Annotated in this window: 55 protein-coding genes and 1 tRNA gene (1 of these 56 running past the window's edge); 33 read left to right on the forward strand and 23 right to left on the reverse strand. The window is 31.5% G+C overall.

What is annotated here, in order from left to right; genetic code table 11:
* Positions 1–276: 276 nt before the first annotated feature.
* The 11 genes from P8H50_RS00840 (at position 277) to P8H50_RS00885 (ending at position 9,763) form a co-directional block, all read left to right on the forward strand.
* Complete coding sequence (locus P8H50_RS00840; RefSeq protein ID WP_300204462.1) at positions 277–1,152, forward strand: hypothetical protein; 876 nt, start codon at positions 277–279, stop codon at positions 1,150–1,152.
* Positions 1,153–1,357: 205 nt separating this feature from the next.
* A complete protein-coding gene (locus tag P8H50_RS00845) occupies positions 1,358–2,860 on the forward strand; it encodes a hypothetical protein (RefSeq protein WP_300204465.1) in 1,503 nt (500 codons plus the stop codon).
* Positions 2,861–3,170: 310 nt separating this feature from the next.
* Complete coding sequence (locus tag P8H50_RS00850; RefSeq protein ID WP_300204468.1) at positions 3,171–3,935, forward strand: AAA family ATPase; 765 nt, start codon at positions 3,171–3,173, stop codon at positions 3,933–3,935.
* Between the two features lie 3 nt (positions 3,936–3,938).
* Positions 3,939–4,847 carry a ParB/RepB/Spo0J family partition protein gene (locus P8H50_RS00855; RefSeq protein WP_300204470.1) on the forward strand — a complete coding sequence of 303 codons (909 nt, stop codon included), beginning with the start codon at positions 3,939–3,941 and terminating at the stop codon, positions 4,845–4,847.
* Entirely contained in the window at positions 4,837–5,457 is a 621-nt protein-coding gene (locus tag P8H50_RS00860; protein WP_300204472.1) for a DUF5683 domain-containing protein, read from the forward strand. The genes P8H50_RS00855 and P8H50_RS00860 overlap by 11 nt, the downstream gene beginning before the upstream one ends.
* Before the next feature lie 100 nt (positions 5,458–5,557).
* Positions 5,558–6,262 (forward strand): 4-hydroxy-tetrahydrodipicolinate reductase, encoded by a 705-nt coding sequence (gene dapB, locus P8H50_RS00865; protein WP_300204476.1) that lies wholly within the window; start codon positions 5,558–5,560, stop codon positions 6,260–6,262.
* A gap of 45 nt (positions 6,263–6,307) precedes the next feature.
* Entirely contained in the window at positions 6,308–6,634 is a 327-nt protein-coding gene (locus P8H50_RS11010) for a four helix bundle protein (protein ID WP_366900940.1), read from the forward strand.
* 32 nt (positions 6,635–6,666) lie between these two features.
* Positions 6,667–8,397 carry a signal peptidase I gene (gene lepB / locus P8H50_RS00870; protein WP_300204479.1) on the forward strand — a complete coding sequence of 577 codons (1,731 nt, stop codon included), beginning with the start codon at positions 6,667–6,669 and terminating at the stop codon, positions 8,395–8,397.
* A gap of 62 nt (positions 8,398–8,459) precedes the next feature.
* Entirely contained in the window at positions 8,460–8,822 is a 363-nt protein-coding gene (locus P8H50_RS00875; protein WP_300204483.1) for a four helix bundle protein, read from the forward strand.
* Between the two features lie 12 nt (positions 8,823–8,834).
* Positions 8,835–9,452, forward strand: coding sequence for a WbqC family protein (locus tag P8H50_RS00880; RefSeq protein WP_300204486.1), 618 nt, complete (start codon positions 8,835–8,837; stop codon positions 9,450–9,452).
* Positions 9,452–9,763 (forward strand): DUF6122 family protein, encoded by a 312-nt coding sequence (locus P8H50_RS00885; RefSeq protein WP_300204490.1) that lies wholly within the window; start codon positions 9,452–9,454, stop codon positions 9,761–9,763. The genes P8H50_RS00880 and P8H50_RS00885 overlap by 1 nt, the downstream gene beginning before the upstream one ends.
* Positions 9,764–9,849: 86 nt before the next feature.
* Here the strand turns inward: P8H50_RS00885 and P8H50_RS00890 are convergent, their stop codons facing one another.
* The 8 genes from P8H50_RS00890 to P8H50_RS00925 form a co-directional block, all read right to left on the reverse strand.
* Positions 9,850–10,872 (reverse strand): endonuclease/exonuclease/phosphatase family protein, encoded by a 1,023-nt coding sequence (locus P8H50_RS00890; RefSeq protein WP_300204493.1) that lies wholly within the window; start codon positions 10,870–10,872, stop codon positions 9,850–9,852.
* A 2-nt stretch (positions 10,873–10,874) separates the two neighbouring features.
* The gene (locus P8H50_RS00895; protein ID WP_300204497.1) at positions 10,875–11,759 is read right to left on the reverse strand and encodes a rhomboid family intramembrane serine protease; all 885 of its coding nucleotides are present in this window, start codon (positions 11,757–11,759) and stop codon (positions 10,875–10,877) included.
* Complete coding sequence (locus tag P8H50_RS00900; protein ID WP_300204502.1) at positions 11,759–12,505, reverse strand: rhomboid family intramembrane serine protease; 747 nt, start codon at positions 12,503–12,505, stop codon at positions 11,759–11,761. The genes P8H50_RS00895 and P8H50_RS00900 overlap by 1 nt, the downstream gene beginning before the upstream one ends.
* A 68-nt stretch (positions 12,506–12,573) precedes the next feature.
* Entirely contained in the window at positions 12,574–14,418 is a 1,845-nt protein-coding gene (gene mutL, locus P8H50_RS00905) for a DNA mismatch repair endonuclease MutL (RefSeq protein WP_300204506.1), read from the reverse strand.
* A 7-nt stretch (positions 14,419–14,425) separates the two neighbouring features.
* Positions 14,426–14,701: a riboflavin synthase subunit beta gene (locus P8H50_RS00910; RefSeq protein ID WP_300204510.1), complete on the reverse strand. Its 276-nt coding sequence runs from the start codon at positions 14,699–14,701 to the stop codon at positions 14,426–14,428.
* Between the two features lie 2 nt (positions 14,702–14,703).
* Positions 14,704–14,931: a hypothetical protein gene (locus tag P8H50_RS00915; protein ID WP_300204513.1), complete on the reverse strand. Its 228-nt coding sequence runs from the start codon at positions 14,929–14,931 to the stop codon at positions 14,704–14,706.
* 236 nt (positions 14,932–15,167) lie between these two features.
* The gene (gene ribH, locus P8H50_RS00920) at positions 15,168–15,650 is read right to left on the reverse strand and encodes a 6,7-dimethyl-8-ribityllumazine synthase (RefSeq protein WP_300204517.1); all 483 of its coding nucleotides are present in this window, start codon (positions 15,648–15,650) and stop codon (positions 15,168–15,170) included.
* A 26-nt stretch (positions 15,651–15,676) separates the two neighbouring features.
* Positions 15,677–16,456, reverse strand: a complete 780-nt coding sequence (locus P8H50_RS00925; protein WP_300204521.1) for a tetratricopeptide repeat protein — start codon at positions 16,454–16,456, stop codon at positions 15,677–15,679.
* 128 nt (positions 16,457–16,584) lie between these two features.
* Here P8H50_RS00925 and recF point away from each other — a divergent pair, with 128 nt between their 5' ends.
* From recF to P8H50_RS00950, 5 genes are all read left to right on the forward strand, one after another.
* Positions 16,585–17,664: a DNA replication/repair protein RecF gene (recF, locus tag P8H50_RS00930; protein ID WP_300204525.1), complete on the forward strand. Its 1,080-nt coding sequence runs from the start codon at positions 16,585–16,587 to the stop codon at positions 17,662–17,664.
* Between the two features lie 60 nt (positions 17,665–17,724).
* Complete coding sequence (locus P8H50_RS00935; protein WP_300204530.1) at positions 17,725–18,141, forward strand: hypothetical protein; 417 nt, start codon at positions 17,725–17,727, stop codon at positions 18,139–18,141.
* 38 nt (positions 18,142–18,179) lie between these two features.
* Positions 18,180–18,476 (forward strand): DUF721 domain-containing protein, encoded by a 297-nt coding sequence (locus tag P8H50_RS00940; protein ID WP_300204535.1) that lies wholly within the window; start codon positions 18,180–18,182, stop codon positions 18,474–18,476.
* Between the two features lie 89 nt (positions 18,477–18,565).
* Entirely contained in the window at positions 18,566–18,757 is a 192-nt protein-coding gene (locus P8H50_RS00945) for a cold-shock protein (RefSeq protein ID WP_300204538.1), read from the forward strand.
* Between the two features lie 158 nt (positions 18,758–18,915).
* On the forward strand, positions 18,916–19,107 hold the full coding sequence (locus tag P8H50_RS00950; protein ID WP_300204542.1) for a cold-shock protein: 192 nt from the start codon (positions 18,916–18,918) through the stop codon (positions 19,105–19,107).
* A gap of 122 nt (positions 19,108–19,229) precedes the next feature.
* Here the strand turns inward: P8H50_RS00950 and P8H50_RS00955 are convergent, their stop codons facing one another.
* Together P8H50_RS00955 and P8H50_RS00960 are read right to left on the reverse strand one after the other, a co-directional pair.
* Positions 19,230–21,803 carry a M4 family metallopeptidase gene (locus P8H50_RS00955; protein ID WP_300204546.1) on the reverse strand — a complete coding sequence of 858 codons (2,574 nt, stop codon included), beginning with the start codon at positions 21,801–21,803 and terminating at the stop codon, positions 19,230–19,232.
* A 100-nt stretch (positions 21,804–21,903) separates the two neighbouring features.
* On the reverse strand, positions 21,904–22,323 hold the full coding sequence (locus P8H50_RS00960; RefSeq protein WP_300204550.1) for a nucleoside-diphosphate kinase: 420 nt from the start codon (positions 22,321–22,323) through the stop codon (positions 21,904–21,906).
* An 88-nt stretch (positions 22,324–22,411) separates the two neighbouring features.
* Between P8H50_RS00960 and P8H50_RS00965 the strand changes: the two genes are divergently transcribed.
* From P8H50_RS00965 to P8H50_RS00980, 4 genes are all read left to right on the forward strand, one after another.
* Positions 22,412–23,431: a DHH family phosphoesterase gene (locus P8H50_RS00965; protein ID WP_300204553.1), complete on the forward strand. Its 1,020-nt coding sequence runs from the start codon at positions 22,412–22,414 to the stop codon at positions 23,429–23,431.
* Positions 23,424–23,963 (forward strand): gliding motility-associated peptidyl-prolyl isomerase GldI, encoded by a 540-nt coding sequence (gldI, locus tag P8H50_RS00970; RefSeq protein ID WP_300204557.1) that lies wholly within the window; start codon positions 23,424–23,426, stop codon positions 23,961–23,963. The genes P8H50_RS00965 and gldI overlap by 8 nt, the downstream gene beginning before the upstream one ends.
* 32 nt (positions 23,964–23,995) lie before the next feature.
* Entirely contained in the window at positions 23,996–25,195 is a 1,200-nt protein-coding gene (locus tag P8H50_RS00975; protein ID WP_300204561.1) for a peptidylprolyl isomerase, read from the forward strand.
* 156 nt (positions 25,196–25,351) lie between these two features.
* On the forward strand, positions 25,352–25,972 hold the full coding sequence (locus tag P8H50_RS00980) for a hypothetical protein (protein WP_300204566.1): 621 nt from the start codon (positions 25,352–25,354) through the stop codon (positions 25,970–25,972).
* A 100-nt stretch (positions 25,973–26,072) separates the two neighbouring features.
* On the opposite strand, the gene P8H50_RS00985 is transcribed toward P8H50_RS00980, so the two are convergent.
* A complete protein-coding gene (locus P8H50_RS00985) occupies positions 26,073–27,533 on the reverse strand; it encodes an aminoacyl-histidine dipeptidase (RefSeq protein ID WP_300204569.1) in 1,461 nt (486 codons plus the stop codon).
* Positions 27,534–27,629: 96 nt separating this feature from the next.
* Here P8H50_RS00985 and P8H50_RS00990 point away from each other — a divergent pair, with 96 nt between their 5' ends.
* The 4 genes from P8H50_RS00990 (at position 27,630) to P8H50_RS01005 (ending at position 33,596) form a co-directional block, all read left to right on the forward strand.
* A complete protein-coding gene (locus P8H50_RS00990) occupies positions 27,630–28,697 on the forward strand; it encodes a DUF3810 domain-containing protein (protein WP_300204573.1) in 1,068 nt (355 codons plus the stop codon).
* Between the two features lie 69 nt (positions 28,698–28,766).
* On the forward strand, positions 28,767–31,805 hold the full coding sequence (locus tag P8H50_RS00995) for an amidohydrolase family protein (protein ID WP_300204576.1): 3,039 nt from the start codon (positions 28,767–28,769) through the stop codon (positions 31,803–31,805).
* Between the two features lie 78 nt (positions 31,806–31,883).
* Positions 31,884–33,185 (forward strand): amidohydrolase family protein, encoded by a 1,302-nt coding sequence (locus P8H50_RS01000; protein WP_300204580.1) that lies wholly within the window; start codon positions 31,884–31,886, stop codon positions 33,183–33,185.
* Between the two features lie 45 nt (positions 33,186–33,230).
* Positions 33,231–33,596 carry a hypothetical protein gene (locus tag P8H50_RS01005; protein WP_300204584.1) on the forward strand — a complete coding sequence of 122 codons (366 nt, stop codon included), beginning with the start codon at positions 33,231–33,233 and terminating at the stop codon, positions 33,594–33,596.
* Between the two features lie 47 nt (positions 33,597–33,643).
* On the opposite strand, the gene P8H50_RS01010 is transcribed toward P8H50_RS01005, so the two are convergent.
* The 3 genes from P8H50_RS01010 to P8H50_RS01020 form a co-directional block, all read right to left on the reverse strand.
* The gene (locus P8H50_RS01010; RefSeq protein WP_300204587.1) at positions 33,644–34,072 is read right to left on the reverse strand and encodes a DUF6503 family protein; all 429 of its coding nucleotides are present in this window, start codon (positions 34,070–34,072) and stop codon (positions 33,644–33,646) included.
* Between the two features lie 99 nt (positions 34,073–34,171).
* Positions 34,172–34,438, reverse strand: a complete 267-nt coding sequence (locus P8H50_RS01015; protein WP_300204590.1) for a hypothetical protein — start codon at positions 34,436–34,438, stop codon at positions 34,172–34,174.
* Positions 34,439–34,537: 99 nt separating this feature from the next.
* Complete coding sequence (locus tag P8H50_RS01020) at positions 34,538–38,857, reverse strand: T9SS type A sorting domain-containing protein (RefSeq protein WP_300204594.1); 4,320 nt, start codon at positions 38,855–38,857, stop codon at positions 34,538–34,540.
* 158 nt (positions 38,858–39,015) lie between these two features.
* On the opposite strand from P8H50_RS01020, the gene P8H50_RS01025 reads away from it, so the two are divergent.
* The 4 genes from P8H50_RS01025 to P8H50_RS01040 all read left to right on the forward strand — a co-directional run bounded on the left by P8H50_RS01025 (position 39,016) and on the right by P8H50_RS01040 (position 42,393).
* Positions 39,016–39,816: an RNA methyltransferase gene (locus P8H50_RS01025; protein ID WP_300204599.1), complete on the forward strand. Its 801-nt coding sequence runs from the start codon at positions 39,016–39,018 to the stop codon at positions 39,814–39,816.
* A gap of 73 nt (positions 39,817–39,889) precedes the next feature.
* On the forward strand, positions 39,890–41,122 hold the full coding sequence (locus P8H50_RS01030) for a M48 family metallopeptidase (RefSeq protein ID WP_300204603.1): 1,233 nt from the start codon (positions 39,890–39,892) through the stop codon (positions 41,120–41,122).
* 1 nt (position 41,123) lies between these two features.
* Complete coding sequence (locus tag P8H50_RS01035) at positions 41,124–41,828, forward strand: hypothetical protein (RefSeq protein ID WP_300204606.1); 705 nt, start codon at positions 41,124–41,126, stop codon at positions 41,826–41,828.
* Positions 41,829–41,925: 97 nt separating this feature from the next.
* The gene (locus P8H50_RS01040; protein ID WP_300204609.1) at positions 41,926–42,393 is read left to right on the forward strand and encodes a VOC family protein; all 468 of its coding nucleotides are present in this window, start codon (positions 41,926–41,928) and stop codon (positions 42,391–42,393) included.
* Positions 42,394–42,424: 31 nt separating this feature from the next.
* Here the strand turns inward: P8H50_RS01040 and P8H50_RS01045 are convergent, their stop codons facing one another.
* Positions 42,425–43,090, reverse strand: coding sequence for a M15 family metallopeptidase (locus P8H50_RS01045; RefSeq protein ID WP_300204613.1), 666 nt, complete (start codon positions 43,088–43,090; stop codon positions 42,425–42,427).
* 44 nt (positions 43,091–43,134) lie between these two features.
* Between P8H50_RS01045 and P8H50_RS01050 the strand changes: the two genes are divergently transcribed.
* The 4 genes from P8H50_RS01050 (at position 43,135) to P8H50_RS01065 (ending at position 47,259) form a co-directional block, all read left to right on the forward strand.
* Positions 43,135–43,731, forward strand: a complete 597-nt coding sequence (locus P8H50_RS01050) for an alpha-ketoglutarate-dependent dioxygenase AlkB (RefSeq protein ID WP_300204617.1) — start codon at positions 43,135–43,137, stop codon at positions 43,729–43,731.
* A 103-nt stretch (positions 43,732–43,834) separates the two neighbouring features.
* Positions 43,835–44,758: an alpha/beta hydrolase gene (locus tag P8H50_RS01055; protein ID WP_300204620.1), complete on the forward strand. Its 924-nt coding sequence runs from the start codon at positions 43,835–43,837 to the stop codon at positions 44,756–44,758.
* A gap of 482 nt (positions 44,759–45,240) precedes the next feature.
* Positions 45,241–46,506: a DUF819 family protein gene (locus P8H50_RS01060; RefSeq protein ID WP_300204624.1), complete on the forward strand. Its 1,266-nt coding sequence runs from the start codon at positions 45,241–45,243 to the stop codon at positions 46,504–46,506.
* A 54-nt stretch (positions 46,507–46,560) separates the two neighbouring features.
* Positions 46,561–47,259 (forward strand): DUF4369 domain-containing protein, encoded by a 699-nt coding sequence (locus tag P8H50_RS01065; RefSeq protein ID WP_300204627.1) that lies wholly within the window; start codon positions 46,561–46,563, stop codon positions 47,257–47,259.
* A gap of 119 nt (positions 47,260–47,378) precedes the next feature.
* On the opposite strand, the gene P8H50_RS01070 is transcribed toward P8H50_RS01065, so the two are convergent.
* From P8H50_RS01070 to P8H50_RS01095, 6 genes are all read right to left on the reverse strand, one after another.
* Positions 47,379–47,452: transfer RNA gene (locus P8H50_RS01070), tRNA-Thr, on the reverse strand.
* 57 nt (positions 47,453–47,509) lie between these two features.
* Complete coding sequence (locus P8H50_RS01075) at positions 47,510–47,776, reverse strand: hypothetical protein (protein ID WP_300204630.1); 267 nt, start codon at positions 47,774–47,776, stop codon at positions 47,510–47,512.
* Positions 47,777–47,888: 112 nt separating this feature from the next.
* Positions 47,889–48,866 carry a type I phosphomannose isomerase catalytic subunit gene (locus P8H50_RS01080; protein ID WP_300204633.1) on the reverse strand — a complete coding sequence of 326 codons (978 nt, stop codon included), beginning with the start codon at positions 48,864–48,866 and terminating at the stop codon, positions 47,889–47,891.
* Entirely contained in the window at positions 48,867–49,277 is a 411-nt protein-coding gene (locus P8H50_RS01085; RefSeq protein WP_300204638.1) for a 6-carboxytetrahydropterin synthase, read from the reverse strand.
* Complete coding sequence (idi, locus tag P8H50_RS01090; RefSeq protein WP_300204641.1) at positions 49,261–49,797, reverse strand: isopentenyl-diphosphate Delta-isomerase; 537 nt, start codon at positions 49,795–49,797, stop codon at positions 49,261–49,263. The genes P8H50_RS01085 and idi overlap by 17 nt, the downstream gene beginning before the upstream one ends.
* Positions 49,798–49,932: 135 nt before the next feature.
* Positions 49,933–51,648, reverse strand: a complete 1,716-nt coding sequence (locus P8H50_RS01095) for an OmpA family protein (protein WP_300204644.1) — start codon at positions 51,646–51,648, stop codon at positions 49,933–49,935.
* Between the two features lie 117 nt (positions 51,649–51,765).
* On the opposite strand from P8H50_RS01095, the gene P8H50_RS01100 reads away from it, so the two are divergent.
* Complete coding sequence (locus P8H50_RS01100; RefSeq protein ID WP_300204648.1) at positions 51,766–53,355, forward strand: peptide chain release factor 3; 1,590 nt, start codon at positions 51,766–51,768, stop codon at positions 53,353–53,355.
* 318 nt (positions 53,356–53,673) lie between these two features.
* On the opposite strand, the gene P8H50_RS01105 is transcribed toward P8H50_RS01100, so the two are convergent.
* Together P8H50_RS01105 and rpoC are read right to left on the reverse strand one after the other, a co-directional pair.
* The gene (locus tag P8H50_RS01105; RefSeq protein ID WP_300204651.1) at positions 53,674–53,994 is read right to left on the reverse strand and encodes a DUF3467 domain-containing protein; all 321 of its coding nucleotides are present in this window, start codon (positions 53,992–53,994) and stop codon (positions 53,674–53,676) included.
* 185 nt (positions 53,995–54,179) lie between these two features.
* Positions 54,180–57,671, reverse strand: the 3' portion of a protein-coding gene (gene rpoC / locus P8H50_RS01110; protein WP_300204654.1) for a DNA-directed RNA polymerase subunit beta'. Its footprint extends 810 nt past the window's final position; only the last 3,492 of its 4,302 coding nucleotides appear in the window; its start codon lies beyond the right edge, outside the window; its stop codon occupies positions 54,180–54,182.

The following is a 57,671-nucleotide window of genomic DNA, read 5'->3' on the forward strand; positions in this document are numbered from 1 at the left end:
GTCTTACGTTTTAAGTCGCTAATTAAAGCACTGGCACTTTTCTTGTTTTTCATCATTTAAGATTTAAAGGTTTGTAAAAATAATAAAACCTCTCTCTTATATTAAAGTGATAACTAGTTCACTTTTTGCTGACGTTATACAAAAGAAGGTGTTTCATTTACTAGCTTACTTTTAGATGATATTTATAAACAAGGAAGCACATTAACAGATAGAAAAAAGACTTTAAACGAACTTTGTGAAAAAGGTCTAAACATTTCAAATTTAAAAGGAAGTACTTTGGACGATAAAATAAGTAGTCTAATTCAGCATTTTGAAAATGTTGAGCGTGATGAAAAAGTTGGCATTTCGTTAGATGGTTTTGACAAATTGCTTGCTGAATTATACCAATCGCTTCCAAAACTAAACAAACAGATAAAAGACCAATTTGAACTACAAGATGAGTTTGTTTTAAAAGCAGATTTTTTACTCGATTATAACATTAAACCAAGAGATATTTTGGATTTAATTATTAAAACCGATTTAACAAAATTTATAAAAGATAATGGAATCAAGCAACGAGGTGACGATATTTTAAATATTCTTGAACATTATAAAGATGTTGAGAATCTATATTTAGAGAATTATGAAAATGTTGCTTACAGAAATTTAAACTTATTAAAAGAAAACGGAATAACAGTTAAGGAAAGTGAACTCGGAATTAAATTTGAAGATTTAACAAAAGTTATTTTCAAAGGTTTAGGTTTTAATGTTGACGATGCGATTAAAAACAAACTGAACACTAAAAAGGATATGATGGATATTCTTTTAAACTTGAATAATAACGAAATAATTATTGTAGAATGTAAAACAAGCAAAGAAAGAGGTTACAATAAATTTAGTTTTGTTTCAAGACAATTAAAATCGTATCAAAATTTAGCTCTTAAAAATGACTTGCGAATAGTCAAAATACTACTTGTTGCTCCAGAATTTAGCGATGATTTTGTGACAGATTGCGAAATGGACACAGAAATGAATTTATCTCTTATTACTGCTTCAACATTATCAAATATTTCAGAGGCATTTAAAACTTCAAAATACACAGAATTTCCACATGTGCTATTTAGAGATATTGTAATAAATGAGGAAAGAATATTAAAAGCGTTAAGTAAGTAATCTGCTAAAAAACTAGTAGTTTCAAAATATTTTTAAAAACAATCACGTTCAACAAACATCAAAAAAACAAAAAAATCAGCATCTCTAAATGCTGATTTTTCTGTTATATCTCATGCTATCAATTTCTATAAATGTATTGCAACACACCATACTTTACAATAACTATTAAATAGTTTGCGTTAATATAGCACTAACGCTATTCGCAATGAAACAACTAATCACCTACTCTATCCTATTTTTTACAACTGTATATAGTATTCAAGCACAAGACTGTATGCTTAATTTAACAGTAACGCTAGAAAACATAAATGGTGGTGTATTTAAAGACCAAACGGTTACACTTACTTCTAAAACAGACGAAAAAACCTATCAACTGCAAAGCGACCAAAACGGTCAGGCTCTATTTAATTTGCCTTGTAATGCGGTTTTCGATATTAAAATTTCGAATTATACCAGAAAAAAAGTAATAGAAACACCAAACTTAAATGGTGGCACACTTACCAGAACCTTTACTTATGGTTCTAATATGGCTGCTATGGATAAAAAAATGGCCATGTCTGGTGCAGAAAAAGCTACCATTAAAGCACATGTTAAAACATTAGCAGATACGCTGTTTTTAAAATCTTCGGTCATGAAAACACCAAAGAACAAGAGCTATTATGCTGTTGTAAACCTTAGTATTAAAGACCTTAACAATGGACCATTAGCAAACGAAATTACAACCATAACAGGAGAAAGCAGCAAAAAATCTATTAAAACCAAAACAGACAAAAATGGTCGCCTTATTGTTTATGTGCCTAAAGGCGATAACTACACTGTAAACTTTACTTACAACAAAAAATACGCAACTTTTGATACTTATTATACTAAAGGCTCCTCTAATATAAGACTAGAATACAGCTACTTAGGCACTAAAGAAATAGAACGACGCAAAAAAGAAGAAGCAGCACGTATTGCCAAAGAAGAATTAAGATTAAAAGAAGAAGAAGCGCGTTTTAAAACAGAATGCGAACGTTTAAAACTTACCGAAGAAGAGTGTAGAAGAAAAGAATTGGAAGGCTATATAGATACTATAAACAACAATGCAGATAAAATGATTATTTCTACAATTTTTGAGAGAAATCCATGGAAAAACAAACTTATTGTTTGTGATTTAACAGGTAGTATGAGTCCTTATGTTGCAGAATTATCGGTATGGTACAATCTTAATTTATTGGTAGAAAAAAATCTTCAGTTTGTATTTTTTAATGATGGTGACAATAAGGAAGATGAAGAAAAGAACATAGGCGAAACTGGTGGTGTGTATTATACTAGCTCAAGAAATATAAGCGAATTAAATGGTTTGGTCTCCAAAGTATCGGCTTCTGGAAGTGGTGGTGACTGCGAAGAAAATGATTTAGAAGCCCTAATTAAAGGCACGAAACTGGCTAAACCATTCGACCATTTGGTTTTAATAGCAGATAGCAATTCGCCTGTTAGAGATTTAGAACTTTTAAGTAACCTTACAACACCTGTTCATGTAATATTATGTGGTTATGAGGATTTTATTTTAAACGATTATTTAAAAATAGCCTGGAAAACCAAAGGAAGCATACATACCATTGAAGAAGATATTGTAAATATCTACAGAATGCTAGAAGGACAAAACATTACCATAGATTCAAAAACCTACAAACTAATGGGAGGCGATTTTATTAAATTAAATTAAGTGTTTAGTTGTAAAATTAAATTGAATGTTAACGTGTATAGATTATCAATTCTGTTGGTATTAAGGCTATTAAAACCAAAAATATATTTTAATTAAACACTCCTAGTTATTCTAAAAATGGTAACGAGCACTATTTAAAATGAAGGTTTTTTATAAATAAAAAATGAAAAAAGACAATGAGTAATTACAATTAAAACAGAACCAAATTTTAATTCAATGTTAACAACTTCCATTTTCTAAACCCATAAATAATTGTATTTTTACGCTGGACTATTTTAATTTAAGTTCGCAAATAAAACCAAATCAATTAATGGGTAAAATAATTGCCATTGCCAATCAAAAAGGAGGAGTTGGAAAAACAACAACCTCAGTTAACCTTGCCGCATCTTTGGGTGTTTTAGAGAAAAAAGTATTGCTTATAGATGCAGATCCACAAGCAAATTCTACCTCTGGATTAGGCATAGATGTCGAGGCTGTAGAGATTGGTACCTACCAACTTTTAGAACATACTAATACTGCAAAAGAGGCTATAATAAAAACCAATACGCCTAACTTAGATATTATTCCGTCGCATATAGATTTAGTCGCTATAGAAATAGAACTTGTAGACAAAGAGTCTAGAGAATACATGCTTAAAAAAGCATTAGAAGACATTAAAAACGATTACGATTTTATAATTATAGACTGTGCACCTTCTCTTGGCTTATTAACACTAAATGCGCTAACAGCTGCTGATGCTGTAATTATACCTATACAATGCGAGTATTTTGCACTAGAAGGTTTAGGCAAATTATTAAACACTATAAAAAGTGTTCAAAAAATTCACAACGCAGCGTTAGACATAGAAGGTTTATTGTTAACCATGTACGACTCGCGTTTACGTCTCTCTAACCAAGTGGTAGAAGAAGTACAAAAGCATTTTAACGATATGGTGTTTAAAACCATTATACAACGTAATGTTAAACTAAGCGAAGCACCAAGTTATGGTGAAAACATCATTAATTACGATGCCTCTAGTAAAGGTGCAGCAAATTATTTAAGTTTAGCAAAAGAAGTAATCAATAAAAACTCCTAAACAATGGCGAAGGCAACAAAGAAACAGGCTTTAGGCAGAGGACTTTCGGCTTTATTAAAAGACCCAAGTAACGATATACAATCTGTACGAGATAAAAACGCAGATAAGGTTATAGGAAATATAGTAGAACTAGAACTGGATAACATCGAGATGAATCCGTTTCAACCACGTACTAGTTTTAACGAAGAAGCCTTACGCGAACTGGCTTCGTCTATAAAAGAATTAGGTGTAATACAGCCAATTACGGTTAGAAAATTAGGTTTCGAAAAATACCAATTGGTGTCTGGAGAACGCAGGTTTCGTGCCAGTAAATCTATAGGTTTAAAAACTATTCCTGCATACATACGTATAGCAAACGATCAAGAGAGTTTAGAAATGGCATTGGTAGAAAACATCCAACGTCAAGACTTAGACCCAATAGAAATTGCATTATCATACCAACGTTTAATTGATGAAATTCAATTAACACAAGAACAAATGAGTGAGCGTGTAGGAAAAAAACGCTCTACAATTGCTAATTACTTGCGTTTATTAAAGCTAGATCCTATTATTCAAACTGGTATGCGTGATGGCTTTTTATCTATGGGACACGGTCGTGCAATTATTAATATTGAAGACCAAAGCATTCAATTAGACATTTACGAGAAAATATTAGCAAACAAACTTTCGGTACGTGAAACCGAAGCCTTAGTAAAAAATTATAATGCTACCAATGAAGTTGTTGTGCCCAAAAAAGCAGCATCAACCGAATTGCCTAAATTTGTAAAAAAAGGAATGGCAGCGTTTTCAGAATACTTTGGTCATAAAATAGACGTTAAAGTATCTAGCAATGGAAAAGGAAAAATAACCATTCCGTTTCATTCTGAAGAAGATTTTAATCGTATTAAAAAGTTAGTACAAAGTGACAAATAAAGTCCTGATAACCGTTTTTAGTGTACTCCTTTGTTTTTCTGCTATAGCACAAGAAGGCAAAGAAGAGCAGAAAATTACAAAAGAAAAGAAGTCGCCATCTGCTAAAAGTGACGACACTTTGGTTATTATTCCAGCAGATAGTGCTTTAACTAGAAAAGAAATAGATCCATTACGTCCAGCAAAAGCAGCCTTCTACTCTGCCGTTTTACCAGGATTAGGACAAGCCTACAACAAGAAGTATTGGAAAATTCCAATAGTATATGCAGCCATTGGAACAGGTATTTATTTTTATACAGACAATAATAAACAATACAAACGTGTTCGTGAAGCCTACAAAAGACGTTTGGCTGGTTTTGAAGACGATGAGTTTCAAGGCAGACTTACAGATGATGGTTTGAGAGAAGCACAAAAATCGTTTAGACGAAACAAAGAACTGTCGCTTTTAATAACCTTTGGCTTATATGCCTTAAATATTGTAGATGCCAATGTAGATGCGCATTTGTTACAATTTAATGTAGACGATAATTTAAGCTTTAAACCACACTACACTATTGACGAATTCAATAATAAAGGACGTGTTGGTTTAACCATGAATTTTAAGTTAGATTAGTCATTTAAACAGCATTTGTGGTCATTAAAAAACTATAAATAAGATTTCTGTATTACTGTAATACATTCAGTATAAATAAGGAAATAACAAAAAAGAGTTTATGAAAATCGCTTTACTAGGTTATGGTAAAATGGGCAAAACTATTGAAGCTATTGCTTTAAATCGTGGTCATGACATTGTTTTAAAAACATCTCAATCTATAGCTTCAGAGATTACAACTGCAGATGTTGCTATAGATTTTAGTATTCCTAAGGCAGCTTATAATAATATTTCAAACTGCATAAACCATAATGTCCCAGTAATTTCTGGAACTACAGGTTGGCTAGAAAACTATCCAAAAATTACGGCATTATGTGAAGAAAAAAAAGGCGCATTTATCTATGCTTCTAATTTTAGCTTAGGTGTAAATATTTTTTTTGAACTTAATAAGTCATTAGCAAAAATGATGTCTACTTTAAAAGATTACAAAGTAGCTATTGAAGAAATACATCATACTCAAAAACTCGATGCACCAAGTGGTACAGCTATTTCGTTAGCCGAAGATATTATAAATAATAACGCAAATTATAATGCTTGGCAGTTAGATAGTAATACCAACAAAACAATTCCTATTACAGCAAAACGAATTAAAAATGTACCAGGAACTCACAATATCACGTATAACAGCGAAATAGATACTATAAAGCTAAAACACATTGCGCACAGCAGACAAGGTTTTGCTTTAGGTGCTGTAGTTGCTGCAGAATGGTTAGTAGGTAAAACAGGTGTTTACACCATGAAAGATGTGTTATCTATTAATGATTAATTTCTAATGACAAATGATAAACGATTTAAAAACAAGAACTAAGGCATTTTTGCTCATAGATGTATTAAACTCTCTTTAAATCTGCCTGATACGTATTTAGGTAATCATATAAAGAAACAACTCTTTATATGTTCAACGTCAGTAGCAGCAAATTATAGAGCAACATGTATTGCGCAATCGAAAAAAAGTTTCATTTATAAAATAAGTATTGTAATTGAAGAGGTAGATGAAAGTCATTTTTGGATAGAGTTTATAGTAGACGAAAGCTTAATTGCTTTAGATAAGTGTAAATCTTTGTTAAATGAAGCAGATCAGCTCACTAGAATTTTTATATCATCTAAAAAAACTGCAAATTTGAATATTAACAATTAGACATTAGTAAATAAACATTATACATTTAAAATATGAACGGAACACAATGGATTATATTCTTCTTGATTATTCAAGGTATTCACGGATTAGCCACTTGGAAATTATATATAAAAGCAGGTCGTAAAGCTTGGGAAGCGTTTATTCCTGTTTACAATGCTGTTATTTTAATGAAAATTATTAACAGACCTTGGTGGTGGACCATTTTACTTTTTTTACCTATTGTAAACCTTATTATGTTTCCAGTAATTTGGGTAGAAACCGCTAGAAGTTTCGGAAAAAACGCAACAGTAGATACTTTTTTAGCCATTGTTACTTTAGGCTTTTACAACTTTTATTTAAACTATGTTGCAGATGTTAAACATATTGAAAACAGAGCATTAATTGCTGGTAGTAGTGCTGGAGATTGGATTAGTTCTATTCTTTTTGCTATAGTTGCAGCAACTATTGTGCACACTTATGTTATGCAACCATTTGTTATTCCTTCGTCTTCTTTAGAAAAAACACTTTTAGTAGGCGATTTTCTATTTGTTAGTAAGTTTCATTATGGCGCAAGAGTACCTATGACGACGGTTGGATTACCAATGGTACACGATTCAATTCCGAAGACAAAAACTAAATCTTACTTATTTAACGATAAATACGAAGAACGCAACACCTCTTGGATTAACAAATTGCAATTACCATATATGCGTTTACCAGGTTTCGAAAACATAACACGAAACGAAATTGTAGTTTTCAATCAACCAGCAGATACCTTGTTGGATATGAATGATTTTACACCTGATAGAAACTACTATAAACCAATAGATAAGAAAACCAATTTAGTAAAGCGTTGCGTTGGTATAGCTGGAGACACTCTTGAAATTAAAGCTGGACACGTTTATATTAATGGTGAGAAAAATGTATTACCAGACAGAGCACGTTTACAATTCTTTTATGAAATAAAAACTAAAATGAATATTAATGATTTTTCTAATAAACACGGAATTACAGAAAGATCTCCTAGACCATATGAAATTTTCAATATCTCAAATACATATTGGAACAATCCAGAATATAAATTAGCGCTTCAACAAAATCCTCAAGTTAGTTTAGTTGTTGTCTCTCAAGATTCATTAAACACAAGAGTTAAAGGACGATTAACAAAAAAAGTTTTTGATGCATTAAAAATGACTGTAGTTGAAACGAGATTTGATGCAAATATGACAGAGGAATTAGCCGCTAAAGTAGCTAAAGATCCAAGTGTTATTTCATTAGAGAAAGTTAACTCTGAAACTCCAGATGCACGTTTATTTCCTCAAGATTCTGAATATACGTTTACAGCAGATAATTTTGGACCTATTTACATTCCTAAAAAAGGTGAAACATTAGATTTAACTATTAAAAATTATCCATTATACAAACGTGTTATTGGAGAATACGAGAGAAATACCATAACTTCTCGTGGCAACCAAATTTTAATAAATGGCGAAGTGGCAACTAGCTATACGTTTAAACAAGATTATTACTGGATGATGGGAGACAACAGACAAAACTCTATAGACTCTAGATATTGGGGATTTGTACCTTTTGACCACGTGGTTGGAAAACCAGTTTTAGTTTGGATGAGTTTTGATACTATTAAAAAGAAAATACGTTGGGATAGATTATTTACAACTGTCCATGGTACTGGAGAAAAAACATCTTATTTAATTCCTGTTCTAGTTTTAATTGCTGGATTGATAGGTTTTAACCGTTTTAGAAAGCGTAAGAAGGCTAAATAGTTTAATTTGTTGATGTGGTAATTGGTTGATTTGTTTTTACTCGACTTTAAAAATGGAACGCTATGTATGTTTATAGTTTTGAAAAATTAGAAGTTTGGGTAGAAGCAAAAGAACTTTCTAAAGTTATATATATTGTAACAAAAGATTTTCCTTCGGATGAAAAATTTGGATTAACTTCTCAATTAAGAAGGGCTTCAATTTCCATATGTTCTAATATTGCTGAAGGCTCAGCAAGAAAAACAAACAAAGATAAAGCACACTTTACTACAATGGCTTTCAGTTCTGCTGTAGAAGTTTTAAATCAAGTTATAATTACTGAAGAGTTAGGATTTATTACCAAAGAACAATACTCTTCAATAAGAAAACAGATTGAAAGCATAGCCAATAAGTTGAATGGTTTAAGGAATTACCAAATAAACAAATAACCATATCAACACATGAACATATTAATCCATCCAACCTATTGTCCTAGCATCGCGACATTTGTTGCTATCGCAAAAGCAGATAGTGTAGTTATGGAAGTTCAAGACAATTACCAAAAGCAAACCTACAGAAACCGTTGTTATATATATGCTGCAAACGGGAAATTACAATTAAGTATTCCTGTTGTATTTAGCCAGAAAAACAGACAAAAATATAGCGAAGTAAAAATTGCTAATACTTATAAATGGCAAGATAACCATTGGAAATCTTTAGAATCTGCTTATAGAACCTCACCTTTTTTTGAGTTTTATGCCGATGAATTACAACCGCTTTTTACAGAAACTTTTGATACTATTTTAGAGTTTAATTTAAAGTGTTTTGAATTAATTTGCGACTGTCTTCAGTTAGAATTAGATTATTCTAAAACAGAGGTTTATGATAAAGAACCCAAAAACACAATAGACTACAGAGCGCTAGTGAACGCAAAAAAGGAAACTATAATTCCTTTAAAACCTTACACTCAGGTTTTTAAAGCTAAACATGGTTTTATTAATAACTTAAGTATTTTGGACTTGCTTTTTAATGAAGGTACTAATGCTGTAAGCTATCTAAAGTCACAAACCATTTTCTGATGTATCAAACAATAATACATTATGGTATTCATTTTTTATTGCCTTTAGCTATTGCTTTAGTATTTTATAAAACCACTTGGAAAAAAGCCTTTTTAATTATGCTATTAGGTATGTTAATAGACTTAGACCATGTATTGGCTAGTCCTATTTTTGCAGCAAACCGTTGTAGTATTAATTTTCATCCGTTACATAGTTATTATTTAATACCATTGTATTTGTTTTTAGTGTTCCCAAAAAAAACAAGATGGATTGGTTTGGGTTTATGCATTCATATTTTGGCAGATAGTGTAGATTGCTGGATGATGAGTTAAAAAAATGAAGTATAATACCAATATATTTTTACCACACATTATTCATGTTTTTACATAAAAAACGATTGTTAATACCAAAATAAAAACTACTCCAAACTAACTTTAGTCATTATTGGATAATGGTCTGAATATTCCACATCATAGGTTTTAAAACCATTGACTGAGAATGCTGAATCTGCAAAAATAAAATCTATTCGCATAGGAAAAAACTTAAAATTATAGGTTCTACCAAAACCATTACCTGCGACTTTAAACGTGTCTTTAAAGCTGCCTTTTACTTGTTTATAAACATAAGAAAAGGCTGTATTATTAAAATCTCCACAAATAATTGTCTTATAAGTACAAGCGTTCTTATGCTTTAAAAACAACTCTGCTTGTGTTTGTTGCATTTTAAATGTTTTACCAACACCAACAAAGAGTTTTTCAGATTCTTCGGTAGTTAGGCTTTCAACTTTTGGGTCTATACGTAAAGATTGTAGATGAATATTATAAATTCTAATAGTATCCTTACTTTTTAAAATATCGACATAAATAGCATTATTAAACGTATTTGGAAATGCTATAGATCCAGAATTAATAATGGGATAGTTAGAGAAAATGGCTTGTCCGTATTTTTTATTTTTCCCAAGAAGTTTTTCATATTTATACTTATAAAAAGACAACTTTGTACTTTCTCTAGGATGATACTCTTGAAGCGCTAAAACATCTGGAGCTTCGGTTTTTATAAAATTAACTAATTGTTCTTCAATAGCTTCATTTGAAATCCATTTGTAGAGATTAAATAATCTCACATTGTAGTTCATTATAGAGATGTTGTTTTCATGAGCAATCGTTTTAGATTCAGAAAACTTATACAATGAACCATAAATAAAGTAACCTATTACCAAAATAAATAAGGATAATAATAACTGTTTTTTTATTTTAACTAACCAATAAATAAAAAATAAAACATTTAATAGTATTAAAATAGGTACACCTAAGCCTAGTACCGAAAAGACTGCAAATGTTTTTGGAGGCAAAAGTGGTAGAATATAAGATAGCAGTAAAACAAAAGCCACAACAGAGTTGAAGAAGAATATAACTTTCTCGAAAAACTTCAACTTTTTCATGATTACTTTCCAGCTTTAAATAGAAATTCTTTTTCTTCGGCAGACAAACTTTCGTAACCGCTTTTACTAATTTTATCTAAGATAATATCTATTTTCTTTTGGTTATTAAACTCATTAAATTCGCCTTTAGTATAACCGCCTACTTTTGATTTGTCTTTATAAACTGTTTTAAGATTCTTAGATGTCGAACGCTCAAATAAAGGCATTATACGCGCTATTATACTTTCAAAACCTTTTCCAATATCATGGCCTTTATCTAATTGTTTAGTGTAAATATAACCTAATAATGCGCCTCCTAAATGTGCTAATTCTCCACCTGTATTTGCCAAAGGAATAAGCGCTATAAAAGATATAACATAGAGTGTTGCAAATACCCAAAGTTTTAATCTAAAGACACCAAAGAGGTTTAATTCGTAATTTGGCGAACGTGTTGTAGCTCCTAATAAAATAGCAAAAACAGAAGCAGAAGCTCCATACAATATTGCATTTTCATTAATTAAAGCTGGAAACACATTATAGGAAGCTATAAATATTAATCCAGCAAAAATACCACCTAAAAAATAATAGTTAATAAACTGTTTTACAGAGAAAAAAGTTAGAAATATTCTACCAAAATAATATAAGGCAATCATGTTCCCTAATAAATGCCTTAAGCCAAAATGAAGAAAATTGTAAGTAATAATAGTCCAAAATCTATATAGTATTTTACTTAAGCTTTCTGGTAGTGCTAAGTACTCTGCAAAAAAAGTTAAGTGTTGTTTAGTGCCTAGAAAAAACACTGCATTAATAATAGCAATAATTGCAAATATGCCAATATTTACAAAAATAAATTTTTCGTGAATTGGCGCTATTTTATACTTGTATTTTAAATCTGAAACTAAGCTCATTAGTCTATTCTATACTTATTAAACGCATTGTTTTTCCAAAACAGCATGATTATTAAACCTACTACTGCTCCACCAACGTGAGCCCAATGTGCTATATTCATTCCAAAAACAGAAGGACTGCCAAGAAAACCAGAAACAATATCGTATCCTACAATTAACGGAATAAAGTATTTAGCTTTTATTGGTATTGGAAGGAAAATTAACATTAACTCAGAATTTGGGTTTAAAATTCCAAAAGCCACTAAAACACCCATAATACAACCAGAGGCTCCAACCATTGTTGAATTATAAATATTAAAAGCTTCATTTATTTGTTCGTTTTGTATTGGTGTGGTTGGAAAATTCCATTTTCCAGTTCTATAAATATCCATTAATGCTTCGGTAGATACTCCAGAGGCTTGTAACTCTTGTATTAATCTTGGATAATTAATATAGTCAACACCTAATTGAAATAGTACTGCTCCTAAACCTGCAGCAAAATAAAGTATTAAAAACTTTTTACTACCTAAACGTTGTTCTACAGCTGTCCCAAACATCCACAATGCAAACATATTAAACAACAAGTGTTTAAAACCACCATGCATAAACATGTGCGTTACTATTTGCCATGGCTCAAACACCTTATTTTCTGGATAATGAAGTGCAAACAAATCAAAAAATTGAGCTTCACCAATTAGCATTGTGGCCACAAACATAATCACATTAATAATTAATAAATGCTTTACTGTTTCTGTTATTCTATTCATATTTAATTTCCTTGATTTAGACTTTGTTTTAGTTAATTTCTAATAGACATCTGTTTTAATTACACTTTTTAAACAAATTTTCTATCTAGTGCATCAACAGTCATGGTTATAAATGTTGCTTTATTTGTTGGTGAAACATTAGGCTCTTTACAAGCAAAAAGTGAATTCACTAAATGCTCTTGTTCTAGAATTGTTAAACTTTGACCAGTTTTTATAGCTAAAGATTTAGCTAGCGATTTAGCTAACAAATCGGTAGCACTAAAATTACTATCTGGCACTTCGTTTTCTACATCGCTAATAAGTTGCTCTAAAATAATAGACACTTCACTTTCTGGAACACTTACTGGCACTCCTGAAATTTCTACTAACTCGTCTTTAATAGCCTGAAATATAAAACCTGCATGTTCTAAATCTGTTTTAAGCTGATTTATAATTTCTATTTCTTGTGGCGAAAAATGAAGCGCTAATGGAAACAATAATTGTTGACTCATAGCTTCTTTAATGGTCATGTTCTTCAAAAAATTTTCATATAGAATACGTTGGTGTGCTCGATGCTGATCTATTAATAATAAACCAGATTTTATAGTACTTACAATGTATTTATTATGAAACTGATAGGTGCTTTGCTTCTGCTCTACTTGGTTATCATTATCAAAAAAAGATTCATTTTTAGAATTACTTTCAAAATGAACTTCGCTAAAATCTTGTTGTGTTTGTGTACCTTTAGATTCTAGGCCAACATACAAACCTTCCCAGCTAGCAGCTGTTGGCTTTCTATAAGATGTTGCTATATTAGATGCTTGTTGGTCTTCTCTAAACGGATTAAAATTACTATCGACCTCTATACTTGGTGTTCCTTTTTGCTGGTAACTGTATGGTGTATCTAAATTTGCATCACGTTCAAAATCTAAAACTGGAGCAATATTAAATTGTCCTAAACTGTGTTTTACAGATGAGCGTAAGATGGCATACAAAGTATGCTCGTCGTCAAACTTAATTTCTGTTTTTGTTGGATGAATATTTATATCTATGGTTTGCGGATTTACCGTTAAGTTTAAAAAATAACTAGCATGAGCTCCATCTTTTAAAAGACCTTCGAACGCAGAGCCTATGGCGTGATTTAAATACGCACTTTTAATAAATCTGTTATTAACAAAAAAGAATTGTTCTCCTCTAGTTTTCTTGGCAAATTCTGGCTTACCTACAAATCCTGAAATTTGAAGCACTTCTGTATCTTCGTTTACTGGTACTAGTTTTTCGTTTGTTTTAATTCCGAAGATATTTACTATTCGTTGTCTGTAATTGCTTTCTGGTAAATTAAAAGTTTCACTTCCATTATGAAACATTACAAAACTAATATTTGGATGCGCCAAAGCAACACGATGAAACTCGTCTATAATATGTCTGGTTTCTACCGTATTCGACTTTAAAAAGTTACGTCTAGCAGGAATATTAAAAAACAAATTCTTTACCGAAATCGAAGTGCCTTTTGGTGTCACTACAACTTCTTGGCTAATAACTGTACTGCCCTCTATAACAATACAAGTACCAACATCTTCATGGTCTTGCTTTGTTTTTAATTCTACATGTGCAATAGCAGCAATACTTGCTAGAGCTTCGCCTCTAAAACCTTTGGTATTTAATTTAAATAAATCGTCTGCAGTTTTAATTTTAGAAGTGGCATGACGCTCAAAACTTAATCTTGCATCTGTAACGCTCATGCCTTTACCATTATCTATAACTTGAACTAGAGTTTTACCAGCATCTTTAATTATAAGTTTTATTGAAGTTGCTCCTGCATCTATTGCGTTTTCCAACAATTCTTTAACTACAGAAGCTGGACGTTGTACAACTTCGCCTGCAGCAATTTGGTTTGCAACATGATCTGGTAATAGTTGAATAATATCTGCCATTTACAGCTTAGAAAAATATAGTGAGATCGAAATCGATTATAAAAAGAAAAATAAGTAATAACACTGAAATAATAATTAACACACGTTTACTAACTGCTTTATCTTCAGAGTTTTTATACTCATTCATCGCTCTAAAAAACCTTGTTTTGAGACCACCTGAAGCTTCTAGTGTTGAACGATCATCGTCAAATTTACCTTTCATGGCAAATGGACTACCATCACCTTTGTAAAAACGAGGTTTATAGTTGTAACGCTTATTTTGTTTTAGTTTAATAAATCCCATACCTAAAGTATTTTATATTCAAGATAGTACATGATTGCAATAATAATGCCTAACAAAACCAAAAGTAAAGGCAAACCTATTTTTCGTTTTCCTACACCAGTTGTTCTAGTACGTTCCCATGCTTTTATGCTCTCACGTTTAGTCGCGTACTCTGCATTTTTATCTTTAGTTTCATCTTTAGAAAACCTAGAATTATACTTAAATGTTTTATTTTTTCTATTATTAAACACTATGCGTTCTTATACTTTTAAAATACACTCAAAAGTACTGAAAATAGAGAAGAATTAGTAAGTTTGAATGCTAAAAATTGTTAACAGTTGTTTTAAGTCGCTTGGTTGTAAAATATAAAACAGTAAGTATTATAAAATTTTTACATTAGAATTTACAGAGTAAAACAGAGTTCTACAGCGCTCTAGTCTGGACAAATTGATGTTAATTGAATTTATATTGAAGACTAAGTAATAAACTACTGCTTACTAATTACTGCCATTTTAATAGCTGCAATAGCTGCTTCTGTGCCTTTGTTACCATGTATTCCTCCAGAGCGATCTATAGCTTGTTGTTTATTGTTGTCTGTTAAAACACAAAAAATAACAGGAATATTATGCAATACATTTAAGTCTTTTATGCCTTGTGCAACGCCTTCGCAAACAAAATCGAAATGTTTAGTTTCTCCTTGAATTACACTACCTATGGCAATAACTGCATCAACGTTTTGCTGTTGCATTTTTTTAGAACCATAAATTAACTCAAAACTTCCTGGAACATCCCAACGTGTAATGTTTTCTGGTAGAACATGATGCGCTACTAAAGTTTCGTAGGCACCTTTGTATAAACCTTCGGTAATGGTATCATTCCATTCTGAAACAACAATCCCAAACCGAAAATCTTTCGCGTTTGGGATTGATGTTTTATCGTATTCTGATAAATTGTTATTTACTGTTGCCATATTTAATTTCTGCTAGAGCGTTGAAATTATTTGTTTGACATTGCTTGAGCTTTCCCAATAAACACCTCTACAGAGGTAGCTTCTGGTGTACTAGGATACGTTTCTTTAATAGTATTAAAATAACCTAACGCTTCTGTTGCTCTACCTAAATTTAAAGCTGTAATTCCTGCTTTATAATAGTATGTAGGAGCTGTTAAGTCGTTTGTTCTCATTTTTGCAGCTTGTAAATAATACTTTAAAGCTTGCTCTGGTTGTTCTAATTGCATGAACGCGTCACCTATAGCACCTTTAGCCATTGGTCCAGCAGCTTCGTCTTCACTTTCAAATTTATCTAAATGCGCGATTGCATTTTTATAATCTTTTAAGTTTAGGTAAGACATTCCAGCATAGTAGTTTGCTAGATTGGCTGCATCTGTTCCACTATATTCTTTAATAATGTCTAGCGCTCCATATTTACCATCGCTTCCGTTAAGTGCAACATTGTAAAGCGAATCGTTAGAAACGCCAGCAACAGCATCGTTAAATTGCTTTTGCGTATGGTACAATTCGTTCATTCCTTCTTCATTAGCAGGTTCTTGAACTAATTTTTTGTATCCTAAATATCCTAAAACTAGAGCAGCAACTACTGCAATAATAATGAAAATATATTTTTGGTTAGCAGCAACAAAATCTTCAGTTTTAGAAGCAGTTTCATCTAAAGTGTTAAATACCTCAGCAGTTGTTGAGTTTTCTCCTAAGTTCTCATCAATAACTTCTTTTTCCTTTTCTGTTTTAGGTTTGTAACCTCTTTTCTTATAAGTTGCCATGTATTTATTATATTTTATGCGTGGCAAAAATAAAATATTTCTTCATATATAAAAGCTTATTTATTTGTTATTTTGCATGCTCCATTTAATTGCTATACTAACTACTACTACATTTGCTTAAATAGTCTATGATTTTAAAGTCACTTTCCTTAGTAAATTATAAAAATTTCGAGAGTAAATCTCTTACTTTTAACGACACCATAAACTGTCTTGTTGGCAACAATGGCATAGGAAAAACAAATATTCTAGATGCTATTTACCACCTGTCTTTTGGTAAAAGTTATTTTAATCCAATAGCCTCACAAAACATAAAGCACGATGAGGATTTTTTTGTTGTTAGTGGCAACTACAATAAGGAAAATAAACCTGAAAAAATTGTAGTTAGTTTAAAACGAGGACAAAAAAAAGTAATAAAACGCAATGGTAAGGCTTATAATAAGTTTAGCGATCATATTGGATTTTTACCTTTGGTTATCATTTCGCCTGCAGATAGAGATTTAATTATAGAGGGTAGCGACACACGACGTAAGTTTATAGACAGTGTTATTGCACAAAGTGATAAATTATATTTAGACGATTTAATAAAATACAATAAAATTTTAGCACAGCGTAACAGCCTATTAAAGTATTTTGCACTTAACAACACCTTTAATAACGATACGCTTGATGTTTACAACAATCAATTAACAGATTTTGGTACTAAAATTTTTAATAAACGCGAAGCGTTTTTAAAAACCTTTATCCCAATTTTTAAAGCAAGATACAAAGCAATTAGTAATGGAAATGAAGTTGTAGATTTGGTTTACAAAAGCGATTTGTTTGATACCGATTTATACACCTTATTAAAACAAGTTATAAATAAAGATAAAGCCATACAATACACTAGTGCTGGTGTACATAAAGATGATTTAATCTTCAACATAGACAGTCATCCAATAAAGAAATTTGGGAGTCAAGGACAGCAAAAATCGTTTTTAATAGCTTTAAAATTAGCGCAGTTTGATTTTATAAAGCAAGTTAGTGGTGTAAATCCTATTTTGTTACTGGACGATATTTTCGATAAGTTAGATGAAGAACGCGTTACACAAATTATAAAACTAGTAGATGATGAAAATTTTGGACAATTATTTATTAGCGATACTCATGCAGAACGTACTGAAAAAGCAGTAAAACAAGTGCATCAATCTTATGAGATTTTTAAATTATAATGTGCTTAAACTTCTCAAGAAATATCGTTTAAAACTTACAAATGCATTTTAAATATTATTATGAAAAAAACATTTTACACTCTTTTAATAACATTAATTCTATGTTGTTCTCATAATCCAGAACATTATATCCAACATATTGATGGTTACTGGGAAATTGAAAGTGTAACACTATCTAGTGGTTTTAAAAAAGAATACACAGTAAATCAAACCATAGACTACATATCTGTTAAAGACAGTTTAAATGGTTTTAGAAAAAAGATGTCTCCGCGTTTTGATGGTAAATATGAAACCTCAAAAGACGTAGAAGTTTTTAAGCTTAAAACAGAAAACGATAGTTTACATTTATATTATTCAACAGCATTCTCCAAATGGAAAGAAACTATTTTAATGGCAAATGAAAACCAATTAAAAATTGTGAACCAAAATAACGATGTATATTTATACAAACGTTACAAACCAATAATTATAGAATAATAAATTAAAAAAAGCCTTCCGTTTCTGGAAAGATAAACATGGCAAAACGTAATAATAACATTTTAAACATACAAGACGCTCTAAAAGATTTTGTAGAAAGCAATAAACTAGATAAAGGTTTAAACAAAGTTAATGTGCGCGAGGCTTGGTCTAACCTTATGGGAAACGGTGTGAACAATTACACAACTACAATAGATTTAAAAAATGAAACACTCTATGTACAATTAAGTTCAAGTGTTTTAAGAGAAGAACTCAGTTACGGAAAAGATAAAATGATAGCTATGCTTAACGAAGAACTAGGTAAAGAGTTAATTAAAAAAATAATTTTAAGGTAGTACTATTTAATTGGTACTAAAAAAATAAAATAGATTATTTAATATAAAATAGTATATTTGTTTCTTATTATAAATTAAATTTTTTTAAAATGGCTCAAGGCACAGTAAAATTTTTCAATGATTCTAAAGGTTTCGGTTTTATAACTGAAGATGGATCAGACAAAGACCATTTCGTACACATTTCTGGATTAATCGACGAAGTTCGTGAAGGAGATGCAGTAGAATTCGATCTTCAAGAAGGTCGTAAAGGTATGAACGCAGTAAACGTAAAAGTAGTATAATTAAATATTCAATTTACCTTATTACAAGAAAAGCTCACTATTTATTTAGTGAGCTTTTTTTTGGGCATTAATCAAAAAAAAGAGGAAATAATAGGTCATGTGAATTAATGGCATCATCTTTGCAAATAATTAAATAATTAATATTAAAATTTATTACAATGAGTAAAGGCACAGTAAAATTCTTCAATGACGCTAAAGGATTTGGTTTCATCACAGAAGAAGGTGTAGACAAAGACCATTTTGTTCACATTTCGGGTTTAATTGACGAAATTCGCGAAGGCGACGAAGTTGAATTCGATCTACAAGAAGGTAAAAAAGGATTAAACGCAGTTAACGTTAAAGTTATTTAATATATACTACATAATTTTTTAAGCAAAAGCCACTCCTAAGAGTGGCTTTTCTATTTTCTACTGTTTTATTCATAAAAAAAAGTAACCGCTAATTGTACTTTTTTATAGTAAGTAATCTTACTTTATTCTTTTAATATCTTAATAACAGTAGCTTTAGAATCTTGTGTTGTTATAGTCATAAAATACAATCCAGAAGTTGCTTGCGATAAATCAATAGATTTAGTAGTATTCATTTTAGTTAAGTCTTCCGTTTTAATAAATCGTCCGTTAATATCATAAATCTCTACTTTTAATAGATTGATTTGTCCTGTTTTCTTAAGATTAAAAATTCCGTTAGATGGATTTGGATACACTGTAACCAAACTATTTATAGTATCAAACTCTGATACAGCTAAACTATAATTACAATTGTAAACTGTAATCTCATCTAGATACCAACCTTCTATACCATTGCAGCCATCAGTTCCCATATCAAATCTAAATTGTATGGTTCCGTTAGAATTTAAACCTAAAGATGATAAATCTATTACACTAGTTCCCCAACTTCCCGCATTAGAACCTCCATCTGTTCCTGTAAAAGCTTCTTGACCCTGCATAGGATTATCATTACCAGCTGCTGCAGAATTAATTGAAGAATTATAACCATTATTAATAAATGCTGATGCAGGTAAAAGATCCCAAGGACCATTATTTATTTTATATTTTATATTTGCACCATCCCACTTAAATTCTGTGGCAACATAATGATTAAAAGCCATTTCAAAAATTCCAGCACCAACGTTTGGCATGGTAATAATCGGGCTTTCTAATTGCATAACACCATTTTGGAAATCTGTTGAGCAATTACCACCATAAGTTTCACCAATTGGTGCATTAATAGCAAAAACACCACTACCTGTTCTACCACTTGGTAAACTTGTTACTAATTCCCAATCTCTAGAAGTCCACGTTGCTCCTGTTGGAACCTGACTAAAACTCCAGCCATCTGTACCAGTTTCCCAATCTACAAAATAAATTGAATTATTAATTCCTGCTGCACACATAGCTGGTGCAGCTCCTATAAGAGAAGTAAAACCACATTGAGAGGGAACAATACGCAATTCTACAGCTAAAATTGCATTTGTTAATTGTTGCAAATCAAAAGTTGTAATTATTTCTCCGGAAGCTCCTACAGCAGTTCCTGTTGTAGATAAACCTTGAAGGTTTATTCCTAATAAATCTGAACCAGCAGCTTCTAGGCTATTGGCTAAATCTGTAAAATCACTAGTTGCAGTTAAATATTGACTTTGTGCTCTCCAAAAAATATGAGCTGCTTTAGTAAAACCAATACCAGTTATTGTTTGTCCGTTGTAATTTCCACCATCTACTAATAGTGCATAAGCATGATTTGGAACTCCTGAGTTTGAGTGCACACCTCCAGAATCTCCTGTACCACATTTATACTGTACATCTGTAACTTTACCTGGATCACCATTACAAGTTGGATCCCACATATCTCTTATGGCACCACCAAAAGCAGAAGCATCTTCTCCCATTCTCCAGCGGTCGCTACTATTACAACTAGTGCGTAATGCATGATTATCATCTGCATCTTGATAGCTATTTAAAAGATCTACTGTTTCTCCCCAAATATCTGAGTAAGATTCATTTATTGCTCCAGATTGCCATTGGTATATTAACCCACTAGTATATTCTGTATATGCGTGTCCCCATTCATGCGCTACAACATCGTCTGAAGCTGTACCATCGCAATAATTGGCTGTAGATCCATTCCAATTTGCATTTGGACACGAAATACCTGGATTGTTATTTATCGTTCGCATTTTAGCATCTGCTCCATCATAAGAAGCATAACCAAAAGCGTGATTGAAAAAATGATATACATGAGCAGAAGCCTCTACTTCATTTTGTTGCCAAATAGTTAAAGAACCAGGAAAAGCATCTCCTTCTTGCCAAATCAAGTTTCCTGTATTACCTTCAAAAATCTCCCGATCCATGGCATGAGCAATACCTGTAAATTGTTCTACAACTTCTCCATTGTGCGCATTTACAAAAACAAACTCTCTTACATCTTTGTTATTTCGAACTTCTATTTGGTATACCAAATAATTCCCACCTATATAACCTTGAGCTAATCCTTTTTGAAAAACATACAACTTAGTATCATGCACAAATAATGTTTCACCAGAGAAATTAATATCTTGATTTTTAATAGTCCCTATTGCAATTAAAAGCGCTTCAGTTTTTGAAAAAGAAGGTGAAGCATTTAATTTAATATCTGTAATATAATTACCATTTATTGCAGTTAAATTATTTTGCTTATTAAAATGAAATAATAATTTACCATCGTAAACAGGCACACCTTGATACTCTTGATTTAAAACAACGCGTTGAAAGCCAATATTATCTACTGCTGTTGTATTCAATTTTATTGTACTACTTATATCATCAATTCCATAAATTGACTTATTTGAATTTAAAAAATCAAATGTTTTTTCTGTAATTGTGTTTCCTTTTAAATTTAAAGGATTGTCGTTTGAAAACTTAATAAATTCAGGAACATTAGAATCCTGATTAATTGTAACGCTAGCTTTAGTTTTCTGCTCAAAAGCGTTGATGGCTGTTGTGGTATTTTGCGCTTGAGTCATTACTGAAAAAAACAAGCTCATAACCACTAGGTATCTAGTAATCTTCATAATTTTTTTTAAGTCTCGCTAAATTAGCAGATTACAGTGAACAAAAAAAGCCTAACTTGTTAAAGTTAGGCTTAAATGTTTGTTTTTATCGATTAAATGCTTAAAACATCTCTCTTCCTGAGAAATGAAAAGCACCTTCAATAGCTGCGTTTTCATCGCTATCACTACCATGTACTGCATTTTCTCCAATAGAAGCAGCGTATAGCTTACGTATCGTTCCTTCTGCAGCATCTGCAGGATTAGTTGCACCAATTAAAGTTCTAAAATCCTCTACTGCGTTATCTTTTTCTAAGATAGCAGCTACTATAGGACCACGAGTCATGTACTCTACTAACTCACCAAAGAAAGGTCTTTCGTTATGTACTGCGTAAAATGCTTGAGCATCTGCTGTAGTCATTTGCGTTAATTTCATTGCTACGATTCTAAAACCTGAAGCATTAATTTTTTCTAAGATTGCGCCAATGTTTCCTTTTTCAACAGAATCAGGCTTAAGCATTGTAAATGTTCTATTTGTTGCCATTATATTATTTTTTTATGGCTGCAAAAGTAGTGTATTTCTTCGTAAAAACAATTATAAAAACTATTAAAAAATTGTATATTCGTGACCTATGAATACACAAGATATCGAGGAGATTAAGGTACTATTAGCAACTCCTAAAAAAATTGCAATTATACCACATAGAAACCCAGATGGAGATGCTATGGGCTCTACATTAGGGCTTTTAAACTACTTGTTACAACTAAATCATGATGCAAAAGTTATTGCGCCAAACGATTTTCCTGATTTTTTAAAATGGTTACCAAAAGTGGAAACTGTAGGTATTCATGAAACAGAAACAGAAGCGTCTGAGGCTTTTATTAATAATGCAGATGTTATTTTTACTCTAGATTTTAATGCCTTACATCGTACAGGAAACATGGAAACGATTTTAGCACAGAGTAAAGCTTTAAAAATAATGATTGACCATCACCAACAACCAGACGATTTTGCTAAATATATGTTTAGCGATGTCTCAATGAGTTCTACTTGTGAGATGGTATATCATTTTTTAGATAAACTAGACGCTTTAGACAAGGTTAATGCTGAAATAGCTACTTGTCTTTATGTTGGGATTATGACAGATACTGGGTCGTTTAGATTTCGCTCTACAACAAGTACAACGCACAGAATTATAGCCAATTTAATAGATAAAGGTGCAGATAATACTTTAATACACAACAACGTATACGATACTAACAGTTATAACCGTTTACAATTATTAGGTTGTGCTTTAAGTAATTTAAAAGTATTACCAGAACATAAAACTGCATATATTACCTTATCGCAACAAGAGTTACGTGATTTAGATTACAAAAAAGGAGATACAGAAGGTTTTGTTAACTATGCGTTATCGCTAGACAAAACGGTTTTAGCAGCCATTTTTATTGAAGATAAAAAACAAGGTATTATAAAAATATCGTTGCGTTCTAAAGGTGGTTTTTCTGTAAACGAAATGTCTCGTGCTCATTTTGAAGGTGGTGGTCATACCAACGCAGCAGGAGGAAAAAGCGATACGTCTTTAGAGTCTACAGTTGAAAAATTTATTAGTATATTACCATCGTATAGTAAAGCCCTTAATAATGAATAAACGCCTTGTTTTACTTTTTGTTTTTGCTTGCGCTTTGTCATGCAAAACTCCAGAAGCTAGAAAACCAGAAACAGTAAAGTCTGGTTCCTTTATTAGTGAATCTGTAATACGTAACAAAAAACTTTACGAAGCCGAAGAAAAAGCTATAGAAGCTTACATTAAAACCCAAGACACCAAGCAGTTTATGGCATCAGAATATGGCTTTTGGTACACTCAAGATACTGTTGTAGGTGTAAACGCCTCTAAATTACCAGAATTTGGAGATATTGTAAATTTCAACTTTAACCTTTCTGCATTAGATGGTACACTTATTTACTCCAAAGAAGAATTAAAAACTCGAGATTATGCCATGGACCAAGAAGCCCTTTTTACAGGACTAAGAGAAGGCTTAAAAGAAATGAGAGCTGGTGAAACCTTTACTTTTATATTTCCATCTCAAAAAGCTTATGGTTATTATGGAGATGAAAACAGAATAGGAAGAAACACACCATTAATTAGCGAAGTCACAGTAAATTCCATAACAAATAAATAATATTTTTTAAAATGAATAACATTAAAAACTCTATGAAACTTTTTATTATTGCACTATTAGTTAGTATGAGCGCATTCTCATGCCAAGAACAATATCCAGATTTAGAAGATGGATTATACGCAGAAATTAATACCAATAAAGGTACAATGGTTGCTAAACTATATTTCGAAAAAGCACCAGTAACTGTTGCTAATTTTGTTGGATTAGCAGAAGGTAATCACCCAAGTTTAGACAGCACTTTAAAAGGCAAACCTTTTTACGATGGTGTTATTTTTCATCGTGTCATGAATAATTTCATGATTCAAGGAGGAGATCCAACTGGAACTGGAATGGGAAGTGCTGGTTTTAAATTCCATAGTGAGTTCGATAAAACATTAAGCCATAACAAAGGTGGTATTCTTTCTATGGCAAATTCTGGAGGAGTTACAACAAACGGCTCACAATTTTTTATTACAGAAGTCCCTTATTTAAGAGGTGATGCTTATAATGCGGATGGAACATTAAAAAATTGCGACCAAGGTGGTGTGAGTTGTCATCCAGTATTTGGTGAATTAGTTAAGGGCTTAGAGATACAAGACTCTATATCTAATGTTCCGGTTTCTAAAGAAGGTAAAACACTAAACAGACCACTTGAAGATGTGGTGATTAATAAAGTAACTATAATTAGAAAAGGAAAAGCTGCAAAAGCGTTTGATGCTGTAAAAGTATTTACAGAACAAGAACCTTTATTAGCGGAGCAATGGAAAGCAATGCAGCAAAAAGAAATAGAATTGGTTAAAGAAAAAGCGAAAGCAGCAGGCGAAGATTTTAAGAAAGCAAACGCTAATTATGGTGGTGAGTTTTTTGAGTCTCCTACAGGAATGCTTATGTACCTAAACAAAGCTAAAAAAGAAGTAAAACCTAGCAGTGCAGATAAAGTATTAGTAAATTGTAGTGCTTACTTTATGAATGGTAACCTGTTGTACACCACATATGCAGACGTTGCTAAAAAAATGAACCAATACAACGAGCAACAAGACAAAGCCGGAGCATACAAACCGTTTCCAAGTATTTATAATGAATCTGCAAGTTTAGTACCTGGTTTTAGAGAAGCTATGCTAAGAATGAATGTTGGTGATAAAGCTAGAGTTTATGTACCAAGTTATTTAGGTTATGGTGCAGCAGGACGAGCACCAAGAGTACAACCAAATACAGATTTATATTTTGATATTGAAATAAAAGGGATTCAGTAGTAATACTATTTTCTAATTAATAATAAACAGCCTTTTAAAAGTAATTAAAAGGCTGTTTAAGTTTAAAACTGATTTGTTTTTTTGATATAGTAAAATGTACTAAATTCGTTTAAACTATTAAAAATATTTAACACTATATCTAATTATATTTGAAATATGAAAAACATAACGTTACTATTATTATACCTTCTAGCATTCAATATTTCTAAGGCACAACAAAAAGCGGTTACAGAAACAGGTGAACAAGTAATTTTATTTGAAAACGGAAGTTGGGAATATGAAAACAAAGAAGATTCTATAGAAAAAGAAACACCAACAAATACAAAAGTATTTAAAACAGATGAAGAATCTACTTTTTTACTAAAAAGCAGCAAATTAGATTTTGGTTTTTATTTAGATCCCACATTATGGTCATTTAGCAAAGCTATAGATAATGCTGCTGCTGAATATGAACTTGAGCTTAAAGGTGAAGACTTATATGGTATGATAATATGTGAAAAGCTAGAAATACCTATAGAATCTTTAAAAGCCATAGCAATACAAAACGGAAGAGATGCTGCACCAGATTTAAAAGTTGTTACCGAAGAATATAGAATTGTAAATGGTATTAAGGTGCTTCATCTTCAAATGAATGGAACCTTACAAGGAATTAAATTTTCATATTATGGATACTATTATTCAGGCAGTGATGGATCAGTACAATTTATTACTTACACTTCACAAGCTTTACTTGATAGCTACAAGGAGGATTGTGAAAAAATATTAAATGTATCGTAAAACTAAACTAATAGTACAGTTTTTAATAATATATAAATAGAACGTAAAAAGCACAATCTAAAGATTGTGCTTTTTTGTTGAAAAAAAGATTCTGTATTAATTACTTTTTAGGTATTTCCTTTAAAATCTCTAAAACAAATTCCCAGTATTTTTTAGCAGAAGAGATACTTGCGCGTTCATCTGGACTATGTGCACCTTTTATGGTTGGTCCAAAACTAATCATGTCAAAATCTGGATAGTTTTGTCCTAAAATACCACATTCTAATCCTGCGTGGCAAGCTGCAACATGTGCTTTTTCTCCATTTAATTTCTCATACAAACTGCTTAATACTTTTAATATAGAAGAGTCCATATTTGGAGTCCAACCAGGATAATCGCCAGACAATTCTACCTCGCAGCCTGTAAGCTCAAAAGTGGCGCGTAACATATTTGCTAAATCTATTTTAGAACTCTCTACAGATGAGCGTGTTAAACAACCTATTTTAATAGCACCATCTTTTACAATAACTCTTGCTACATTATTAGAGGTTTCTACTAAACCTGGAATATCTGCACTCATGCGATGAACTCCATTTAAAGCAGCATAAATAGCACGTGTTAAGCCTTCTTGGACACCTAAATCCATTATTTTTTCTGGTGTTCCTGTTTTAGAAATTATAACTTCTAAGTCTGGCTCCATGGTTTTTAATTCTGTTTTAATGGTTTTAGCAAGCAAGTCCATTTCGGTATTAAAAACAGCTTCATGTATGGCATCTATAGCAACAATAGCAAGACTTTCTCTTGGTATGGCGTTTCTTAAACTGCCACCATCTATTTCAGAGATACGCAATCCAAAATTCTCGAAACCATCAAAAAGCAAACGGTTCATTATTTTATTAGCATTACCTAAACCTTCATGTATTTGCATTCCAGAGTGTCCACCTTGCAAACCTTTTACTGTAATATTGTAACCTATTTTAAATTCTGGTGTTTCTTCTTCTTTATAGGTTCTTGTTGCTGTAACATCTACTCCACCAGCACAACCTACACCTATTTCATTGTCTTCTTCGGTATCTAAATTTAATAATATACCACCAGAAAGCAAACCTCCTTTTAAGCCCATGGCGCCTGTCATTCCTGTTTCTTCATCTATGGTAAACAACGCTTCAATAGCAGGATGCTGTATGTCTGTACTTTCTAAAATAGCCATAATAGTTGCTACACCTAAGCCATTATCTGCGCCTAAAGTAGTGCCTTTTGCTTTTACCCAATCACCAACTACATGCATCTCGATACCTTGAGTATCAAAATCGAATACAGTGTCGTTGTTTTTTTGGTGAACCATATCTAAGTGCGATTGCATAACAATAGTCACGCGATCTTCCATTCCAGAAGTTGCTGGTTTTTTAATAATAACATTTCCAACTTCATCTTCAATGGTTTCTAAGCCTAGTTTAACTCCAAAATCTTTCATAAAAGCAATCACACGCTCTTCTTTTTTAGAGGGTCTTGGTACTGCATTTAAGTCTGCAAATTTATTCCACAATAGTTTTGGTTCTAAGGCTCTTATTTCTGAATTCATTTTTAATATTTTAATTTGAAATGCTAAAATACAAAAAAGACCTATCTCCTTGTTAAAACCTAGGAGGTCTAACAGAAAATTAACTATTTTTGAACCATGCTGAAAAACAAAAAAATTCTTATTGCATTCGCTATTATACCTGCTTTTCTAATAGTCAAGGTGTTAGCGAAATTTCCGAATTTTATTGAAGCCTATTACAGCAAAGGTTTGTACACTATTACGTCTAAATTGTTTCGTTATACTTTAGGTTGGATACCGTTTTCTTTTGGAGATTTAATCTATAGCCTTGGTATTTTATATATAATAAGATGGCTAGTAATCAATAGAAAACGTATGCTAAAGAATTTTAAACATTGGTTAATTGATGTTTTTGCTGCAGTTTCTTTTATTTATATAGCCTTTCATTTATTTTGGGCCATGAATTATTACCGCTTACCGCTTCATGAAAACCTAAACTTAAAAGCAGATTATACTACAGAGGAATTAACTATAGTGACTAAAAATCTTATTGATAGGTCTAACGCTATTCATCTTAAAATTGTAAAAAACGACACTTTAAAAGTTGAGTTTCCGTATACCAAATCTGAAGTTATTACTAAAACACCAGAAAGTTATGCTGGGCTTCAAAAAATATTTCCAGAATTAGAATATAAAGGAGTGAGCATAAAAAAATCGCTGTTAAGCTTACCACTTACTTATATGGGTTTTAGTGGTTATTTAAATCCGTTAACCAACGAAGCACATATTAACAATTTAATTCCTGTATTTAAATTCCCTACAACTACAGCTCATGAAATTGCGCACCAATTAGGTTATGCAGCAGAAAACGAGGCTAATTTTATTGGTTTTTTAGCAGCAACACATCATAAAGACCTTTATTTTAAATATTCTGGTTATACTTTTGGATTACGCCATTGTCTTCATGAGGTGTATAGACGAAATCCTCAACAATACGACACGCTTCTAAAAACCATTAATCCAGGAATATTAAAAAATTATCAAGAGGTTCGCGAGTTCTGGATGAGCCATGAAAACCCAATAGAACCTTTATTTCAAACTACATATAACAACTACTTAGAAGCTAATAACCAAAAAGGAGGCATGAAAAGTTATAGTTACGTTGTCGCACTTTTAGTAAATTATCTCCAAGATAAAACACTTTAACAGTATTCGTTTGTATTAGAATAATTCTAATTATTATATTTAGAAATTATTATCCTATTAAACTATCTCATGATAAAAAAAACAATTCTACTTGCATGTCTTGTGCTAACAATTAATGTATTCGCACAGGAAAATGTCCCAAAAAACGATGGTGTAAAAACCATAAGTTCTAATTACACAGTAGTTACAAATGCTGAAATTCACGTCTCTCCTACTCAGGTTATAGAGAATGGTACCATGGTTATAAAAGATGGTAAAATAGTATCTATTGGTAACAATGTGTCTATTCCAAAAAACGCTGTTGTTACAGATTTAAGTGGCAAAAGCGTTTATCCTTCTTTTATAGACCTCTACTCTACTTTTGGTGTAGAAAAACCTAAAAGATCAGGTAGCAACTCTAGAACACCACAATATGATGCCGAAAGAGAAGGACACTACTGGAACGACCATATTAGAGCAGAACAAAATGCTATCGATAAATTTAGCTACAATACAAAAGAAGCCGAAAAGCTAATTGCTGCAGGTTTTGGCGTTGTAAATACGCATATTGAAGACGGGATTATTCGTGGTACAGGAACCTTAGTAGCATTAAATTCTGAAGGATCTAATGCAAATAGAATTCTTAGTACAAAATCGGCACAATTTTTAGGCACAAGTAAAAGTGCCACTTCTAGACAGTCTTATCCAAATTCAATTATGGGTTCTTTTGCTTTATTGCGCCAAGTAAATATGGATGCTAAATGGTACCAAACAGGAACAGCAAAAGAAAAAGACAGAAGTTTAGAAGCGTTTAATGCTAATAAAAACCTTGTTCAAATTATTGAAGCAGGAAGTAAAATGAATGCATTACGTTTGGATAAAATTGGTGATCAATTTAATACACAGTATGTTTTTGTTGGTGGTGGAGATGAATATGAATATATAAAAGAAATTAAAGCAACTAATGGAAGTTTTATTCTACCAGTAAACTTTCCAGATGCTTACGATATGGAAAATCCGTTTTTAGCAAACTCTGTTGATTTAGCAGATTTACGCGAATGGAACCAAAAACCACACAACCCTAAAATTTTAGCTGAAAACAATGTAACATTTGCCTTATCAACCTATAAGCTTAAAGATGCTAAAGAATTTATGCCAAACCTTTTAAAAGCCATAGAAGCTGGCTTACCTAAAGACAAGGCTTTAGCGGCATTAACCACAATTCCTGCTCAAATACTTGGTAAAAGCAACGAAATAGGAAGCTTACAAACAGGAGCTTATGCTAACTTTTTAGTAACCTCTGGCGATATATTTGATAAAGAAACAACTCTGTTTCAAAACTGGGTTGCTGGAACTAAAAACGAGTTAAAGCCTTTAAACCAAAAAGATATTCGTGGTGATTACACTTTTAATCTTGGTAATACAGATTACGAATTGTCTATTAAAGGAAAAATAGAAAAGTTGAAATCTCAAGTAAAAGCAGACAATAAAACTTTAGGCTCTAAAATTAGTTTTGATGAGGATTGGATGAATCTTACCTTCTCTACTGTAGATACTATAAAGCAAGAATTTATTCGTTTAGTTGCTAATATAGAAAATACAAGTGCTTTTAGTGGTAAAGCTATTTTTCCTAATGGAAACGAAAGTACTTTCTTTGCTACTAAAAAAACAGATAGTAAAGCTGCTGATGATAAAAATGAAAAAGATGATGATGATAAAGAAGCAGGAGATGATGATAAAAATGAAGAAAAAGGAGAAAAAAGCGACAAAGATGCCGTTGCCAATACTGATAAATTATTTCCAGTAACCTTCCCAAATATGGCTTATGGTTTTGAAACCTTACCAAAACAAGAAACTATATTATTTAAAAATGTAACGGTTTGGACTAACGAAAAAGAAGGTATCTTAAAAAATACAGACGTATTAATTAAAGATGGTAAGATTTCTAAAATAGGACAAAACCTTAGTACAAATAATGCTCAAGTTATAAACGGAGAAGGTAAACACTTAACTTCTGGTATTATAGACGAACATGCACATATAGCAACATCATCTGTAAACGAGTCTGGACATAACTCTACAGCAGAAGTAACACAAGAAGATGTAATCAATCCAGAAGACATCAGTATTTACAGAAACCTTGCTGGTGGTGTTACATCTATTCAAATTTTACATGGCTCTGCTAACCCAATTGGTGGTCGTTCTGCGGTTATTAAACTTAAATGGGGAGAATCAGCAGACAACCTATTGTATAAAGACATGCCTAAGTTTATAAAATTTGCATTAGGAGAAAATGTAAAACAAAGTAATTGGGGAGATGTTGAAACTGTACGTTTTCCTCAAACAAGAATGGGAGTTGAACAAGTTTACACAGATTACTTCCAACGTGCCAAAGAGTATGATGCTAAAAAGAAAAGCGGACAAACTTATAGAAAAGACGTAGAAATGGAAGTAATTGCCGAAATTTTAAACAAAGAACGCTTTATTAGTTGCCACTCTTATGTACAAAGTGAAATTAATATGTTAATGAAGGTTGCAGAAAAATTCGACTTTAACATCAACACATTTACGCATATTTTAGAAGGCTATAAAGTAGCAGACAAAATGAAAGCTCATGGTGTAGGTGGTTCTACTTTTAGCGACTGGTGGGCTTATAAATACGAAGTTAATGATGCAATACCATTTAACGCTGCAATTATGCATAATGCAGGAGTAACAGTGGCAATAAATAGTGATGACAGTGAAATGTCTAGACGTTTAAATCAAGAAGCTGCAAAATCTGTTAAGTACGGAAATATTAGTGAGGAAGAGGCTTGGGAATTTGTAACATTAAATCCTGCTAAGCTATTACATATCGATGATCGTGTTGGTAGTATTAAAGTAGGAAAAGATGCAGATGTTGTTTTATGGAACGACCATCCTATGTCTATTTATGCTAAAGCAGAAAAAACAATTATTGATGGCATTACTTATTTTGATATAGATCGTGATAAAAAACTACGTGAGGCAATTAAAAAAGAGAAAAACGAATTAACAACACTAATGCTTCAAGCTAAAAATAAAGGCTTAAAAACAAAACCGATTGAAAAGAAAGAGAAAGCACATTTTCACTGTGACTCAGAATTTTAAGAATCAATTTCAGTTTCAATCTAATTAAAGAAGACTTCTAAAGTATTACAGTCTTCAAAATTTAAAAATATTTTCAAAATGAAACAATTAAATTATAAAATATTAGCCTTTGCAGTATTACTTTCATCTATAGTAATAGCTCAACAAACACCTGCTTCTAAGCAAACCAATGCCATTTCTATTGAAGGTGCAACTGCACATCTAGGAAATGGAGAAGTTATTGAGAATTCTCTAATTATGTTTAACAATGGTAAGTTTACTTTTGTTGGCAGTGCCAATACAAAAATTGCACGTCAAGGCAAAGTTATGAATGCTACAGGAAAACATTTATATCCTGGTTTTATAGCTCCAAATTCTACTTTAGGTTTAGTAGAAGTAGATGCTGTAAGAGCCAGTAATGATGCTGATGAAGTTGGAGCAATGAATCCACACATAAGAAGCTTAATAGCCTATAATACAGAGTCTAAGATTATTGAGTCTATGAGACCTAATGGAGTATTAATGGGACAAATTACGCCAAGAGGTGGACGTATTTCGGGAACCTCATCTATTGTACAGTTTGACGCCTGGAATTGGGAAGACGCAGCTATTAAAGCAGATGATGGAATTCACTTAAATTGGCCTAATCCTTTTTCTCGTGGTCGTTGGTGGTTAGGAGAACCATCGATGCTAAAAGAAAATAAAAATTATAAAAAACAAATAGAAGAATTGGCTTCTTACTTTGCTGAAAGTAAAGCATACCAAGCAAGTAACAAGTCGCCAAGACATCTACCTTTTGAGGCTTTACAAGGTGTTATTGAGGGCTCCAAAAAATTATATGTACACGTTGATGGAGAAAGAGGTATTACAGATGCTATAAACTTTGCAAAAAACACAAATATTAAACATATAGTAATTGTTGGTGGCTATGAAGCTCACAAAGTAAGTAGCTTATTAAAACAAAACAATATTCCTGTCTTATTACAACGTGTACATAGCGAACCTAATAATGATGACGACGATTACGATTTACCATTTAAATTAGCAAATAAATTAGTTAACGCTGGTGTATTGGTTGGTTTAGAAAATGCTGGAGGTATGGAACGTATGAATGCCAGAAACCTACCTTTTTTGGCTGGCACTTGTGCTGCTTATGGTTTAAATAAAGAACAAGCCTTGAGTTTAATTACTTTAAATACGGCTAAAATTTTAGGTATAGATAACATGGTTGGTTCTCTAGAAGTAGGTAAAGATGCTACGCTTTTTATTAGCGAAGGTGATGCTTTAGACATGAGAACAAATAAGTTAGAAAAAGCGTATATTCAAGGACGAGATATTAGTTTAGAATCTCACCAAACAGAATTATACAAACGTTACAGTAATAAATACAAGCAGCAATAATATTATTTAGAAGTACATCTCTAATTAAACTTTATACTCTAAATCATGAAAAAAACACTAATATTTGCTTTTACTTTGTTTAGTTTGCTAGGCTTTTCTCAAGAGAAAGAAGCAAAAAAAACAGAGTTGCCTTTTTTAATTAGCGTTGGCAATACTGGTGTTTTTAATTCGGTTTATAGTAGGTTAGATTTTATAAGTAAAAACATAACAAAAAATACAACATCACTTCAACGTTTAGAGGAGATGCGTCATGGTCAATTAATAATATCTACAAAACCTTTAGCCGAATCTTTTAATAGTATTTATCTTGAAACTAGACCTAGTTTAAATATTGAATTACAGCAAATCATGTTTAGCGGTAATTTTCCAAACCCAAGTTTAAGGCGATTTCCGGTAGTTATTAAACAATAAAAAAAAGAGCCAATTGGCTCTTTTTTTATTATGAAGAAGTGTTGTTATTATTTTGAAACTGCTGCTTCTGGTTTGGCAAAAACAGTATCTTCAAGTTTATTTTTAGATAAAATAACATCTGTAAACAATAAATCATTTCGCTTATCTCCAATTATAAAACCATCTGCATTATACCATTCTAAGGTTTTAGGTAACAACATTTCGTTAACCATTTGCCAATTAGTATATTTTATAAAATGCCAATCTTTACTTTTTTCTTTAGTAAAATAAGTTACAGTATAACCTAACCAAGTCATTTTATTAGTTTCAGCATCATAATACATAATGTATTCGTCTTCTGGAGATTCGCCAACTTCAGCTGCATAACTAATTTTTATTCCAGGATATGTTTTACTATCAACTTTAAGAGGTTCAACATTTGTATAGGTAATACCATCATCTGCCAATATATAAGGCATGGCATAGAAATAAAACATTAAGTTGTAATAAAACTGCGGATTTCCTTCATACTTGTTTTCTCCTTTATTTATTAGCCAAGCTTCTTTTCCTATATAACCAATTTTAAAAGCATCAGTTTATATTAGTGACCTTCTGTCTTTTAAATCTGTTGTTGTTGTTTCGTCTCCTGTTGGTTTTTTTATAGTGAAGACTAAAGTATTAAAGGTATTCCATTGGTCTATGCCTCCATGAGCATTTAATATTTTTGTAACATTTTCTGGATAGATTGATGTTGTTATATCTAATTTTTCTTCAAAGTAGTCTGCATTAACAACTGGTTTTGTTTCTTGTTTACATGCCAAGACTATAATTAATGTTAAAGCAAGTATTAGGTAGTTTTTCATAATATATTTTAGTTTGATTATGAGTCGTAAATTGAAAATGAACATTACAAAAAAAGCTTCAGTGTGAACTGAAGCTTTTTAAATTACTATTATATTTTATTATTCTATTATTAATTTCTTAATGGTTTGTTTATTGTTTTGGTTTAGTTTTACAAAATACAATCCTGCTTGTAGGTTTTTAAAATTAAGCTGAAGTGTTTCGCTTATAACATCTTTAATCACTATTTTACCTTGAACATCTATTATTTCTATAGAGGCAGTTCCACTTGAAATATTATTTAACTTAATATTTATAGTACTAGTTGCTGGATTTGGAAATAAAGCAAAGCCATTGACGTTAAATTCATCTACAGATAAATTATTTTCTACAAATTCTGTTTCAAAAGTATTTGTTATTACTGGAGCATTAAAATCGAAATAAATTTCAGCAGTATTAGGAATAATAGTACCAACTGCATAACCAGCGTTTGGTTTTATTTTATAGTAAACGTAACCATTACTTGCAAAATCGTCTTGAGATTGTGCTGGTAAATTAATGTTATCGAATGTCCAAGTTAACTGATTTCCGTTTCGCATCATTACAACATCATGAGTTGCTCTTAAAAACTGTAATGTGCTTAAATCTAATTGTGAATCTACAGTATTTTCTATTCTAACATTTATAGCTTCTGCAGTACCAACATTTTGGAACCTAATGGTATAATAAAGGTACTCGTCTGTTGTTACAAAATCATTATAAATAATATCTGGACCTTGAGATTCTTTAATATCATTGGGATCGTAAGAACCAATAACTTCTTGAGTGACTATAGAAACATTGTTTTCGCTAACCACGTCGTTTGCAGCAGTTGTATAGACCACAGAACTTGTAACATACTCACCTAGGTTTACTGTAACTGGAGTATATAATCTAAACCAAACCACTCTTGACTCACCTGGTAAAAGGTTTGTAAAATCTACTGTAGCTCCTGTTGCTGTTTGTGTAACTGTTAATCCTGAATCTAATGGATTGGCATCTAAGTAATCTACAATTGTGTCATGAATAAAAGTTACTGTTCCTGAGGCTATAGTCGTTGAACCCAAATTTTCAATAACTAAATCGTTCCAATAATTAAATCCTGGTCTTGGCGAACTAAATGGAATTAAATAAACCGATAAATCTTCACAAGCCATTTGCTCTGTAATTGGAAAATCTACAGTTACAGTGTTGCCATTTAACACTGTAATGTCCTGGAACAATGCTGTTGGAATGTTAAAGCAGTTCTCGTAACCTGTATTTGTTGCAAAAGTTATATCGTAACTGTTTGCTTCATCTTGATTTATTATATTAAAGCTTCCTGTGTTAGAATTTACTGTGCTTATGTTTCCATCATTATTAATTTCATAAGTAAAGAATCCGTTTGTAAAAGGTACATCTGTTCCATTAAAAACGCCATCGTTATTATTATCTAAGAAGGCATTAACATCTATAAATCCTATATTACTTGCGCAAAACACATCAAAATCTATTGGGTCATTTTCACAACTAATTACAGAGCCATCAGATTGTATATAGACTGTTGCAGTTGTTCCTGTAGTTGTAAATGTTAAACCAGATAAATCTCCACTATTATTTAAACCATAAGGATTATCTGCATTTAAATTTGTTGTTCCATCACTATCTAAAACAATAAGCTCATCAAAATTAAATTCGGTAGAACCAGAGTTAAAAACAATATATAATGAGGAACCATCATTACTACTAAAGTTGTATTGTTGTGTTTCGTTGTTGGTATAACAAAAATTAGTATTTACAGATTGACCAGAAGCACAGTCTACCATTACGTTTGGATCTGCCCTTGTTATAAAACTTGAAGCATTACAGTTATCTGCATTACCATTTGGATTGTAAGGTATAATAGTAACAAAATATTGTGTATCATAATTTAATGTCCCAAAATCGTATGTGGTTACATTACCAACATCTACCATATCTAAAACAATTTCTCCTGTAGAGGTTACGAGATTTAAATTATAGCCTGTTACATAACCAGTTGCTGTTGTCCAAGTTATGTCTGTGTTTTCATTTACATCTACAGCTAAATCTTGAGGTGTTGTTACTACAGCATTACACGTTGGTATTGCAGAAGTGTCTAAACAACTTACTACGTAATCTATTGTCGAGTAATTACTTCCTGGGCAATCAATACTAGCATCAGAATCTACATAAATTGTAATAGTGTCTCCTGAGGCTTCAAATATTAAATTTGTTAGGTCTCCAGCGTTACCATATGGAGTCGCTGCATTTAAATTTGTAACACCATCACTATCTAAAACTATTAATTCATCGTAAATATTTTCAACTTGACCAGAAACAATAACCAATTGTAAAGGTGTGCCATCACTACTAGTATACGTGTATTGTAATGTTTCGTTATTCGAATAACAAAACGAGGCTGTTACAGGCTGACCACATGTTACTGTAACTGGACAATTACTTGTTATAATGTCGAAAAACGAAAGCGATGAACACTCACTATTAACCTCATTTACAGAAGCTGTTATCGTTTGGTTTGTATTTACTGGCAAATAACTTGATGGATTTTGTATTGCATTTACTTGATTAGCAGCATCTGCTGTACTTTCATAAAAAGTTACTGTATATTGATTAAAGTCTAAACCATCTAAAATTTCAGGAATTGTAATTGTTAAATCGTAAGCCTGATTTGGGTCGCAAGACGTTAAATTACTTGCTGTACCAAGTACTGGATAGAAGCCTATATTTACAGTTGTTGTATCTGTATTTACACAACCTGTAACTGTATTAGTAATAGTTACTGTATAATCTCCAGATTGCGTTACCATAATGGTAGGCGTGTCTTCTCCAGTATTCCATTGGTAAATACAATCTTGTTGTGTCACTGTGTAAGGCGCTAACATAATTGTATTACCTGAACATAAACTGTAAACATCTTCAAAAATAATTATTGGCAACTCATTTATTTGTAAGTTAATGGTAGTTATTACATAGTCTCCTGTCGCTGTTGCTGTAACTCCTGCATAAACAACTGTTACATTAGGATTCGCAGTATAAGACGAGGGATTAGCTATTGTATTGGTTTGGGATAAAGCGTTATCATAGATTTCGTAGTAAGCAATTGTATAATCATTTACATTAAGACTGCTTAGTATATCTGGATTTGCAGCAGTTAAATCAAAAACAGCAGTACCAGTTGCATTTGTTCCACAAACATCTAGTATCGCTGAATTAACTTGAAAAGGAGCGTATTCTGTAAGCAAAACTAATTCTACTAGTGCAGAACAATTACTATTAACACTCTCTACTCTTACATAAACAGTTTGTTGGTTAGCAACAATATTATTATAAGGGCTCACTAGAGCATTAATATCATTATCTGCATCTACTATTGTTTCATGGTAGGTAATTATTAGTCCAGTTGCACCACCAGTTATTTCTAAATCTTTATCTGTTAAATTAAACGTAGTAAAACCATCGTTATCAGGATCTTCTTCGACCAATGGTGTTGGCTGTATAATTTGCAAAGTTTCTACATTTAGATAAAGAGCCGTATTATTACTCACGTAATAGCAGCCTGAATTTATATTATCTATTCTTATATAAATAGTTTGATAATATGGTGAACTATAGTTTTCGTAAAATGTAGGATTTGTTATTGGGTTGGTATTATTATTAGCATCGTTTAAATCTTGATAATAAGACACTAATAAATCTTGATTACCACCAGTTATTTGGTTTTCATAAATTGTTAAATCGAAGATACCTATACCTTGACCGTTTCCACATGCAATAAGATCGTAAGGTTGAGTATTAATATTTAATGTATTTATTATTAAATTATAGGTTACCACATTAGAAGTACAGTTTCCATTAATAGATTGAACAACTGCAAATATTGTTTGTGGGTTTGTTGTATTGGTATAAGGACTACTTAAAGGATTCATTTGTGCCTCAGCATCTGCTTGCGTTAGATAATGCAAAACATAAAAACTATTAGGATCTTGCGTTCCTAAAATTTGTTGATCTTGAATTTGTAAATCAAAATCTGCAAAACCAGCACCATCATCATCACAAATCTCAAGATCTACTGGTATGTTTGCTGTTGGCTGATAAAGTACAGTAAAACTTACAGAACTAGATACAGGTTGTGGTCCACTAGTAGTATATTCTACAGTGTATGTATTTCCAGATATTGCATTAGTTACTGCTCCAGTTAAAATATCAATAATTGCTCCATCTGTTGGTGTTTGACTGAAAATAAATGTTCCTCCTAAATCACCTGTTATTGTAGCAACTGCACCATCGCAACTTGGTGTCATAAAAAATGATGCGTCTTCTTGAGCATAAATAAAAGAAGATATTAAGAATGAAAATAAAACGGTAAGTAATTGTTTTTTCATGATTGCGCTGTTAGTTTATATTGGTTTTATACTTATATAACAATTAACAAGTTATATCTCCTACTTTAAATTTGTAATTGCTTGAAGTAAATATTTTAGAAACAAGAGATTTAGCTTAAATTTGTTTCGACGATAAATATAAGTATTTCTTTATTTAAATGATTAACAAACAAATAAACAGCACTCAAAATGCATTAATAAAACAAATTGTTTTATTAAAAGAAAAATCTCGCGAACGTAAAAAAACTGGATTATTTGTAGTTGAAGGTATTCGTGAAATTGAATTAGCTTTAAAAGGCGATTATACGCTAAAAAGTATTTTGTTTTATGCTGAATTGTTTTCTGCTGAAGATTTAAAGACACTTTCTATAAACAACACCGAAATTATTGAAGTTAGTAAAGACGTGTATAGCAAAATAGCATACAGAGAAACAACTGAAGGAATAATTGCCATAGCAAAAAGTAAAGTAAACAACATGGAAAGCTTAACTTTTAAAAACGACAATTCGTTAATTTTAGTTGCTGAAGCTCCCGAAAAACCAGGAAATATTGGTGCCATTTTACGTACTGCAGATGCTGCTAATGTAGATGCTGTAATTATTGCAAATCCTAAAACAGATTTATATAATCCAAACATTATTCGCTCTAGTGTTGGTTGTTTATTTACTAACCAAATTGCAACTGGTTCTACTGAAGCTATTATAGAATTTCTAAAGTCAAAACAAATTAATATTTATGCTGCAATTCTTCAAGAATCGCAAGAGTATCATAAACAAGATTACACAAAAGCGACAGCCATTGTTTTGGGCACAGAAGCAACAGGATTAAGTGATGCATGGAGACAAGCAGCATTACAAAATATCAATATACCAATGCAAGGCGCTATAGACTCTATGAATGTATCTGTTGCAGCAGGTATCCTTATTTTTGAGGCTAAAAGGCAACGTGATTTTAAATAATATAGCAGCATTGCACTAACAAAATTAAAAACAGCAAGGAGGTTTAACAACCTCATCAAATATTATTAAAACTATGACTCCAACTACTCTATTCTATATTTTTATCTCCATTTTAATTGTTAGTTTTATCATAGATCAAGTATTAGATGCTTTAAATGCTAAGCATTATAACGATGTCATTCCAGAAGTATTAAACGATGTTTATGATACTGAAGAATACCAAAAATCTCAAGATTACAAGAAGACTAACTATCGTTTTTCTCTAATAACTGCTTCTTTTTCTATTATAACAACATTAGCCTTTTTCTTTTTGGATGGTTTTGCTATAGTTGATGGAATTGCTAGAGATTTTAGTGAAAACGAAATTATAATTACACTCCTTTTCTTTGGTATTATTATGTTAGGAAGCGATATAATTACAACACCTTTTTCATACTATCAAACTTTTGTAATTGAAGAAAAATTTGGATTCAATAAAACCACAAAAAAACTTTTTATAATAGATAAAATAAAAGGCTGGTTAATGTCTATTGTTATAGGTGGAGTAATTTTAGCGCTATTAACTTGGTTTTATCAAACTACAGAAAACACGTTTTGGCTATATGCTTGGGCATTAATTGCTGGTTTTACTTTGTTTATGAATCTCTTCTACTCTCGACTTATTGTACCATTATTTAATAAACAAACACCTCTAGAATCTGGAAGTCTTCGTGATGCTATTTCTAACTATGCACAAACCGTAGGTTTTAATTTAGACAAAATTTTTGTGATAGATGGCTCAAAAAGAAGTACCAAAGCAAATGCCTATTTTTCTGGTTTTGGAAGTGAAAAACGTGTAACGCTTTACGATACCTTAATAAATGATTTAGAAGAAGAGGAAATAGTTGCTGTTTTGGCACACGAAGTTGGGCATTATAAAAAGAAACACATTATTTTTAATCTGGCAACTTCTGTATTACTTGCAGGTTTAACCTTATACATATTATCATTATTAATTTCAAATCCGTTATTATCTCAAGCCTTAGGTGTTGCAAAACCTAGCTTTCATATTGGTTTAATAGCTTTTGGAATTTTGTACTCTCCTATTTCTACAATTACTGGTTTAATTATGAATTGGTTCTCAAGAAAATTCGAGTACCAAGCCGATGATTACGCAAAAAACACCTACAAAGCGCAACCTTTAATTACATCGCTAAAAAAATTATCTAAAAACAGTTTAAGCAATTTAACACCACATCCTGCTTATGTTTTTATGCACTACTCGCATCCTACATTACTAGAGCGTTTTAAGAATTTAAGCAAATAATATGGAATACATTAGTCGTAAAAAAGTATTTAAAGATCCAATATTTGCATCTTTTGTTTCTAGCTGGCAAGATCTAGAGAATCCAACCAAAAACACAATTATTGAAGCTGGCGAATATTTTGATGAAGACACCGAAACCGTTAGATTTTTTTCTAAAGATGAATTAGAAAAATCATTACAAAAAGACATTAGCAATTTCAAAAAAACTACCGACAATCTTAAAAAAGAAGATTTCGAAATGGTTGGCAAAATTGTAATAGATGCACCACAGGATACAGACGAAGTCCTATTTTTAGCAGAAATTATGGCTTTATTTGCTAAAACACACCATCTAGCGTACACTTTTGTTCCATTGTTTAATGTGCCATGGTTTCATGAAACTATAAAAGGCCACCATCCTTCAACCAAAAAAGCATATTCTAATTTTAAAAAGTTAATTGTAGAAAAAGACTATTCTGGAGGACTCTTGGTTTCAGATTATAAAGTATTACAAAACATGATGCCAGACTATTTTAACTTGGTACAAGGTAATTATTATGGCTATAACTTTTTTTATGCTCAAAATTTAAAAACCGTATGCTCGTTTCACTATTCTGGGCAAATTTGGTTTTATATCTATTCTCAAGACGCTATTAAAAAAATCGAATCCTTTATTAATAAACACAACCTTATTATAAATACACAGTTTACGTCTTACAATATATAATCTAGTATGATTCTGTTTATTTTATAAAAAAGCAACTTCGTTTAACTATTTTAGACTAGTTTTAGTAAGAATTGTTAATAAAAAAACTTAAACAGATATGATAAAAGGACTTTTTGAAACCCATTTATATGTTGAAAATCTTGAACGTTCCATAGCCTTTTATACCAATATACTTAAACTTGAGCAATACCATTATGAGGAAAACAGACGCGTAGCCTTATTCTGGATTGGAAAACCACAACAAGCTATGTTAGGCTTATGGGAAAAACCAAAAGAAGAAATAGATGTAAGGCATTTTGCTTTTCAATGCGATTGGGATTGGATATTAAATGAATCTGTTAGTTTTCTTAAAGCAAACAATTTAAACTTTTGGAATTTCTTGAACGATAAAACCGAACAACCTATGGTATTTACAAACATACCAGCCATTGCTATTTATTTCTCAGATCCAGATGGACATTATTTGGAGTTTATTGGAGTCTTACCAGGAAAACACCTTCCAAAAAAGGAACCTTTAGTAGTTTCTTACAACGATTGGTTAAAAATGGAAAAGAATAAAAATTAACTTTAGGAATACACTTAACCAAAACAATATCCTACTCTACTAAAAAATCGAAATACTGGTTTCTGTAAGGCTCGCCTCTTAAAGTAAAATGCCACCATTCTTGAGCATAGTTTCTAAAGCCATTGTTTAGCATCACTTCTTGTAATGTTTGTCTGTTTTTAGATTGTACTTTAGTTAAGTTTTTATTTTCCACCCAAGATTCGCTTCCAAAAAAATCGTAAGTTGATCCCATATCTAGCACTTCTCCTGTTTTTAAATTTACTAAGGTAACATCTAAAGTACTACCACTGCTATGCCTAGATTTAGAAGCGATATAACCATCTCTAAATAAATTTTTCTTGTCTACTCTTGGGTAAAATTGCTTTTTCATTAACGTATCATTTACAACCTTTGCCCAACGTACAAAATGATTAACAGCGCGTTGTGGTCTATAAGCGTCATAAATTTTTATAGACAGATTTTGCTTAGCCAATTCTGCTTGCACAAGCTTTAAAGCTGCAGCTGTTTGGGTAGTCATAATTGCAACATTAGCATGGTAACCGTCTATTATTTCGCCAACAAAATTATTATCACCACAGTATTGCAGGTCTACCTCAATATTAGGAATTTCAATTTTAGCATACACAAAACCTTCAGGTAATTGAGCGAAAGCAACTAGTGAGATTAAAGTTAGCAAAAAGCTATAAGCAAATTTCATTGTAAAGAATTTATAAGCTAATTTAGAGAAATAATTAGTTTTTTATGTTTTCTTCAGAAGAAATACACCTCAATTTACCAGATGCAGAAATAAGTTATTTCCCTAATTTCTTCTCTCAAGAGGAAGCACAAGCCTTTTTCAACACCATTTTAAATGAAACTAATTGGAAACAGGATGATATAAAAGTTTTTGGAAAAACCTATCCTCAACCAAGACTAACAGCATTATTTGCAAACAACAATAGACCGTATAGCTACTCTAATATTACTATGCAACCTAAAGTATTTACAGACACTTTATTAAAAATAAAGTCTAAAATTGAAACCAAAGTTAATGTTAAATTCACTACATGCTTAGCAAATTTGTATAGAACAGGTAACGATAGTAACGGTTGGCATGCAGACAACGAAAAGGAGTTAGGTAAGAATCCTATAATAGCTTCGGTTACTTTTGGTGCAGCTCGTTATTTTAATTTAAAACATAGAAAAGACAAAAACTTAAAACAAAAACTACTACTAGAAAACGGTAGTTTATTACTCATGCAAGGCACAACACAACACCATTGGTTACACCAAATTGCAAAAACAAAAAAACAAGTTGAGCCTAGAATTAACCTTACGTTTAGAATAATTGCATCTTAACCCTAAAATAAAACACTTAATTCTTAAATATTTAAGCGTAAATTTGCGTTGTACTTTTACAAATGGCTTTGCTTTTGTAAAGTGTTATTTAAATACAGATTTTATGAAAATTAAATTTTTAATTGTTTTATTTCTTGTTTCTAGTTTAAGTTTCTCTCAAGAGAGAAGTTTTACAGCTCAAGACATCGCCATAAATAAACTTATTGATGGTACATTACTAACTCCAGAATCTAGTAAAAAACAAAATCTAATAATTATTATAGCAGGTTCTGGACCAACAGATCGCGATGGGAATCAGAATTTTTTAAAAGGTAATTCTCTTAAAAAATTAGCCGAAGGACTAGCTTCCAACAACATCGCAACTTTTCGTTATGATAAGCGTATAGTAAAGCAAATAAAAAAAGGCAATGTAGATAAAAACATTATGTTTGATGATTTTGTATTAGATGCAAAAGCTGTTCTTTCTTATTTTAAAGCCACTCAAAATTATAACAAAATCTATATCGCTGGGCACAGTCAAGGTAGTTTAGTTGGTATGCTAGCAGCACAAGATAAAGCAGACGGTTTTATATCGCTTGCAGGAGCAGGACAGTCTATAGACAAAGTAATTATTGAGCAAGTAGAAAAAACTGCACCAATGTTTTTAGAAGACACCAAACGTGTCTTTAAGGTTTTAGAAGAAGGCAAAACAACTACCGCCTTTCCACCTGCTCTAATTTCGATTTTTAATATAGAAGTACAGCCTTTTATCTCTAATTGGATGTCTTACAATCCTGTAAATGAAATTAAAAAACTTGACATGCCAATTTTACTAATTAATGGAACTAAAGATTTACAGGTCACAGAGGCTGAAGCAAAACTACTTAAAGAAGCTTCACCAAAAGCAGAGTTACTAATTATTGAAAAAATGAATCATATACTAGTTCCTATAGAAGGTGATAATTTAGAAAATTCTAAGTCTTATAACGAACCTGGAAGAAAATTATCTATGGAGCTTATAGAAGCTATTGTTGAGTTTGCAAAATAAAAAAATGCATCCTAAAAAATGACTCATAACACTGTGAGTCTTTTTTATTTCCAATATACCTAAATAGAAAAAGCGTCTTAAAAAAGACGCTTTTTCATACTAACCAACCAAAAATATGATAATTACCACTCTTAGTTTAAAGTAACCACACTCTAAAATAGTCGTTGTAGTAATTATTAATCATATATCAATTTGCGTGCCAAACTTTATTTACATAATTAAAGTCGTAATATTTTATGATAAGTTTCACACATATATTTTTAAATAAATAGTAGAAATAGAAAAAGCGCCTTAAAAAAGACGCTTTTCCATACTAACCAACCAAATATGATAATTACTACTCTTAATTTAAAGTAACCACACTCTAAAATAGTCGTTGTAGTAATTACTTAACATATTTCAATTTGCGTGCCAAACTTTATTTAGCAGTCTTTTTTATCATGTTTTTATTTGGTATTTTGCGGGAACTAATTAAACTAAATATGGACATTACACTACCTTTCTCTAACGATGCTATTGTTTTTGGGCTATTAATGCTCGCCTTGGGTTTTGTTTTCTATACAGAAAACATTAAAACAGGCTTTTGGAAAACATTTTACAAGTTTGTACCTGCTTTATTAATGTGCTACTTTATTCCTTCATTATTTAGCTTGTTTGGTTGGGTAGATCCAGAGACATCAAAAGCTTATTTTGTAGCGAGTCGTTATTTTTTACCAGCCTCTTTGGTATTATTTACATTAAGTATAGATTTAAAAGCCGTTTTTAATCTAGGTCCAAAAGCGTTAATCATGTTTTTAACTGGAACTATTGGCATTATAATAGGTGGCCCTTTGGCTATTTTATTAATTTCTATATTTTCACCTGAAACAGTTGGTGGAGCAGATTTTGATGCTGTATGGAGAGGACTCTCTACACTTGCTGGAAGTTGGATTGGTGGTGGTGCAAACCAAGCAGCCATGTTAGAAATATACCAATACAATCCAGAAAAATATGGAGGAATGGTAATAGTCGATATTTTTGTTGCTAATGTTTGGATGGCTTTTTTATTACTTGGTATTGGTAAAAGAGCAAAAATAGACAAATGGCTTAAAGCAGATAATTCCGCAATAGACGCACTTCAAGCAAAAATGGAAGATTTTGCTGGTAAAACAGTAAGAAATCCTAAGCTTAACGATTATATGGTAATACTAATGATTGCATTTACTGCTGTTGGTATTGCTCATTTTGGGTCTGAACAAATCACAACTTTCTTAAAGAACAATTTTGAAGCTGTTAGTGATCCTAAAAGCGCACTATCTTCTTTTGGTAGTGGTTTCTTTTGGCTAATCTCTATAGCAACATTAATTGGCGTATTACTCTCTTTTACAAAAGCAAAAAACTATGAAGGTGCAGGTGCAAGTAAAATTGGAAGTATTTTTATTTACATTCTAGTAGCTACTATTGGTATGAAAATGGATTTAGGAGGTATTTTTGAAAAACCAGGACTTATAATGATAGGTATTGTATGGATGACCATACACGCTGGTTTATTAGTTCTAGTCGCTAAATTAATTAAGGCGCCTTATTTCTTTTTAGCAGTTGGAAGTCAAGCCAATGTAGGTGGTGCAGCCTCTGCTCCAATTGTCGCTGCTGCTTTTCATCCTTCATTAGCTACTGTAGGAGCACTATTAGCAGTGTTTGGATACGTTGTAGGAACTTATGGTGCAATTCTTTGTGCAGAATTAATGAGAATAGCTGCTACTGGTTAGTATTTAATTAATTTTTATTTCATATTTGCGCTCTTAAAATTTCAAAAAATAAACATGCAAAAATTACTAATCTTATTAAGCGTTTGTTTCCTTTTTTCTTGTGGAAATGAAACTTCAGATACGCTTATTGTAAAAGGAACCATTAAAGGTTTAAAAAAAGGAACTGTGTACTTAAAAAAAGCTAACGACTCTACTTTAGCAATAATAGACTCTATGTTAGTTGGTAAAGATTCTAATTTTAGATTGCAAACTACTATCGAAAGTCCTGAGGTTTTTTACTTGTCTTTAGACAAAAATGATAGTGATGAAAACAGGATTACTTTTTTTGGAGATAAGGGAATTACAGAAATTAATACCACTCTAAAACAATTTACTTACGATGCTGAAATAAAAGGTTCTAAACAACAAGAAACACTTGAAGAGTATTTAAGTATGAATTCAAAATTTAAAAATAAAAACTTAGAACTTATTAAAGAGAGTTTTGAAGCTTTAAAGGATAACGACACAGCTCTTATTAACCAAACAGAAAAGACATATAAAAACCTTGAAAAAAGAAAATACCTGTATACAGTAAACTTTGCAATTAGTAATAATGATAGTGAAGTTGCTCCTTATTTAGCGTTAACAGAATTATACAATGCCAATATTAAGTTTTTAGATATTGTAAACGATACTTTGACACCTAGAGTAAAAGCTTCAAACTACGGGAAAGAATTACAACGCTTTATAGATAAAATTAAAAAGGAAGAATAATCTCTTAGCCTTTTCTAAACAAAAACCACCTATAAAGTTACTATTTAGGTGGTTTTTTTATTAAGTAAAAACTGGAATAAAAAAAACCTCAATTAAATTAATAACTGATGTTAATTATGAGCCGATGGAGGGACTCGAACCCACGACCTGCTGATTACAAATCAGCTGCTCTAGCCAGCTGAGCTACATCGGCGAAACGAGTGCAAATATAATTTTGTAAATGATATTTGCAAACTTTTTTTTAAACTTTTTACAGTTTATTTATTCTTTCTATTAATTCGCGACCTTTAGACTCTAATTGTGAGTTAATTGCCTTAAAATGTGCTTTCTTATTTTCTACATCTTTTGCATTAACTTGTGCAATTAAATCATCAAAAACTTTAATAGCGTCGTCAATAACTGCTTCACTTTTTTTTGTGTCTTTACTTGAATTTGAGTATTCCCAAACGTAAACTGCTTCAATAATATCACCTAACACATAATTAATGTCTTTTTTTAGGTCTCTTTTATTTGCCATAATATTAAATTTATTTAGTTTGCAAAAGTAAAGAAATATTTTGGATTAAATACTTGAAAAGTATGAACTGTTTAAAAGTTAAACCGAATTATTTTTTACCAGAAATAAATGTCTAAACATAAACCTCTAGCAATACTGCAGTTTCTGCTTCAATTTTAAAAGATTTAATTATTGCTGGCAGTAATATTGTCTCTCCTTTTTTTATAGTTTCTGAGTGTTTGATAGTGGATATAGTTGCTTCGCCTTCTACACACATATAAATAATAAAGGAATCAAAAGTATTCTCTCTTAAAAGTATTTCTGAATCTATTGGTAGATAATTTGTTGTAAAATATGAACAATTAACAAGTGTATTTGCTACATTTTTAATTTTAGAATAGTCTACTCTAAAATTATCTTTCATATTAAAATTAATAGCGTCTATAGCTAAATCGTTATGCAAATCTCTAGAGTTTCCGCTAGCATCTACTCTATCCCAATCGTAAACACGATAAGTAATATCGCTAGTTTGTTGTATTTCGGCTAACATTACTCCTGCACCAATGGCATGCACTCGACCCACTTCTATAAAATAAGTATCTCCTGTTTTTACTCTATCGAAATTTAAAATTTCTGTAAGTGTATTATTTTTTAAATGTTTAAGATATTTATCTGAATCCATTTTTTGATTAAAACCTACTATTAAGTTTGAATCTTTGTCTGCATCCATAACATACCACATTTCTGTTTTACCAAAAGAGTTGTGCCTTTTTTTGGCTAATGCATCGTTAGGATGTAATTGTATTGACAAATCTGTTTTAGCATCAATAAATTTAATAAGCAATGGAAATTTGTCTCCAAAAATAGAATAGTTTTTCTTACCTATTAAATCTGAAGTATAAGCTTTTAATAAACTTTTAAGCGATTCGCCTTTTAGTGAACCATTAAGTACAATAGAAGTGTCTCCATCAATATCGCTTATTTCCCAACTTTCTCCTACACTTTCACCATCGGTTTCTTTTTCTAAAACCGATTTTAATTTATTTCCTCCCCAAATTTTTTCTTTAAATATGGGCTGGAATTTAATTGGATAAAGCGCTTTTAATGCCATTTATTGACCTGAATAGCTGACAAAATTTCTTGGTGTTTCGTATAAAACGACCTCTAAATCTAGGTTCGAGTCTAATTTTGCTTTTATTTTTTTATAGATAACTACAACTATATTTTCTGCTGTAGGATTTAAATCTTTAAACTCTGAAACATCTAAATTTAAGTTTTTATGATCGAATGCATCTTCAACTTCCGTTTTAATAATGTCTTTTAGAATTTTCACATCCATTACAAATCCTGTTTCTAGATCTATATCTCCTGTAACACTTGCAATCAATTCGTAATTATGACCATGATAGTTAGGATTGTTACATTTTCCAAAAACTGCATTGTTTTTTTCATCGCTCCAATCTTTTCTATAGAGTCTGTGTGCTGAATTAAAATGTGCGCGTCTACTAACTGTTACTTTCATTTGTTATGTTTATAAATTGATAGAACTTATCAAAAATTATCTTAAACCAAGCGGTGTATAACTCTGGTTGTTCACTTATATCTTTCTTTACATCTTCTAGTTGCATCCACTTCCAACTTTCTACTTCTTCTTTATTAATATTTGGTTCTTTTTCGAAGTAACCAACCATAATGTGATCTAGCTCATGTTCTGTTAATCCATTATCAAAAGGTGCTTTATAAATAAAAGATGTTTTCTCTTTTAAAGGTGTTGTAAAGCCCATTTCTTCTTGTAAACGTCTTTTTCCAGCTTGTAGATTGCTTTCTCCTGCTCTTTGATGACTACAACATGTATTAGTCCATAATCCAGGAGAATGGTATTTAGTTAATGCGCGTTGCTGCAACATTAATTGGTTTTTACTATTAAAAACAAAAACAGAAAACGCACGATGTAATAATGCCTTTTCATGTGCTTCCATTTTAGGCATTAATCCTATTTGCTCGTCTTTTTCGTTTACTAAAATTACTTTTTCTTCTTCCATATTTTTTATATGCAAAGCAAATTTACAAAATAGAGAAAAACAATAAGTTGCTTTTAAGTTTAATTTAGCACTATTGTATTTTGCAAAAAAAAGGCTGCTTAAAAAAGCAGCCTTCATTTTTATAAAAATTATTACTTATTTTTTTGTTAAAATAAACTCACTACGTCTGTTTAAATCGTGTTGTGCTTCGGTACATTTAGATTTATTAGTAGGTTTGCAGGCACAATCGTTAACTAACTCTCTCTCCCCATAGCCTCTACCAGTTAATCTACTTCTATCTATCCCACCTTTTTCTACAATATAATTTATGGTAGATTTATTACGTCTTGCAGATAAATCATCATTATAGGCCATACTTGCTCTACAATCTGTATGAGAACGCACGTCTATCTCTACTGTTGGATACGTTTTCATAAACAAGATAACTTTCTGTAATTCACTTGTTGCATCTGGACTACGTATAAAGTCTTTATCAAAATCAAAATAGATAATGTTGATACCTAAAATCTTTGTTACATCTGTACCAATGGCTATATCTGGCACTGTAATTAAAGGATCTAATTCTAATGTTAAATCCAATGCTAAATCTAATTCTAAATTTAGTCTTAAATCTGTTTTTGGAGTGGTGATACGTTTTTCGTCTGATGAATATTTTTCCTTCTCACCACGTACTACATATTGTGTGTCACATTCTAAATTAAAATGAAATGCTGCATCTGCACCAACTGTTATTTCTTTAACAACTTCTAAATCTGCATCAAATAAAGTTACGGTTGCATAAGGAATAATTTCGCCAGTTTTTTTGTCTTTTACAACACCTGTAACTTCTTGCTTACAATCTTCTGGATGGTATGCTTTAAAGGAATAAATATCGTCTCCGCCTTTACCTCCTGGTCTATTTGATGAGAAAAAACCTTCGGCTGTACCCAAGTTCTCATAATAGGCAAAATCATCGTTAGAACTGTTGATTGGACGTCCTAAATTTTCTGCTGGTAATGGCTGATTGTTTGCAAACTTATTCTCAAAATCTCTAATCACATAAACGTCTAGTCCTCCTAATCCTGGTAAACCGTTTGATGCAAAAAATAAATCACCTTTTTCGTTTATAAACGAAAACGTTTCTTGCCCTTCTGTATTGACTGCTGTACCAAGATTAATAGGCTCACCTAAAGTGCCATCTCTATTTAAATCTGCTACATATATATCTGACATCCCTGTTGTTCCTGGCATGTCTGATGCAAAATATATTTTTGTACCATCTATATTAACGGATGGATGTGCGACACTATACTCATCACTATTAAAATGAACAGATTCTATATCATCCCATTGATCGTAACTTTGAGAAAAAGCCCTAAATAATTTTAACTTGTTTGTGCCATTTCCATCATCTTTATATTCTTCTTGGAAATAATTATTTCTTGTAAAAAACATAATGCGTTCGTTTGGTGTAAACGAAACTGATGATTCATGATACTTGGTGTTTATTACTTCTTTATAAGGTGTTACCTTTTTATAAGAACTGTCATTTATCTTTTCGGCTGTGTAAAGGTCTAAATATGGCTCATTGTTCCAGATATATCTTTCTATATTATTGTCTTTTGATGTTGAATCAATTCTTAATCTTGAAGAGGCAAATACTAGTTGTTTTTGGTATTGGGCTGTACCAAAATCTGATTTTGATGTATTAATGTCTAGGTTATAGACCTTCATTTTATTGTTAATGGCTTCAATTTTCTCTTTGTAATCTTTTGTAGCCATAAAAGCACGTCCTCTTAAATCTTCTTTATCTGACTCATGAAACTTTGTCATCCATTTATCTGACTCAGCATAGTCTTTATTAGCTTTCAAGGCTAGTATTTAATTTAATTTAATTAATTTGGTGATTTAACAAAAAAACCATAATTAAAGCAAAAAACTTAAATATATATAGCCTTTAAAATTATATTTGCTGAAAATTAACACTAAATGAAATTTTTAAAAGAAATTAACAGAAGAAGAACTTTTGGTATTATTTCACATCCAGATGCTGGTAAAACTACTTTAACAGAAAAGCTATTATTATTTGGAGGAGCTATCCAAGAAGCTGGTGCTGTAAAGAGCAATAAAATTAAAAAAGGAGCTACTAGTGATTTTATGGAAATAGAAAGACAACGTGGAATTAGTGTTGCTACTTCTGTATTAGCTTTTGAGTATAACGGAATCAAAATCAATATATTAGATACTCCTGGACATAAAGATTTTGCAGAAGATACATTTAGAACCTTAACTGCAGTAGATAGTGTTATTGTAGTAATTGATGTAGCCAAAGGTGTTGAGGAACAAACCGAAAAACTTGTAGAAGTTTGCCGAATGCGAAATATACCAATGATTGTTTTTATAAATAAAATGGATCGTGAAGGGAAAGATGCTTTTGAACTTTTAGATGAAATTGAACAAAAATTAGGTTTAGTAGTAACCCCTTTAAGTTTTCCTATTGGAATGGGTTATGATTTTAAAGGTATTTATAACATTTGGGAAAAGAACATTAACCTTTTTAGTGGAGATAGCAGAAAAAACATTGAAGAAACTATTGAAATTTCAGACTTAAACTCTAAAGAATTAAATAATTTAGTTGGAGAAAAATCTGCAAATACGCTAAGAGAAGAAATAGAATTAGTAGAAGGTATTTATCCTAAATTTAACAATCAAGATTATTTAGAAGGAAAATTACAACCCGTTTTTTTTGGTTCTGCATTAAATAGTTTTGGAGTTCGCGAATTACTAGATTGCTTTGTTGATATTGCTCCAAAACCAAGAGCGAAACAGAGTGAAGAACGCCTTGTAAAACCAGATGAAACAGATTTTACCGGTTTTGTATTTAAAATTCATGCCAATATGGATCCTAATCATAGAAATCGTTTAGCTTTTATTAAAATTGTTTCAGGTGAATTTAAAAGAAACACACCATATTTACATGTTAGGCATAATAAAAAAGTAAAATTTTCTAGCCCAAATGCTTTTTTTGCTGAGAAAAAAGAAATTGTTGACATCTCGTATCCTGGAGATATAGTAGGTTTGCAAGACACTGGAACCTTTAAAATTGGAGATACCTTAACAGAAGGTGAAGTGCTGAATTATAAAGGAGTGCCAAGCTTCTCGCCAGAACATTTTAGATATATAAATAATGCAGATCCATTAAAATCTAAACAGCTTAATAAAGGTATTTACCAACTCATGGATGAAGGTGTTGCACAATTATTTACCTTAGAATTGAACGGAAGGAAGGTAATTGGAACAGTAGGCGCCTTACAATATGAGGTAATACAATACCGTTTAGAGCATGAATATGGAGCAAAATGCACCTATGAAAATCTAAATGTATTTAAAGCTTGTTGGGTTGAACCAACAGATAAGAAAAATGAAGAATTTGCAGCGTTTAAAAGAGTAAAACAACGTTTTTTAGCAAAAGATAAAAGAGGACAGTTGGTGTTTTTAGCAGATTCTTCATTTTCGTTACAAATGACACAACAAAAATACCCAAGTGTAAAATTTCATTATGTTTCAGAGTTTAAATAAAAAAAACTATTTTAAACACTTTTAAGGGTTTTTATAACACAGAAGCTATATTTAGTTATTTATATTTTAAAACTCAATAAAAAGAGCTTATATCGCTTGATTTTTTTGTTAAAATAACTAAATGTTATTAATTTTAAAATAATTATAAATTATAATTATAATCTTTCTTAATGAGTTATCCATTTGAATTTTAAACAAAAAAACTCTAAATGTATATTTAGAGTTTTTTGTTTTTAGAATAAAACTTGAACTGTTGGTCCGAAATTTAACGGCATTGAGAGGTTGCTCAAAAAAAATATTTTGAGCACCTCCAAAAAATTAGGCTTGTCCTGTTGGACCGAAATTTAACGGAATTGGAGGTTGCTCATAATCCTTGATTTCACCATGTGCTTTTTCAAAACGCTTTACGTTATCGTTTAATGCTTTTAATAATCGTTTAGCATGTTGTGGTGTTAGTATGATTCTAGACTTTACTTTACTTTTTGGTGTTCCAGGCATGACACTTACAAAGTCTACAACAAATTCTGATACAGAATGATTAATTATTGCAAGATTAGAATAAGTACCTTCTGCTACTTTCTCGTCTAATTCTATGTTTATTTGATTTGGTTTTGGTTTATTATCTTTATTATCTGCCATTGTAAAGTTGTTTACGCTTCCGTGATACTGAAAGTCTTATTATTGTATTTCGTTTTACTAAAAAGTCCTGCTAAATTTAGCAGGACTTTTTAAATACTATCTCTTAGAGAGATCCCAACCTGCGTTGGACTAAATTTGAGTTGCAGATTTCACTTTGCCTTTGTTTGGTGAAATCCGATTCTTATTTAATTGTAATTTACTTCTTCTTTAGATTTTAACATTTGATCGAACTCTTCTTTAGAACCTACTATAATCTTTTCGTAAGATCTCATACCTGTTCCTGCTGGAATTCTATGACCAACAATAACATTTTCTTTAAGACCTTCTAAAGAATCTACTTTACCTGCTACAGCAGCTTCGTTAAGTACTTTTGTTGTTTCCTGGAACGATGCCGCAGAAATAAACGATTTAGTTTGTAACGACGCTCTTGTAATACCTTGCAGTATTGGTGTTGCTGTTGCAGATTTTGCATCTCTTGCTACAACCAAAGCTTTATCTTCACGACGTAGTAAGGAATTCTCATCTCTTAATTCGAAAGCCGTTATAATTTGCCCTTCTTTTAAGTTAGTAGAATCTCCTGCATTTTCAACTACTTTTTTACCAAAAATAGCATCGTTTTCTTCGATAAAATCAGCTTTATGAGCCAATTGATCTTCTAGGAAAATTGTATCTCCAGAATCAATAATTCTCACTTTACGCATCATTTGTCTAACAACAACTTCAAAATGCTTATCGTTAATTTTTACACCTTGTAAACGGTATACTTCTTGAACTTCGTTCACTAAGTATTGTTGTACAGCCGCAGGTCCTTTAATATTTAGAATATCGTTTGGTGTTATAGAACCATCAGATAAAGGCATACCAGCTTTAATAAAATCATTTTCTTGAACAAGAATTTGACTTGATAATTTTACTAAGTATTTCTTAATATCTCCTAATTTAGATTCTACAATAATCTCACGATTACCTCTTTTAATTTTCCCGAAAGAAACAACACCATCAATTGCACTAACTACTGCTGGATTAGATGGGTTACGAGCTTCAAACAACTCTGTTACTCTTGGTAAACCACCAGTAATATCACCAGCTTTAGAAGATTTACGAGGGATTTTAACTAAGACTTTACCAATCTTAACTTTTTCTCCATCGTCTATCATTATGTGCGCACCTACTGGTAAGTTGTAAGAACGAATGGCTTCTCCTTTACTATCTTCTACAATAAGCGTTGGTATTAATTTCTTGTTTCTAGATTCTGAAATTACTTTTTCTTGGAACCCTGTTTGTTCATCAATTTCTACTTGATAAGTAACACCTTGCTCGATATTTTCATATCTCACTTTTCCTGCAAATTCAGAAATAATTACACCGTTATAAGGATCCCAAGTACAAACTACATCTCCAGCTTTTAACTTGTCTCCATTTTTGACTTCTATAGTAGAACCATAAGGAATATTATTTGTACTTAATGTAATACCTGTTTTCTTATCTACAAGTTTAATTTCTGAAGTACGAGAAATTACAATATCTACTGCATTTCCTTCTTTATCTTCACCTTTAACCGTTTTTAATTCTTCAATTTCAGCAATTCCATCAAATTTAACAGCTAGCTTATTCTCTTCAGAAATATTTCCTGCAATACCACCTACGTGGAATGTACGAAGTGTTAACTGTGTTCCTGGTTCTCCAATAGATTGCGCAGCTACAACTCCAACAGCTTCACCACGTTGTACCATTTTATTTGTTGCTAAGTTTCTTCCGTAACATTGCGCACAGATTCCTTTTTTAGCTTCACAACTTAATGGTGAACGTACTTCAACAGCATCAATTGGAGATGCTTCTATTGCGGCAGCAATATCTTCTTCTATTAATTGTCCTGCTTCTACTATTAGTTCTTCGGTTAATGGGTTGTACACATCATTAAGTGCAATACGTCCTAGAACACGTGCACCTAATTTTTCTACAACTTCATCATTTTTCTTTAAAGCTGAAACTTCTACTCCTCTTAATGTTCCACAATCTACACTGTTTACAATAACATCTTGAGAAACATCTACTAAACGACGTGTTAAGTAACCTGCATCTGCTGTTTTAAGTGCTGTATCGGCAAGACCTTTACGTGCACCGTGAGTAGAAATAAAGTATTCTAAAATTGAAAGCCCTTCTTTAAAGTTAGAAAGAATTGGATTTTCAATAATAGATCCTCCACCTGCAGTTGATTTTTTTGGCTTTGCCATTAATCCACGCATTCCTGTAAGCTGGCGAATCTGTTCTTTAGATCCACGTGCTCCAGAGTCAAGCATCATAAACACCGAGTTAAATCCTTGTTGGTCTTCTCTAATACGTTTCATGGACAATTCTGTCAATTCTGCATTGGTAGACGTCCAAATATCAATTACTTGGTTATAACGTTCGTTATTAGTAATAAGTCCCATGTTATAGTTACCAGTAATACCATCCACTTTTTTGTTGGCAGCATCAATCATAGATTGTTTTTCTGGTGGAATAATAATATCTCCTAAACTAAATGATAATCCTCCTTTGAATGCAAATAAGTATCCTAAGGTTTTAATTTCATCTAAGAAAGCTGCTGTTTCTGGTACACTTGTTACTTTTAAAATATCGCCAATAATATCTCTTAGAGATTTCTTGGTTAATACTTGATTAATATATCCTGCTGCAGCTGGTACTTTTTCGTTAAATAATACACGACCAGTAGTTGTTTCAACAATTTGAGGTACTAATTCTCCTGCTTCATTGAAATCTATTGTTCTTACTTTAATTTGTGCATTTAAGTCTACACGCTTTTCATTATAAGCGATATTTACTTCTTCAGCAGAATAAAAAGTTAAACCTTCACCTTTAACTGGAACTTCTGGTGTTGATGTACGTAACTTGGTCATGTAATACAGACCAAGTACCATATCCTGTGATGGTACAGTTACAGGAGCTCCATTTGCTGGATTTAATATGTTATGAGATGCCAACATTAACATTTGACATTCTAAAATAGCTTCTGGACCTAAAGGTAAATGCACAGCCATTTGATCACCATCAAAATCGGCGTTGAATGCTGCACATGCTAATGGGTGTAATTGTATAGCTTTACCTTCTATTAATTTAGGCTGGAAGGCCTGAATTCCTAATCGGTGAAGCGTAGGCGCACGGTTTAGTAATACTGGATGTCCTTTTAGAACGTTTTCCAAGATATCCCAAACCACTGGCTCTTTTTTGTCTATAATTTTCTTTGCAGATTTGACTGTTTTTACAATTCCTCTTTCGATTAATTTACGAATAATGAATGGCTTGTACAGTTCGGCAGCCATATTTTTAGGCAAACCACATTCGAATAATTTTAATTCTGGGCCAACAACAATTACAGAACGTGCTGAATAATCTACACGCTTACCTAGTAAGTTTTGACGGAAACGTCCTTGCTTACCTTTAAGTGAATCTGATAAAGATTTTAAGGGTCTGTTAGAATCTGTTTTTACTGCTGATGACTTACGTGTGTTATCTAATAATGAATCTACAGATTCTTGTAACATACGTTTTTCGTTTCGTAAGATTACTTCTGGAGCTTTAATCTCAACAAGTCTCTTTAAACGGTTGTTACGTATAATTACACGACGGTATAAATCATTTAAATCTGAAGTTGCGAAACGTCCACCATCTAGAGG

It is taken from the genome of Lacinutrix sp. (genome assembly GCF_029238095.1).
GTDB lineage: Bacteria > Bacteroidota > Bacteroidia > Flavobacteriales > Flavobacteriaceae > Lacinutrix.

Excerpts from the sequence above, each read along its gene's own strand:
- P8H50_RS00880 (WP_300204486.1), top strand. The coding sequence starts at position 8,835 with ATGAACATATTAATCCATCCAACCTATTGTCCTAGCATCGCGACATTT.
- P8H50_RS00925 (WP_300204521.1), bottom strand. The coding sequence starts at position 16,456 with ATGGCAACTTATAAGAAAAGAGGTTACAAACCTAAAACAGAAAAGGAA.
- P8H50_RS01035 (WP_300204606.1), top strand. The coding sequence starts at position 41,124 with ATGGAATACATTAGTCGTAAAAAAGTATTTAAAGATCCAATATTTGCA.
- P8H50_RS00935 (WP_300204530.1), top strand. The coding sequence starts at position 17,725 with ATGAAAAAAACATTTTACACTCTTTTAATAACATTAATTCTATGTTGT.
- P8H50_RS00855 (WP_300204470.1), top strand. The coding sequence starts at position 3,939 with ATGGCGAAGGCAACAAAGAAACAGGCTTTAGGCAGAGGACTTTCGGCT.
- P8H50_RS00900 (WP_300204502.1), bottom strand. The coding sequence starts at position 12,505 with ATGAATAGAATAACAGAAACAGTAAAGCATTTATTAATTATTAATGTG.
- P8H50_RS00895 (WP_300204497.1), bottom strand. The coding sequence starts at position 11,759 with ATGAGCTTAGTTTCAGATTTAAAATACAAGTATAAAATAGCGCCAATT.
- P8H50_RS00945 (WP_300204538.1), top strand. The coding sequence starts at position 18,566 with ATGGCTCAAGGCACAGTAAAATTTTTCAATGATTCTAAAGGTTTCGGT.
- recF (WP_300204525.1), top strand. The coding sequence starts at position 16,585 with ATGATTTTAAAGTCACTTTCCTTAGTAAATTATAAAAATTTCGAGAGT.
- gldI (WP_300204557.1), top strand. The coding sequence starts at position 23,424 with ATGAATAAACGCCTTGTTTTACTTTTTGTTTTTGCTTGCGCTTTGTCA.
- P8H50_RS01015 (WP_300204590.1), bottom strand. The coding sequence starts at position 34,438 with ATGAAAAACTACCTAATACTTGCTTTAACATTAATTATAGTCTTGGCA.
- P8H50_RS00985 (WP_300204569.1), bottom strand. The coding sequence starts at position 27,533 with ATGAATTCAGAAATAAGAGCCTTAGAACCAAAACTATTGTGGAATAAA.
- lepB (WP_300204479.1), top strand. The coding sequence starts at position 6,667 with ATGAACGGAACACAATGGATTATATTCTTCTTGATTATTCAAGGTATT.
- P8H50_RS00960 (WP_300204550.1), bottom strand. The coding sequence starts at position 22,323 with ATGGCAACAAATAGAACATTTACAATGCTTAAGCCTGATTCTGTTGAA.
- P8H50_RS01045 (WP_300204613.1), bottom strand. The coding sequence starts at position 43,090 with ATGAAATTTGCTTATAGCTTTTTGCTAACTTTAATCTCACTAGTTGCT.
- P8H50_RS01010 (WP_300204587.1), bottom strand. The coding sequence starts at position 34,072 with ATGTTTTATTTCTATGCCATGCCTTATATATTGGCAGATGATGGTATT.
- idi (WP_300204641.1), bottom strand. The coding sequence starts at position 49,797 with ATGGAAGAAGAAAAAGTAATTTTAGTAAACGAAAAAGACGAGCAAATA.
- P8H50_RS01065 (WP_300204627.1), top strand. The coding sequence starts at position 46,561 with ATGCAAAAATTACTAATCTTATTAAGCGTTTGTTTCCTTTTTTCTTGT.
- P8H50_RS01050 (WP_300204617.1), top strand. The coding sequence starts at position 43,135 with ATGTTTTCTTCAGAAGAAATACACCTCAATTTACCAGATGCAGAAATA.
- P8H50_RS00910 (WP_300204510.1), bottom strand. The coding sequence starts at position 14,701 with ATGGGATTTATTAAACTAAAACAAAATAAGCGTTACAACTATAAACCT.
- ribH (WP_300204517.1), bottom strand. The coding sequence starts at position 15,650 with ATGGCAACAGTAAATAACAATTTATCAGAATACGATAAAACATCAATC.
- P8H50_RS01040 (WP_300204609.1), top strand. The coding sequence starts at position 41,926 with ATGATAAAAGGACTTTTTGAAACCCATTTATATGTTGAAAATCTTGAA.
- P8H50_RS01080 (WP_300204633.1), bottom strand. The coding sequence starts at position 48,866 with ATGGCATTAAAAGCGCTTTATCCAATTAAATTCCAGCCCATATTTAAA.
- P8H50_RS01030 (WP_300204603.1), top strand. The coding sequence starts at position 39,890 with ATGACTCCAACTACTCTATTCTATATTTTTATCTCCATTTTAATTGTT.
- P8H50_RS00975 (WP_300204561.1), top strand. The coding sequence starts at position 23,996 with ATGAAACTTTTTATTATTGCACTATTAGTTAGTATGAGCGCATTCTCA.
- P8H50_RS01055 (WP_300204620.1), top strand. The coding sequence starts at position 43,835 with ATGAAAATTAAATTTTTAATTGTTTTATTTCTTGTTTCTAGTTTAAGT.
- dapB (WP_300204476.1), top strand. The coding sequence starts at position 5,558 with ATGAAAATCGCTTTACTAGGTTATGGTAAAATGGGCAAAACTATTGAA.
- P8H50_RS00990 (WP_300204573.1), top strand. The coding sequence starts at position 27,630 with ATGCTGAAAAACAAAAAAATTCTTATTGCATTCGCTATTATACCTGCT.
- P8H50_RS01025 (WP_300204599.1), top strand. The coding sequence starts at position 39,016 with ATGATTAACAAACAAATAAACAGCACTCAAAATGCATTAATAAAACAA.
- P8H50_RS00885 (WP_300204490.1), top strand. The coding sequence starts at position 9,452 with ATGTATCAAACAATAATACATTATGGTATTCATTTTTTATTGCCTTTA.
- P8H50_RS01105 (WP_300204651.1), bottom strand. The coding sequence starts at position 53,994 with ATGGCAGATAATAAAGATAATAAACCAAAACCAAATCAAATAAACATA.
- P8H50_RS00940 (WP_300204535.1), top strand. The coding sequence starts at position 18,180 with ATGGCAAAACGTAATAATAACATTTTAAACATACAAGACGCTCTAAAA.
- P8H50_RS00845 (WP_300204465.1), top strand. The coding sequence starts at position 1,358 with ATGAAACAACTAATCACCTACTCTATCCTATTTTTTACAACTGTATAT.
- P8H50_RS01075 (WP_300204630.1), bottom strand. The coding sequence starts at position 47,776 with ATGGCAAATAAAAGAGACCTAAAAAAAGACATTAATTATGTGTTAGGT.
- P8H50_RS00955 (WP_300204546.1), bottom strand. The coding sequence starts at position 21,803 with ATGAAGATTACTAGATACCTAGTGGTTATGAGCTTGTTTTTTTCAGTA.
- P8H50_RS01085 (WP_300204638.1), bottom strand. The coding sequence starts at position 49,277 with ATGAAAGTAACAGTTAGTAGACGCGCACATTTTAATTCAGCACACAGA.
- P8H50_RS00875 (WP_300204483.1), top strand. The coding sequence starts at position 8,460 with ATGTATGTTTATAGTTTTGAAAAATTAGAAGTTTGGGTAGAAGCAAAA.
- mutL (WP_300204506.1), bottom strand. The coding sequence starts at position 14,418 with ATGGCAGATATTATTCAACTATTACCAGATCATGTTGCAAACCAAATT.
- P8H50_RS01100 (WP_300204648.1), top strand. The coding sequence starts at position 51,766 with ATGAAATTTTTAAAAGAAATTAACAGAAGAAGAACTTTTGGTATTATT.
- P8H50_RS00850 (WP_300204468.1), top strand. The coding sequence starts at position 3,171 with ATGGGTAAAATAATTGCCATTGCCAATCAAAAAGGAGGAGTTGGAAAA.
- P8H50_RS01060 (WP_300204624.1), top strand. The coding sequence starts at position 45,241 with ATGGACATTACACTACCTTTCTCTAACGATGCTATTGTTTTTGGGCTA.
- P8H50_RS01020 (WP_300204594.1), bottom strand. The coding sequence starts at position 38,857 with ATGAAAAAACAATTACTTACCGTTTTATTTTCATTCTTAATATCTTCT.
- P8H50_RS01005 (WP_300204584.1), top strand. The coding sequence starts at position 33,231 with ATGAAAAAAACACTAATATTTGCTTTTACTTTGTTTAGTTTGCTAGGC.
- P8H50_RS00995 (WP_300204576.1), top strand. The coding sequence starts at position 28,767 with ATGATAAAAAAAACAATTCTACTTGCATGTCTTGTGCTAACAATTAAT.
- P8H50_RS00890 (WP_300204493.1), bottom strand. The coding sequence starts at position 10,872 with ATGAAAAAGTTGAAGTTTTTCGAGAAAGTTATATTCTTCTTCAACTCT.
- P8H50_RS01000 (WP_300204580.1), top strand. The coding sequence starts at position 31,884 with ATGAAACAATTAAATTATAAAATATTAGCCTTTGCAGTATTACTTTCA.
- P8H50_RS00950 (WP_300204542.1), top strand. The coding sequence starts at position 18,916 with ATGAGTAAAGGCACAGTAAAATTCTTCAATGACGCTAAAGGATTTGGT.
- P8H50_RS00980 (WP_300204566.1), top strand. The coding sequence starts at position 25,352 with ATGAAAAACATAACGTTACTATTATTATACCTTCTAGCATTCAATATT.
- P8H50_RS00965 (WP_300204553.1), top strand. The coding sequence starts at position 22,412 with ATGAATACACAAGATATCGAGGAGATTAAGGTACTATTAGCAACTCCT.